The sequence below is a fragment of the Enterobacter sp. 342 genome (assembly GCF_036663495.1).
In the GTDB taxonomy this organism is placed as follows: Bacteria; Pseudomonadota; Gammaproteobacteria; order Enterobacterales; family Enterobacteriaceae; genus Enterobacter.
Map to the genome: position 1 here is coordinate 1 of NZ_JAWUEI010000029.1, position 57,671 is coordinate 57,671.

49 protein-coding genes (1 of these 49 running past the window's edge) are annotated in these 57,671 nt (G+C 55.1%); 29 read left to right on the forward strand and 20 right to left on the reverse strand.

Features of this window, described 5'->3' with window-relative positions:
• The first annotated feature begins 68 nt into the window (after nt 1-68).
• The 4 genes from V6E55_RS19380 (at nt 69) to V6E55_RS19395 (ending at nt 3,940) form a co-directional block, all read left to right on the forward strand.
• Nucleotides 69-1,436 carry an MFS transporter gene (locus V6E55_RS19380; RefSeq protein ID WP_316943716.1) on the forward strand — a complete coding sequence of 456 codons (1,368 nt, stop codon included), beginning with the start codon at nt 69-71 and terminating at the stop codon, nt 1,434-1,436.
• 349 nt (nt 1,437-1,785) lie between these two features.
• On the forward strand, nt 1,786-2,148 hold the full coding sequence (locus tag V6E55_RS19385) for a YcgJ family protein (protein WP_316943672.1): 363 nt from the start codon (nt 1,786-1,788) through the stop codon (nt 2,146-2,148).
• Nucleotides 2,149-2,366: 218 nt separating this feature from the next.
• Entirely contained in the window at nt 2,367-3,563 is a 1,197-nt protein-coding gene (locus V6E55_RS19390; RefSeq protein WP_316943673.1) for an NAD(P)/FAD-dependent oxidoreductase, read from the forward strand.
• On the forward strand, nt 3,563-3,940 hold the full coding sequence (locus V6E55_RS19395; RefSeq protein ID WP_028016106.1) for a DUF1641 domain-containing protein: 378 nt from the start codon (nt 3,563-3,565) through the stop codon (nt 3,938-3,940). The genes V6E55_RS19390 and V6E55_RS19395 overlap by 1 nt, the downstream gene beginning before the upstream one ends.
• A gap of 55 nt (nt 3,941-3,995) precedes the next feature.
• Here V6E55_RS19395 and V6E55_RS19400 read toward each other — a convergent pair whose 3' ends face one another.
• A complete protein-coding gene (locus V6E55_RS19400) occupies nt 3,996-4,829 on the reverse strand; it encodes a MurR/RpiR family transcriptional regulator (protein WP_028016107.1) in 834 nt (277 codons plus the stop codon).
• Nucleotides 4,830-5,121: 292 nt separating this feature from the next.
• Here V6E55_RS19400 and V6E55_RS19405 point away from each other — a divergent pair, with 292 nt between their 5' ends.
• The 10 genes from V6E55_RS19405 to iolB all read left to right on the forward strand — a co-directional run bounded on the left by V6E55_RS19405 (nt 5,122) and on the right by iolB (nt 18,235).
• Nucleotides 5,122-6,627, forward strand: coding sequence for a CoA-acylating methylmalonate-semialdehyde dehydrogenase (locus V6E55_RS19405; RefSeq protein ID WP_316943676.1), 1,506 nt, complete (start codon nt 5,122-5,124; stop codon nt 6,625-6,627).
• 11 nt (nt 6,628-6,638) lie between these two features.
• Complete coding sequence (gene iolD / locus V6E55_RS19410; protein WP_316943677.1) at nt 6,639-8,564, forward strand: 3D-(3,5/4)-trihydroxycyclohexane-1,2-dione acylhydrolase (decyclizing); 1,926 nt, start codon at nt 6,639-6,641, stop codon at nt 8,562-8,564.
• A 289-nt stretch (nt 8,565-8,853) separates the two neighbouring features.
• A complete protein-coding gene (gene iolG, locus V6E55_RS19415) occupies nt 8,854-9,840 on the forward strand; it encodes an inositol 2-dehydrogenase (protein ID WP_028016110.1) in 987 nt (328 codons plus the stop codon).
• A 31-nt stretch (nt 9,841-9,871) separates the two neighbouring features.
• Nucleotides 9,872-10,801 (forward strand): sugar ABC transporter substrate-binding protein, encoded by a 930-nt coding sequence (locus tag V6E55_RS19420; RefSeq protein WP_114977527.1) that lies wholly within the window; start codon nt 9,872-9,874, stop codon nt 10,799-10,801.
• A gap of 51 nt (nt 10,802-10,852) precedes the next feature.
• Nucleotides 10,853-12,400: a sugar ABC transporter ATP-binding protein gene (locus V6E55_RS19425; protein ID WP_114977528.1), complete on the forward strand. Its 1,548-nt coding sequence runs from the start codon at nt 10,853-10,855 to the stop codon at nt 12,398-12,400.
• An 11-nt stretch (nt 12,401-12,411) separates the two neighbouring features.
• A complete protein-coding gene (locus V6E55_RS19430) occupies nt 12,412-13,440 on the forward strand; it encodes an ABC transporter permease (RefSeq protein WP_049005552.1) in 1,029 nt (342 codons plus the stop codon).
• Nucleotides 13,441-13,448: 8 nt separating this feature from the next.
• A complete protein-coding gene (locus V6E55_RS19435) occupies nt 13,449-14,582 on the forward strand; it encodes a Gfo/Idh/MocA family protein (RefSeq protein ID WP_129995215.1) in 1,134 nt (377 codons plus the stop codon).
• Nucleotides 14,583-14,594: 12 nt separating this feature from the next.
• Entirely contained in the window at nt 14,595-16,499 is a 1,905-nt protein-coding gene (locus V6E55_RS19440; RefSeq protein ID WP_129995216.1) for a bifunctional 5-dehydro-2-deoxygluconokinase/5-dehydro-2-deoxyphosphogluconate aldolase, read from the forward strand.
• Nucleotides 16,500-16,510: 11 nt separating this feature from the next.
• Complete coding sequence (gene iolE / locus V6E55_RS19445) at nt 16,511-17,401, forward strand: myo-inosose-2 dehydratase (RefSeq protein WP_114977531.1); 891 nt, start codon at nt 16,511-16,513, stop codon at nt 17,399-17,401.
• 9 nt (nt 17,402-17,410) lie between these two features.
• Nucleotides 17,411-18,235: a 5-deoxy-glucuronate isomerase gene (gene iolB / locus V6E55_RS19450; RefSeq protein WP_316943680.1), complete on the forward strand. Its 825-nt coding sequence runs from the start codon at nt 17,411-17,413 to the stop codon at nt 18,233-18,235.
• A gap of 89 nt (nt 18,236-18,324) precedes the next feature.
• Here iolB and V6E55_RS19455 read toward each other — a convergent pair whose 3' ends face one another.
• From V6E55_RS19455 to V6E55_RS19465, 3 genes are all read right to left on the reverse strand, one after another.
• On the reverse strand, nt 18,325-19,068 hold the full coding sequence (locus tag V6E55_RS19455; RefSeq protein WP_316943682.1) for an alpha/beta fold hydrolase: 744 nt from the start codon (nt 19,066-19,068) through the stop codon (nt 18,325-18,327).
• 11 nt (nt 19,069-19,079) lie between these two features.
• Nucleotides 19,080-19,547: a DUF6130 family protein gene (locus tag V6E55_RS19460; protein ID WP_236920772.1), complete on the reverse strand. Its 468-nt coding sequence runs from the start codon at nt 19,545-19,547 to the stop codon at nt 19,080-19,082.
• Between the two features lie 208 nt (nt 19,548-19,755).
• Entirely contained in the window at nt 19,756-19,944 is a 189-nt protein-coding gene (locus tag V6E55_RS19465; RefSeq protein WP_114977535.1) for a YfgG family protein, read from the reverse strand.
• A 353-nt stretch (nt 19,945-20,297) separates the two neighbouring features.
• Here V6E55_RS19465 and V6E55_RS19470 point away from each other — a divergent pair, with 353 nt between their 5' ends.
• Nucleotides 20,298-22,538, forward strand: coding sequence for an EAL domain-containing protein (locus V6E55_RS19470; RefSeq protein ID WP_316943686.1), 2,241 nt, complete (start codon nt 20,298-20,300; stop codon nt 22,536-22,538).
• Between the two features lie 4 nt (nt 22,539-22,542).
• Here V6E55_RS19470 and ppx read toward each other — a convergent pair whose 3' ends face one another.
• The 4 genes from ppx to purM all read right to left on the reverse strand — a co-directional run bounded on the left by ppx (nt 22,543) and on the right by purM (nt 28,025).
• A complete protein-coding gene (gene ppx, locus V6E55_RS19475) occupies nt 22,543-24,081 on the reverse strand; it encodes an exopolyphosphatase (RefSeq protein ID WP_114977538.1) in 1,539 nt (512 codons plus the stop codon).
• 3 nt (nt 24,082-24,084) lie between these two features.
• A complete protein-coding gene (gene ppk1 / locus V6E55_RS19480; RefSeq protein ID WP_114977539.1) occupies nt 24,085-26,145 on the reverse strand; it encodes a polyphosphate kinase 1 in 2,061 nt (686 codons plus the stop codon).
• Between the two features lie 204 nt (nt 26,146-26,349).
• Complete coding sequence (gene purN, locus V6E55_RS19485) at nt 26,350-26,991, reverse strand: phosphoribosylglycinamide formyltransferase (RefSeq protein WP_316943688.1); 642 nt, start codon at nt 26,989-26,991, stop codon at nt 26,350-26,352.
• Entirely contained in the window at nt 26,988-28,025 is a 1,038-nt protein-coding gene (gene purM / locus V6E55_RS19490) for a phosphoribosylformylglycinamidine cyclo-ligase (protein WP_316943689.1), read from the reverse strand. The genes purN and purM overlap by 4 nt, the downstream gene beginning before the upstream one ends.
• A gap of 266 nt (nt 28,026-28,291) precedes the next feature.
• On the opposite strand from purM, the gene V6E55_RS19495 reads away from it, so the two are divergent.
• The 4 genes from V6E55_RS19495 (at nt 28,292) to V6E55_RS19510 (ending at nt 32,736) form a co-directional block, all read left to right on the forward strand.
• A complete protein-coding gene (locus V6E55_RS19495; RefSeq protein ID WP_316943691.1) occupies nt 28,292-29,722 on the forward strand; it encodes a 6-phospho-beta-glucosidase in 1,431 nt (476 codons plus the stop codon).
• 217 nt (nt 29,723-29,939) lie between these two features.
• Nucleotides 29,940-30,566, forward strand: coding sequence for a uracil phosphoribosyltransferase (gene upp / locus V6E55_RS19500; protein WP_008501641.1), 627 nt, complete (start codon nt 29,940-29,942; stop codon nt 30,564-30,566).
• A gap of 83 nt (nt 30,567-30,649) precedes the next feature.
• Nucleotides 30,650-31,939: a uracil permease gene (uraA, locus tag V6E55_RS19505; RefSeq protein ID WP_316943692.1), complete on the forward strand. Its 1,290-nt coding sequence runs from the start codon at nt 30,650-30,652 to the stop codon at nt 31,937-31,939.
• A gap of 95 nt (nt 31,940-32,034) precedes the next feature.
• Nucleotides 32,035-32,736 carry a DnaA inactivator Hda gene (locus tag V6E55_RS19510; protein WP_218064865.1) on the forward strand — a complete coding sequence of 234 codons (702 nt, stop codon included), beginning with the start codon at nt 32,035-32,037 and terminating at the stop codon, nt 32,734-32,736.
• A 19-nt stretch (nt 32,737-32,755) separates the two neighbouring features.
• Here the strand turns inward: V6E55_RS19510 and V6E55_RS19515 are convergent, their stop codons facing one another.
• The 3 genes from V6E55_RS19515 to celB are packed head-to-tail and all read right to left on the reverse strand — an operon-like array spanning nt 32,756 to nt 36,456.
• Complete coding sequence (locus V6E55_RS19515; RefSeq protein WP_316943722.1) at nt 32,756-34,177, reverse strand: leucyl aminopeptidase family protein; 1,422 nt, start codon at nt 34,175-34,177, stop codon at nt 32,756-32,758.
• Complete coding sequence (locus tag V6E55_RS19520) at nt 34,177-35,133, reverse strand: N(4)-(beta-N-acetylglucosaminyl)-L-asparaginase (RefSeq protein ID WP_316943693.1); 957 nt, start codon at nt 35,131-35,133, stop codon at nt 34,177-34,179. Before V6E55_RS19520 ends, V6E55_RS19515 begins: the two co-directional genes overlap by 1 nt.
• A gap of 3 nt (nt 35,134-35,136) precedes the next feature.
• On the reverse strand, nt 35,137-36,456 hold the full coding sequence (gene celB, locus V6E55_RS19525; protein ID WP_114977547.1) for a PTS cellobiose transporter subunit IIC: 1,320 nt from the start codon (nt 36,454-36,456) through the stop codon (nt 35,137-35,139).
• A 147-nt stretch (nt 36,457-36,603) separates the two neighbouring features.
• On the opposite strand from celB, the gene V6E55_RS19530 reads away from it, so the two are divergent.
• A complete protein-coding gene (locus V6E55_RS19530) occupies nt 36,604-37,428 on the forward strand; it encodes an XRE family transcriptional regulator (protein ID WP_316943694.1) in 825 nt (274 codons plus the stop codon).
• Here V6E55_RS19530 and arsC read toward each other — a convergent pair.
• Entirely contained in the window at nt 37,425-37,781 is a 357-nt protein-coding gene (arsC, locus tag V6E55_RS19535; protein WP_108090874.1) for an arsenate reductase (glutaredoxin), read from the reverse strand. The two genes, V6E55_RS19530 and arsC, sit on opposite strands and share 4 nt — an antisense overlap.
• An 18-nt stretch (nt 37,782-37,799) precedes the next feature.
• A complete protein-coding gene (bepA, locus tag V6E55_RS19540; protein ID WP_028016132.1) occupies nt 37,800-39,263 on the reverse strand; it encodes a beta-barrel assembly-enhancing protease in 1,464 nt (487 codons plus the stop codon).
• A 222-nt stretch (nt 39,264-39,485) separates the two neighbouring features.
• On the opposite strand from bepA, the gene V6E55_RS19545 reads away from it, so the two are divergent.
• The gene (locus tag V6E55_RS19545; RefSeq protein WP_316943696.1) at nt 39,486-40,550 is read left to right on the forward strand and encodes an AI-2E family transporter; all 1,065 of its coding nucleotides are present in this window, start codon (nt 39,486-39,488) and stop codon (nt 40,548-40,550) included.
• Nucleotides 40,551-40,645: 95 nt separating this feature from the next.
• Here the strand turns inward: V6E55_RS19545 and bcp are convergent, their stop codons facing one another.
• Nucleotides 40,646-41,116 carry a thioredoxin-dependent thiol peroxidase gene (gene bcp, locus V6E55_RS19550; RefSeq protein WP_014171119.1) on the reverse strand — a complete coding sequence of 157 codons (471 nt, stop codon included), beginning with the start codon at nt 41,114-41,116 and terminating at the stop codon, nt 40,646-40,648.
• Nucleotides 41,116-41,685: a glycine cleavage system transcriptional repressor gene (locus V6E55_RS19555; protein WP_028016134.1), complete on the reverse strand. Its 570-nt coding sequence runs from the start codon at nt 41,683-41,685 to the stop codon at nt 41,116-41,118. The genes bcp and V6E55_RS19555 overlap by 1 nt, the downstream gene beginning before the upstream one ends.
• 145 nt (nt 41,686-41,830) lie before the next feature.
• Between V6E55_RS19555 and dapA the strand changes: the two genes are divergently transcribed.
• From dapA to ypfH, 6 genes are all read left to right on the forward strand, one after another.
• Nucleotides 41,831-42,709: a 4-hydroxy-tetrahydrodipicolinate synthase gene (gene dapA, locus V6E55_RS19560; RefSeq protein WP_316943697.1), complete on the forward strand. Its 879-nt coding sequence runs from the start codon at nt 41,831-41,833 to the stop codon at nt 42,707-42,709.
• Between the two features lie 16 nt (nt 42,710-42,725).
• The gene (bamC, locus tag V6E55_RS19565; RefSeq protein ID WP_028016136.1) at nt 42,726-43,760 is read left to right on the forward strand and encodes an outer membrane protein assembly factor BamC; all 1,035 of its coding nucleotides are present in this window, start codon (nt 42,726-42,728) and stop codon (nt 43,758-43,760) included.
• 109 nt (nt 43,761-43,869) lie between these two features.
• On the forward strand, nt 43,870-44,583 hold the full coding sequence (gene purC / locus V6E55_RS19570; RefSeq protein WP_008501631.1) for a phosphoribosylaminoimidazolesuccinocarboxamide synthase: 714 nt from the start codon (nt 43,870-43,872) through the stop codon (nt 44,581-44,583).
• A 120-nt stretch (nt 44,584-44,703) separates the two neighbouring features.
• Nucleotides 44,704-45,573, forward strand: a complete 870-nt coding sequence (gene ypfJ, locus V6E55_RS19575; protein ID WP_316943699.1) for a KPN_02809 family neutral zinc metallopeptidase — start codon at nt 44,704-44,706, stop codon at nt 45,571-45,573.
• Complete coding sequence (locus V6E55_RS19580; protein ID WP_316943701.1) at nt 45,573-47,519, forward strand: tRNA(Met) cytidine acetyltransferase TmcA; 1,947 nt, start codon at nt 45,573-45,575, stop codon at nt 47,517-47,519. The genes ypfJ and V6E55_RS19580 overlap by 1 nt, the downstream gene beginning before the upstream one ends.
• 73 nt (nt 47,520-47,592) lie before the next feature.
• On the forward strand, nt 47,593-48,288 hold the full coding sequence (ypfH, locus tag V6E55_RS19585; protein ID WP_114977552.1) for an esterase: 696 nt from the start codon (nt 47,593-47,595) through the stop codon (nt 48,286-48,288).
• 38 nt (nt 48,289-48,326) lie between these two features.
• Here the strand turns inward: ypfH and V6E55_RS19590 are convergent, their stop codons facing one another.
• From V6E55_RS19590 to V6E55_RS19600, 3 genes are read right to left on the reverse strand one after another with little or no spacing between them, the layout of a single operon-like run.
• Nucleotides 48,327-48,524, reverse strand: a complete 198-nt coding sequence (locus V6E55_RS19590) for a YpfN family protein (RefSeq protein WP_014171111.1) — start codon at nt 48,522-48,524, stop codon at nt 48,327-48,329.
• Between the two features lie 24 nt (nt 48,525-48,548).
• Nucleotides 48,549-49,676 (reverse strand): succinyl-diaminopimelate desuccinylase, encoded by a 1,128-nt coding sequence (gene dapE / locus V6E55_RS19595; RefSeq protein WP_316943703.1) that lies wholly within the window; start codon nt 49,674-49,676, stop codon nt 48,549-48,551.
• A gap of 10 nt (nt 49,677-49,686) precedes the next feature.
• Nucleotides 49,687-50,037 (reverse strand): ArsC family reductase, encoded by a 351-nt coding sequence (locus V6E55_RS19600; protein WP_114977554.1) that lies wholly within the window; start codon nt 50,035-50,037, stop codon nt 49,687-49,689.
• A 387-nt stretch (nt 50,038-50,424) separates the two neighbouring features.
• On the opposite strand from V6E55_RS19600, the gene ypfM reads away from it, so the two are divergent.
• Complete coding sequence (ypfM, locus tag V6E55_RS19605; RefSeq protein ID WP_015572204.1) at nt 50,425-50,484, forward strand: protein YpfM; 60 nt, start codon at nt 50,425-50,427, stop codon at nt 50,482-50,484.
• Nucleotides 50,485-50,593: 109 nt separating this feature from the next.
• Here the strand turns inward: ypfM and acrD are convergent, their stop codons facing one another.
• Both acrD and narQ read right to left on the reverse strand, forming a co-directional pair.
• A complete protein-coding gene (gene acrD / locus V6E55_RS19610; RefSeq protein WP_236919648.1) occupies nt 50,594-53,707 on the reverse strand; it encodes a multidrug efflux RND transporter permease AcrD in 3,114 nt (1,037 codons plus the stop codon).
• 142 nt (nt 53,708-53,849) lie between these two features.
• On the reverse strand, nt 53,850-55,544 hold the full coding sequence (gene narQ / locus V6E55_RS19615; RefSeq protein ID WP_316943706.1) for a nitrate/nitrite two-component system sensor histidine kinase NarQ: 1,695 nt from the start codon (nt 55,542-55,544) through the stop codon (nt 53,850-53,852).
• Nucleotides 55,545-55,696: 152 nt separating this feature from the next.
• Between narQ and aegA the strand changes: the two genes are divergently transcribed.
• Nucleotides 55,697-57,671, forward strand: partial view of a formate-dependent uric acid utilization protein AegA gene (aegA, locus tag V6E55_RS19620; protein WP_316943708.1) — the 5' portion only. It continues 2 nt past the right edge of the window; 1,975 of the gene's 1,977 nt are visible here — the first part of the coding sequence; the start codon lies at nt 55,697-55,699; its stop codon straddles the right edge of the window (only 1 of its three bases is visible, at nt 57,671).

Here is a 57,671-nt window from a genome sequence, read left to right on the forward strand (position 1 = left end):
AGGGTACCACCAATCAGCAGTTGGCCACCTCTCGCCATTCATCCATGAGTGTCGCACTTATTATCTGAATTCCCGCTCTTGATCAAGGCTTTGAGGCGCCGAGGCGCTATTTAGCCGCCGCGGCCATATTAATTGGCGTGCTTATGGCGGCGCTGGATAGCTCTATTGTCAATATCGCATTGCCCACAATTGCCAGTGCGTTACAGGTCGATTCGGCGTCCAGTATCTGGATTACCAACGGCTATCAGGTAGCCAGCGCGGCGACGATGCTGATTTGCGCGTCGCTGGGCACCAGAATCGGTGAGAAGCGTTTTTACACGGCGGGAATGGTGTTATTTACGCTCTCTTCGCTGGGCTGTAGCCTTGCGCCGACCTTTGGCGTACTGGTTACCATGCGGATACTGCAAGGGGTAAGCTATGCGGTCATGATAAGCGTGGGGCTGGGCTTGTATCGGGTTATTTTTCCACCCCGCGCGCTAGGAACGATATTCGGTCTGAATGCGCTGGCCTTCGCGGTTGGCACGGCTATCGGTCCGGCGTTGGGCGGACTTATCATCTCGTATCTTTCCTGGCCGTGGCTTTTCTATATCAATATCCCGCTTGGCGGCGCTGCGATTATCTTCTCCTTGATTTCATTAGGGGTGGATAACGAAAAGGAGAAGGGCTTTGATTGGGCAGGGGCTCTGAGTTCGGCAGCTGCATTAGGTTTAATGGTGGTGGCTGTGGATCAAATTGGCCGTTGGGAGAGCCGTACGCTGATCTATTGCGCGGTGGCGTCAGTGGCATTATTTGCTTTCTTTTTTATCGCCCAGACGCGAGCAAAGCACCCGTTATTGCCGCTGGATATATTTCGCTCACGTCAATATACCTTTGCGGTGCTTTCATCCGTCTCTATGTTCGTGGCTCAGGGAATGGCGCTGGTCGGCTTACCGTTTGTGTTGCAACATAGCTATCACTATTCAGTGCTTGAATCGGCGTTTATTTTTACGCCGTGGCCGGTGGCTGTCGCCTTCTGCGCCCCGGTGGCGGGAAGACTGTCAAACCGTTTTAATCCGACGCAAATTTCTACCGTCGGGGTGGTTATCTTTTGTCTTGGCTTAGGGGCGTTGGCGCTATTGCCGCACGCCGCGACGGTGAATGATTTCCTGTGGCGCGTCGCCGTTTGCGGGGTGGGGTATGGCTTATTCCTGCCGCCAAACAACAAGGAGATGTTTGCCAATGTCTCAGCAAATCGCACCGTAACGGCCTCCGGCGTGCTATCCACGGCCAGGACGGCAGGGCAGTCCATTGGCGCGGCGCTGGTGGCGATGGTCATCGCGCTGTTGAACGGTTTAACCGGTCTCGCCGGCGCACAATTTGTTGTTTTTGTGTTTGGTCTTGCCTGCGCCATTGCGGCAATATCCTCTATTGCCAGTACATTACGCCTGCATCGCTAAAAAAGGAATGTCAGCGGCGGTGAATACGTTACCGCTGCTGACAAGTCACTCGGGCCACTCGATTCTCTTGCAGAGTGGATGACTGCTAACGAGAGTCAATTAGCATAAGGTCCGCTCCTCGCTCACTGCGGACCTTCAGCTCAGCAAGTTCGTCCGCCCTGCGCCAGGAGCAGAACCTGGAGTGCCAGAGGCTTTCTAAAATTGATGCTTCTTTTTGTAGGGATACTTACAGCTAAACAGGGCATTTCCTGTTGAAACTCAGAACCATCCAGGTTTTTTTCGCCCCTCATGATGGTTTCATCGTGCCCGGTACAAATCCGACACTCATTAACCAACGGAGGTTATCATCTTGAACAAGGCAATACTCTCATGCTCTGTGGCCGCGCTGCTGGCTGTGTCCGCCATGTCCGCTCAGGCCAGGACCCCGGCCAAACTCCATTCGCCAGTGTCAGGTGTGCTCTGCGACCGATATGTATGCGCCAATGACAAGGGAATTTCCCGTGAGCTGACCGAGAAGTATCTCGGCAAGAAGGCTGCTGCAAACGAGGTGTTCACATCGAGCGATGTCGATCTGACCGAATTCACCTTTGCTAACGGCATTTTCTGCGATGTGAAGGAACGGCTGTGCCGTGAAGATCGCTATTATGGTGCCAATGGTCAGCGCTCCGGGGCGGTTTCTAAAAAGTACACAAAGCTGCTCTTTGGTGAATAATAATGATGCAAAAGAGATCACAGTCAGAGGCTACGTTATAGGGATATAAATTATATTTTGCAGCGTATATTTTAAATGATGACATTATTTCTGAAATTAAATATTTCATTAAGGATTGCATTGCGGAATATTGCTCTGTTACTACGCTTTAGCTGAGCGTAACAGTGAAGCGGTCTGGTTACGTGAATTCCCATTCACTACCATGAGCGAATAATGGAATGAAAAACCGCATAATGATTGTCGGTGGCGGCACGGGAGGGACGATTGTCGCCAACCTGCTGGCCAGAAAATTACGACGCGAAATTGCCGCCGGTCAGGTAGAACTGATGCTGATATCCGAATCACCGGTGCACTACTACAAACCCGCGTTTATGTACGTCGCGTTTAACCTCTTTCATCACCATGAGCTGGCCCGGCCTGAGCGGCAATTACTGAGTCCGGAAATTCAATTTATTACCGATAAAATAGAATCTTTCGATTTTAAACAACGTCGCTTATACAGCGCCAGTAAGAAACACTACGACTGGGACCTGCTGATTATTGCAACAGGTTGCACACCTTTCCCACAAAAAATCCCTGGCCTTGCTGAAGTGGGCGATCATTTTTACCAATACGCGGCGGCCAGGCAATTAGCACATAAACTTGCCACCATTAAAAAGGGACGAATTTTTATCACCGTCTCTTTCCCGGAAACCCCGAATGTGCCCCACCAGTGTGGGATCGCCCCCATCGAAACCACCCTGATGGTTGACGACTATCTGCGTCAGCGTGGCGTACGTAATCAGGTTGAGATTGTTTATACCTATCCGACCGTAGCGCAATTACTGCGAAACTGTCTGTTCCTGCAACGTCCGGTTGGGGAGGCGCTGGGGGATATTTTTGCTGCCAAAGGCATAAAGCACCAGCGCGGTTTTACCTTAAGTCATGTCGATCCTGACAGCAAAACTGCGTATTCCGCCGAGGGCGATTCGCAGAACTTCGACATCCTGATGGCCACGCCTCCCATCAGGGCGGTAGAAGCGGTGCGTAATACGGGGCTCAGTGAGATTCAGAATGGAGAAGGCTGGCTGCCGACGGATCACCAAACGCTGGGCGTCTACGGGTTAGAAGGCGTTTATGTGATCGGCGATACCGTCGATCTCCCGATCAGTAAAGCTGGCGGGTCGTGCCATAACCAGGCCCCAATTATTGTCGACAATATTGTGGCGGAACTGTATGGCAGACCACCCGGAAGCGGTAATCATTACGATGGCCGGGTTCAGGCCGTCGCGCAGATGGGGCTCTGGGCGGGGATGCCGCTGGTCTATGACTATCGCAATGATGTGACGCCGGTGCCTGCGACAAAACTCGGTGGCATGCTGCGAAACGGTTTTAACCGTGGACTGTATTGGGGTGTCGTGAGGGGGATGTTCTGATGAGCGAACAGGAACAATTGCTGAAAAATCTTGCTCCGCTTATGGCCGGCAATCGCCTGAATAATCTTGTTGATTTGCTTGCCCTGGTGGCGGACCTGCTTGAAATGACCGATAACGCGATGGTCGAAAAACTGGCCGGCGTTTTTGAAGATGTTGTGACTGTCGGCTGGGAAGGCGGAACTGCACTACGCATGGCATGGGGAGAGCAAATTAACCGGGAAGGGGATGTTTCGCTTCGGCAGGTGTTCTCAATGCTGAACGATCCAGATACCCGTCGCGGCATTATGCTTTTACTGCGCGTTTTGCAGATTACGGGGCAACGCCTGAGTGCTCTCTCATCCGTAGACTATCCGGAGTGTACTGAAATAAAGAACTGACCAAAATGCCGGGGGGCGGCTGTGCCGTTCCCGGCCGGCAAAAGGGCAATGCAGACTATTTGTCCCCACTTCCCAACCTGTACGCCAGCGCCACCACCAGCGACTGCACCAGGCACAGCGTTGCTGATTGGGAGCGGAACGCATCCACCTGCGCCTCTTTCACCACAAAGCAGAGATCGCTAAACGTCGCCAGCGGGCTGATCTGGCTATCTGTAATCACAATCTGCCGAGCGCCGACGCTGGCGGCGGTTTCGCTGACCATCACCGTCTCTTCCGCGTACGGCGAGAAGCTGATCGACACCACAATGTCACGCGCCTTAATGCGGCTGATCTGCTCGCGCAGCATGCCACCCATCCCGTCGAGCAGAATCGGACGGCACTCCAGATGGCTCAGGGCGTAGGTCAGATAGGCCGCGACGCTGAAGGAACGGCGTAAACCGGCGATGTAGATGGTGTCGGCATCGGCCAACAACTGCACTGCGCGCTCCAGCATTTCTGGTTCGGCGCGGGCGGCCAGTTGCTGTAACGCCTGCGCATTCGAGCGGGCGAATTCCTGCAGGATATCGAGGGGCGTTTCAGGTACGGCCTCGCTCTCCATTTCGCGGAATAGCCGGGCGCGGTCGCTGTAGCTGGCGGTCTCCTCCACCAGGTTCATACGAAACAGCTGTTTCATCTCGTTGAAACCGGTGAAGTCAAAGGCGTTGGCGAAGCGGATGAGCGTCGACGGTGGTACGTCGGCGCGCTCGGCAATGACAGCAACCGTATCAAAAGCCACGCTGTTGGTGTTATCAAGCACATAGCGGGAAACCTGCTGCAGCCTCTTGCTCAGGCTATCGTAGCGATCGCGGATTTGCTGCTGCAGTTCGTTCAGGCTGGTTGCTGTCGTCATGTTATCCCCCAATTACAGTCATATGATTCTAAACGCAAAACCGCGTCTTTTAAATGTCGGCCATCCATCTGGCAGCAAAAATGAAACAGAAGCTTCAGTCATTTCCTCGCCCGAAATCCCTTAATAGCTCAGGCTGAGTCAGTGATGTTGGCTGTTAACATAAAAATCCATCCTTGATCACAATAATCATCATTTATTTTATTTCAACTTAAAATGGAATATTTGTTTCATATATAGTGTTCAGTACACAACGTTCAGGTAACAGTCACGTATCAACAGCGAGAGGTTAAGGATGGAGACGGTAGCGAATTTTATTCACGGCGAATGTGTCACCGGTTCAGGCCAGCGCGTTCAGGCGATCTTCAACCCGGCCACTGGTGAACAAATCCGCCAGGTGGTGATGAGCACGGCACAGGAAACCGAACAGGCGATTGCCGCAGCACAGCAAGCGTTTCCCGCGTGGGCACGTTTTGCTCCACTCAAGCGCGCGCGTGTGATGTTCCGCTTCAAAGCGTTGCTTGAAGAGAATATGGAGCGTCTGGCCCGTATCATCAGTGAAGAACACGGTAAGGTTTTCTCAGACGCAGTAGGCGAACTGACCCGTGGCCTGGAAGTGGTGGAATTCGCCTGCGGCATCCCGCATCTGCAAAAAGGTGAACACTCTGCGAACGTCGGCACGGGCGTCGACAGCCACTCGCTGATGCAGCCGCTCGGGGTCTGCGCCGGGATCACGCCGTTTAACTTCCCGGCGATGGTACCAATGTGGATGTTCCCGATTGCGCTGGCGACAGGTAACACCTTCGTGCTGAAACCGTCGGAAAAAGATCCCTCTCTGGTGCTCGCGCTGGCGAAATTGCTGAAAGAGGCCGGCCTGCCGGACGGCGTGTTCAACGTGGTGCAGGGGGATAAAGAGTCCGTTGATGTGCTCCTGACCGACCCGCGCGTGCAGGCCGTTAGTTTTGTCGGTTCAACGCCGATTGCCGAATACATTTACCAGACCGCGTCTGCCCACGGTAAGCGTTGTCAGGCGCTCGGCGGCGCGAAAAACCACTGTATTTTAATGCCAGATGCCGACATGGATATGGCGACGAACGCCATCATGGGCGCGGCTTTTGGGGCGGCGGGGGAGCGCTGTATGGCGCTCTCCGTGGTGCTGGCCGTGGGCGATAAAACCGCCGATGACCTCTGCGCCCGGCTGGAAAAACAGATCGCCGCGCTGCGCGTCGGACCGGGTCTGGACCAGACGCCAGAAAACGAGATGGGGCCGTTGATCTCCGCCGCGCACCGCAGCAAAGTGTTGGGCTATATCGACAGTGGCGAAGCTCAGGGGGCGAACCTGCGTGTGGACGGGCGTTGCTTTAGCGTAAAAGGTCACGAGCAGGGCTATTTCGTTGGGCCGACGCTGTTCGATAACGTCACCCCGGAGATGACCATCTATAAAGAAGAAATTTTCGGCCCGGTGCTTTCTGTGGTACGTGTAGCAGATTACGCCAGCGCGGTGGATCTGATTAACCGCCACGAATATGGTAATGGCTCGGCTATTTTCACCCGTGACGGTGGCTGCGCGCGCCGCTTCTGCGAAGAGGTGCAGGCGGGCATGGTGGGGGTCAACGTGCCGATCCCGGTGCCAATGGCATTCCACAGTTTCGGTGGCTGGAAGCGTTCCATCTTTGGTGCGCTCAATGTTCACGGGAACGATGGCGTGCGTTTCTACACCCGAATGAAAACCATCACTGCACGCTGGCCGGAAATGCAGCAGGAGACAGGCGCTGCGTTCTCCATGCCGACGCTGGGCTGACAGGGGGTTTTATGCAAACCGAACGTATGACCATGGCCCAGGCGCTGGTCAGATTCCTTAATCAACAATACGTTAGTGTTGATGGCAACGAAACGCCCTTTGTGGAGGGAGTAGCAACGATCTTTGGGCACGGTAACGTGCTCGGTATCGGCCAGGCGCTGGAACAGGATCCCGGCCATCTGCAGGTGATGCAGGGCTGTAACGAGCAGGGGATTGCCCATATGGCGACGGGATTCGCCAAACAGCATCGCCGCCAGCGTATTTTTGCCGTCACCTCATCCGTTGGGCCAGGTGCTGCCAATATGGTGACGGCGGCCGCGACGGCCACGGCGAACCGTATTCCGCTCCTGCTGTTGCCGGGCGATATCTACGCCAGTCGCCAGCCTGACCCGGTGTTGCAGCAGATCGAGCAGTATCACGATCTCAGCATCAGTACCAACGACTGCTTCCGCCCGGTCTCCCGCTACTGGGACCGCATCAACCGTCCTGAACAGCTCATGAGCGCGATGTTAAGCGCGATGCGAACGCTTACTGCCCCCGCAAATACAGGGGCGGTGACCATTTGCTTACCGCAGGATGTGCAGGGGGAAGCCTGGGATTACCCCCTGAGTTTCTTTGCGCGTCGGGTGCACCACATTGAACGTCGTCCGCCTGACCCGCAGCGGCTGGCGCAGGCTCAGGCATTGATTGCCCGCAAGCGCCGTCCGCTGGTGGTATGCGGTGGCGGCGTGCGTTACTCCGGTGCGCATGAGGCGTTACGGGAATTTGTTGAAACGCTGAAACTGCCGTTTGCTGAAACCCAGGCCGGAAAGGGGGCGCTGGTAAGTGACCACCCGCTTAATCTGGGGGGCGTCGGTGTGACGGGCGGAATGGCCGCCAACCAGCTTGCGCCGCAGGCTGACTTAGTGATTGGCATCGGCACGCGCCTGACTGATTTTACCACCGGCTCCAAGGCGCTCTTTTCCCACCCGGACGTTGAGTTCCTGTTGCTGAACGTGGCCGAGTTTGACGCCCTGAAGCTGGATGCCACCGCGCTGATTGCCGATGCCCAAACCGGGTTGACGGCCTTGACCCACGCACTGAAAGATTATCGCAGTGGCTGGGGGGAGGCGATTGCCCAGGCGAAATCCGCCTGGCAAGACGAATGCCGTCGCCTGTGGGATCGCCAGTGGCGTCCTGACGACGCTCCCGAAGTGGCGGGGCACCTTGATGCGCAGCTCATGGAATACGGTGAAACGCTCAACACGCATCTGACTCAGACGCGGGTGTTGGGGCTCATTAATCAGCATATTGAAGATAACGCCATTGTGGTGGGGGCGGCCGGATCGCTGCCAGGGGATTTGCAACGCCTCTGGCAGGTCAAAACGCCGGACAGTTACCACCTGGAGTACGGTTACTCTTGCATGGGGTATGAGGTCGCAGCGGCCATTGGCGCGAAGCTGGCAAAACCTCAGCAGCCGGTGTACGCCATGGTAGGCGATGGTTCGTACATGATGCTGCACTCAGAGCTGCAAACCGCCGTACAGGAGGGCATTAAGGTCACCATTCTGCTGTTTGATAACGCCAGCTTCGGCTGCATTAACAACCTGCAGATGGGGCACGGAATGGGGAGTTTTGGCACGGAAAACCGTTACCGTAATCCGAAAACGGGTCGGCTTGACGGGCCACTGGTGAAGGTTGATTTTGCGCAAAACGCGGAAAGCTACGGCTGTCGTGCATGGCGAGTTCATGACGAGCATAGCCTGCTGGCGGCGCTGGAAGCCTCACGAGCCCACCCGGGGCCGACGCTCCTCGACATCAAAGTGCTGCCAAAAACCATGACCCATGATTATGCGTCATGGTGGCGAACCGGCGACGCGCAGGTGGCAGAGTCATCAGCGGTGCGCCAGGCCGCCGAGCAAACACAGGCTCAGGTGAAAAAAGCCCGTCAGTATTGAGTTTTCCTGCCGTAACGAAATTTTCATTTCATTTTTCTTTTTCCCCTTACCCTGACCCTCTCCCAACGGGAGAGGGGACGGTACGGTGCGGTTGTTACTCCCTCGTCCCTTTGTAATGAAGGGGCAAACCTTCCTCCATGTTGTGAGATTGATAACAAAATTTATCTCATACATCTCAAAAGTGTTAACCTGCACTCAAAAACATAATTTTCACTATTTATAAAAATGAAATAAATGTTTTATTTATAGTGTCGTTAGTTCACAGCATTCACCAACACCGGGAGCCGTTATGTTTAACATTGCTTTACTGGGCGCTGGCCGAATTGGCCAGGTACATGCAGCTAACATCGCCAGCCACAGTGCGACCACGCTCTGGTCTGTGGTTGACCCGAACCAGGAATTCGCCACGCGTCTCGCCACGCAATATCAGGCGCGTCAGCAGAGCCTGGATGAGGCGATGACCGACCCGAACGTTCATGCCGTACTGATCGCCTCCGCGACCGACACCCACGCGGATCTGATTGAAATGGCCGCCCGTCACGGCAAAGCCATCTTCTGTGAAAAACCGGTACACCTTGATCTTGCCCGCGTACGCGACTGCCTGAAAGTGGTCAAAGAGTATGACGTGCCGCTGTTTATCGGTTTTAACCGCCGCTTTGACCCGCAGTTCCGTCGCGTGAAAACCGACGCTCAGGCCGGGCGTATCGGCAAACCGGAATCACTGCTGATCATCTCCCGCGATCCGTCTCCACCGCCTGCGGAGTACGTGCGTGTTTCCGGCGGCATGTTCCGCGATATGACCATCCACGACTTTGATATGGCGCGCTTCATCATGGGTGAAGAGCCGGTGTCGGTGTATGCCCAGGGCAGCAATCTGGTGGATCCGGCGATTGGCGAAGCGGGAGATATCGACACCGCGTTTATCGTTCTGAAATATGCCTCCGGCGCGATGGCGACCATCGTCAACAGTCGCCGCTCTTCATACGGCTACGACCAGCGCCTGGAACTGCACGGTTCCGAAGGACTGCTGTGCGCGGGCAATATCCTTGAAAACCAGGTGCAGCACTACGGCAAACAGGGTTGCACCAGCGCGCTGCCGGAACACTTCTTCCTGCAACGCTACAAATCCGCTTACGCCGCGGAATGGGAACACTTTGTTGCGGTCCTGCGCGGCGAAGCGGTGCCTGATTGCAGCGGCGATGATGGTGAACGTGCGCTGTACCTCGCGGATAAAGCGCTGGAATCACTGCGTTGCCAGCGCGAGATCGTCCTCTAAACACAACAACCCTACACAGAGAGACATAATAATGAAAAAACTGATCTTAGCCGCCCTCATCGCCATGACATCCGGGGCCGCCATAGCCGAAAACGAGCAAATTGTTTTCAGTACACCAAACCTGGCCATGCCGTTTGAAGTTCACATGCAGCGCACGGCGGTGAAAGCCGCAAAAGAGATGGGCGTGAAACTTCAGGTACTGGACGGGCAGGGCAGCTCACCGAAGCAGGTGGCTGACCTGGAAAACGCCATCACCCGTGGTGCGCAGGGCTTTATCGTCTCCCCGAACGATGTGAACGCAGTCTCCAGTGCGGTAGATGAAATTCAGGATGCGAAGCTGCCGGTTGTGACGCTTGATCGCTCCGTCGATAGCCAGAAAAAAGTGCCGCACTTTGGCGCCAACAACTACAAGGGCGGCCAGGCGATTGGCGACTTCGTCAAAACCAAATTCCCCAACGGCGCGGAGATCATTCTGTTGACCGGTCAACCGGGCTCCTCCTCCAACATTGAACGCACCAAAGGGATCCGCGACAGCCTGAAGGCGGGCGGGGATAAGTACAAGATCGTCGCCGATCAGACCGGCAACTGGATGCGTTCGGAAGGGATGCGCATTGTCGAAAGCGTTCTGCCGTCGCTGCCAAAACGTCCGCAGGTGATCCTCTCCGCCAACGATGATATGGCGCTGGGGGCGATTGAGGCGCTGCAGAGTCAGGGTGTGAAGCCGGGCGAAATTTTGGTGACCGGCTTTGATGCGGTACCGGAAGCACTGGCCCGCGTGCGCGACGGCTGGCTGGCGGTTACGGCGGATCAGCGTCCGGGATTTGCGGTGACCACGGCGATGAGCCAGCTGGTGGCTAACGTGCGTGAGAAAAAAGCCATCACCGGGGCGGACTATCCGCCGACGCTGATCACCAAAGAGAACCTGCAACAGGCTGAGCGTATTGCTGAGGCCGGTAACTGATTTGTCCGGAGCCGCCGTACGGGCGGCTCCCCATAAATAAGGAGCAGGCTGATGTCGCAACCCTTACTGAAAGTAACCGACCTGGCAAAAAGCTTTTCCGGCGTATGGGCGCTGAGCAGCGCTCAGCTCACCGTCGGCACGGGTGAAATTCACGCTTTGCTGGGCGAGAACGGCGCCGGGAAATCCACGCTGTTGAAGGCACTCGCGGGCGCACAGCCGCAAACGCGTGGGGATATCTGGTTCAACGGCGAAACGTTGCCGGTGGACGACTCCCCGGTAGAACGGCAGAACAAGGGCATTATCACCATCTATCAGGAATTCAACCTGCTGCCCAACATGACCGTCGCGGAAAACATGTTTCTCGGACGCGAACCGCGCAAACGTAACCTGATCGTCGACGAAAAAGCGGTCAATCAGGAAGCGCAGGTGATTCTCGATTATCTGCAACTGAATGTCGCACCGACCACGCCCGTCGCCCGTCTGAGCGTGGCCCAGCAGCAGATGGTGGAGATCGCCCGGGCGCTGACCCTCAATGCCAGGCTGATCATCATGGATGAACCCTCCGCCGCCCTGAGTGACAGCGAGGTGGAAAGCCTGCACCGCGTGGTGCGGGAGCTTAAAAACCGTGGCGTGAGCATTATTTATGTCACTCACCGCCTGCATGAAGTTTTCCAGCTTTGCGATCGTTTCACCGTTTTCCAGGATGGCCGTTTCACCGGCACCGGCGCGGTAGCGGAGACCAACGTAGAGCAGTTGATCCGCCTGATGGTAGGGCGTGATGTGGCCTTTAACCGCCGCCCTGCCAGCGAAACCCACCATGAAGACAAACCTGTCCGTTTGTCGGTGAAGGGGTTAAGCCGGGAAAAGCCGCCGCTGGATCCGCATGGCATCGCTCTGCATGACATCAGTTTCCACGTCCACGCCGGGGAAGTCTTAGGGATTGCCGGGCTGGTGGGAGCTGGTCGTACCGAGGTGGCGCGCTGCTTGTTTGGCGCTGACGCCTTTACCTCGGGGAGCTTTGAGCTGGACGGCGTGCCGTACCAGCCACGCGACCCGCTGTATGCCCTCGATCAGGGGGTGGCGCTGGTTCCGGAAGACCGTAAAAAAGAGGGGGCGGTGCTGGGGCTGTCGATTCGCGACAACCTGTCGCTCTCCTGCCTCTCCTCGTTGCTGCAGTGGCGCTGGTTCGTGAATACCCGCAAAGAGGACGACCTGATTGAGTCCTACCGCCAGGCGCTGCAGATCAAAATGGTCAACAGCGCGCAGGAGGTGCGCAAGCTCTCAGGCGGCAACCAGCAGAAAGTGATCCTCGCACGCTGCATGGCGCTCAACCCGCGGGTGCTGATTGTCGATGAGCCGACACGTGGCATCGACGTGGGGACCAAATCGGAAGTGCACCAGGTGCTGTTTGATATGGCGAAAAAGGGCGTGGCGGTGATTGTGATCTCCTCCGATCTGCCTGAAGTGATGGCGGTGTCTGACCGGATCATCACCCTCAGTGAAGGCCGGGTAACTGGCGAGATCCACGGTGACGACGCTAACGAAGAACGGCTGATGACGATGATGGCCATCAACCACAACGCCCTGAACGCGGCATAACGGAGTTTCTCATGACGCAGATGATTTCTAAAACGCAGGCCCCGGTCAAACGCGCCGGACGCATCGATCCCATCGCCTTCTTCGAGCGCTTCGGGGTACTGATTTTCATGATCCTGCTGCTGATCTTCTTCCAGTCGCAGAACAGCAATTTTTTCTCTGAACGCAATATTTTCAACATCCTGACCGAAGTCTCCATCTACGGGATCATGGCCGTGGGGATGACCTTTGTCATTCTGACTGCCGGGATCGACCTCTCTGTGGGCTCTATTCTGGCGGTGTGCGCCATGACCGCGGCGTACGTGATCAAAGGCGACAACTTCACCACCGTCGACCCGAACGCCTGGGGCGGTATGAGCTGGCTGATTGGGCTGGGGATTTGTCTGGCGATGGGCACGGCGATTGGCTTCCTGCACGGTCTGGGCGTCACCCGCCTGCGCCTGCCGCCGTTCATCGTCACTCTCGGTGGGATGACCATCTGGCGCGGCCTGACACTGGTGATTAACGACGGCGCACCGATAGCCGGTTTCGATCAGGGTTATCGCTGGTGGGGGCGTGGGGAGTTGCTCGGTATCTCCATTCCGATCTGGATCTTCGCCATTGTCGCCATCGGTGGTTATCTGGCGCTGCATAAAACCCGCTGGGGGCGCTTTGTCTACGCCATCGGTGGCAACCCGGAGGCGGCACGCCTGGCGGGGGTGAACGTGAAGCGCGTGCTGGTCAGCGTCTACGTGCTGATTGGCTGTCTGGCGGGACTGGCGGGTTTCATCCTGAGCGCCCGTCTGGGGAGCGCTGAGGCGGTGGCCGGGATCTCCTTTGAGCTGCGTGTTATTGCCTCGGTGGTCATTGGCGGCACGTCGTTGATGGGGGGCTATGGACGCATCGGCGGCACCATTATCGGCTCCATCATCATGGGTATTCTGATTAATGGCCTGGTACTGATGAACGTCTCGGCCTACTACCAGCAAATTATCACCGGGTTAATTATCGTTCTGGCGGTGGCATTCGACACCTATGCCAAGAGCCGTCGCGGCGCACTGTGAGGATCACGATGAAAGAGGTTCGTATTGGATTGATTGGCACCGGGTATATCGGCAAGGCGCATGCCATTGCCTATGCCCAGGCCCCGACGGTGTTCAACCTGCGTGGCAAACTGGTGCGCGAGATGGTGGCTGAGGTGAACCCGACGCTGGCGGCAGAACGCGCGCAGGCGTTTGGCTTCAATCGCTCAACCGGGGACTGGCGGGCGCTGGTGGCCGACCCGGCCATTGATGTGGTGGATATTTGCTCCCCCAACCATCTGCATAAAGAGATGGCGCTGGAGGCGATCCGTCACGGCAAACATGTTTACTCGGAGAAGCCGCTGGCGCTGAATGCCCACGACGCGCGTGAGATGGTCGACGCCTCGAAGCGGGCAGGGGTGAAAACCCTGGTGGGTTTCAACTACATGAAAAACCCGACGGCGCAGCTGGCGAAAGAGATTATTGCGCGCGGCGAAATTGGTGAGGTGATCCACTTCTACGGCACCCACAACGAAGATTATATGGCCGACCCGCTTTCCCCCATTCACTGGCACTGTTTTAAAGAGACCGCCGGACTGGGCGCTCTGGGTGACCTGGCGGCGCATATCGTCAATATGGCCCAGTACCTGGTGGGGGAGATTGAGCAGGTCTGTGGTGATCTGAAAATTGTGGTGCCGGCACGTCCGGCGAAGGCCGGATCGTCGGAAATGGTCGCCGTGGAAAATGAAGATCAGGCCCACGCGATGGTGCGATTCGCGGGTGGGGCGCAGGGCGTCATTGAAACTTCCCGCGTTGCCTGCGGCCGCAAGATGGGGCTGTCGTATGTGATCACCGGGACTAAAGGCGCCATCAGTTTCACCCAGGAGCGAATGGCGGAGCTGAAGCTCTATCTGCATGACGATCCGGTGAACCGTCAGGGGTTCCGTACATTGCTGGTCGGCCCGACACACCCGGACTACGGCGCGTTTTGCATGGGTGCAGGTCATGGTATCGGCTTTAACGATCAAAAAACGGTGGAAGTGCGTGACCTGGTAGACGGCATCGCCACCGACGCACCGATGTGGCCGGACTTCGAAGAGGGCTGGAAGGTCTCGCGCGTGCTGGACGCCATCGCACTCTCACACCAGCAAGGCCGCTGGCTGAACGTGAATGACATTGTCTGAAGAGGGTTCAACGTGGAAAAGCAGTTTGATGTGATATGCATGGGCCGCGTGGCGGTAGACCTCTACAGCCAGCAGATTGGTGCCCGTCTGGAGGATGTGTCGAGCTTCGCCAAATATCTCGGCGGCTCGTCCGGCAACGTGGCGTACGGCACCGCGCGTCAGGGCTTACGCTCGTCAATGCTGGCGCGCGTTGGCGATGAACATATGGGGCGCTTCCTGCGGGAAGAGTTAAACCAGGTGGGCTGTGATACCAGCCATCTGATCACCGATAAAGAACGCCTCACGGCGCTGGTGCTACTCGGCATTAAAGACCGGGACACCTTTCCTCTGATTTTTTATCGCGATAACTGCGCGGATATGGCGATTACCGCCAGCGATGTGGACGAAAGCTACATTGCCTCCGCACGGTGTCTTGCCATCACCGGGACTCACCTCTCTCACCCGCAGACCCGTGAGGCGGTGCTGACGGCGCTGAATTACGCCCGCCGTCACGGCGTGCGCACGGTGCTGGACATCGACTACCGTCCGGTGCTGTGGGGGCTAACCTCTTTAGGCGACGGCGAAACGCGCTTTATCGCTGCTGATAAGGTGACCCGCGAGCTGCAGGAAGTGCTGAACCTCTTCGACGTTATTGTCGGCACCGAAGAGGAGTTTCATATTGCGGGGGGCAGCACCGATACGTTGCAGGCGCTGGCGCAGGTGCGCCACGTCAGCAAGGCGACACTGGTTTGTAAGCGCGGCGCGCTGGGCTGCTCGGTGTATACCGATGCCATTCCACCTCGTCTGGACGACGGTCTGACGGTGACCGGTGTGCGTGTGGAGGTACTTAACGTCCTTGGCGCGGGGGATGCGTTTATGTCCGGCCTGCTGCGCGGTTACCTGAACGACGAGGGCTGGGAGCAGGCGTGCCGCTACGCCAACGCCTGCGGCGCGCTGGTGGTGTCTCGTCACGGCTGTGCGCCCGCTATGCCGAGCAAAATCGAGCTGGATGATTACCTCTCCCGCGCCGCGCTCGTTCCGCGCCCGGATCTTGACCCGCGTCTTAACCATCTGCACCGGGTGACCACCCGCCGCCGCGAATGGCCGGAGCTGTGCGTGATGGCGTTCGATCACCGCAGCCAGCTGGAAGATATGGCGCTGCAGTGCGGCGCGTCGCTTAAGCGCATTCCGGCGCTGAAACAGCTGATCCTGCAAGCCAGCCGCGAGGCGGCAAGCTCTGCCGGGCTGGAGGGGAAAGCCGGTCTGCTGTGCGATGGCACGTTTGGTCAGGATGCGCTGAACGCCATTACCGGGGAAGGGTGGTGGATCGGTCGTCCCATTGAGCTACCGGGTTCGCGTCCGCTGGAGATGGAGCACGGTAACATTGGCACCCAGCTTATCAGCTGGCCGCAGGAGCACGTGGTGAAGTGCCTGGTCTTTTTCCATCCGGAAGATGCCCACGGCCTGCGTCTGGAGCAGGAGCAGAAAATCGCTGAGGTGTACCACGCCTGCTGCCAGTCCGGACATGAACTGCTGCTGGAGGTGATATTGCCCGCCAGCATGCCGCGCAGTGACGAGCTTTATCTGCGCGCCATTTCCCGCTTCTACAACCTCGGCATTTACCCCGACTGGTGGAAGCTGCCGCCGCTCTCCGCCGACGGCTGGACGGCGCTGAGCGAGATTATTGAGCGCCGGGACCCGCACTGTCGTGGCGTGGTGATCCTCGGCCTGGATGCTCCGGCAGAGCAACTGCGTGCCGACTTCAAAGCCGCATCGGGACAGGCGCTGGTAAAAGGCTTCGCCGTAGGACGTACGCTGTTTGGCGATGCTTCCCGCGCATGGCTGAAACACGATATTGACGATGCGCAACTGGTGGCGCGCATCCGGGACAACTACCTGCAGCTTATCGCCTGGTGGCGCGAGCGCGGACACGCATAATGGAGACGACAATGAGTGTACAACTGGGCATCAACCCGCTGACGTGGACTAATGATGATCTGCCTTCACTGGGCGCAGAGACATCTCTGGAAACCTGCCTGAGCGAAGGGAAGTTGGCCGGATTCGCGGGTTTTGAACTTGGCAATAAATTCCCGCGCGAAGCGCGCCTGCTCGGCCCCATTTTGCAGAGCCATGACCTGCAGCTGGTCTCCGGCTGGTATTCCGGTCGCCTGCTGGAACGTAGTGTAGAGGACGAGATTGCTGCTGTGCAGTCACATCTGACACTGCTGCGAGAGCTGGGTGCAAAAGTACTGGTTTTTGCGGAAGTGAGTGGCTGCATTCACGGTGAGCAGCAGACGCCGGTTCACCTGCGCCCACGTTTCCCGCAGGAACGCTGGAAAGAGTATGGTGAGAAGCTCACCGCGTTCGCCCGCTATACGCAGCAACAGGGGGTACAGATTGCCTATCACCATCATATGGGCACGGTGATTGAGTCCGCTGAAGACGTGGACAACCTGATGCTCCACACGGGTGAGGAAGTGGGTTTACTGCTGGATACTGGCCACCTGACCTTTGCCGGGGCCGATCCGCTGGCGGTGGCGCAGCGATGGGCATCGCGCATCAACCATGTTCACTGCAAAGATGTGCGTGCCGACGTGCTGGCGGACGTCAAAAACCGTAAAACCAGCTTCCTCGATGCGGTGCTGAGCGGCGTGTTTACCGTACCGGGTGACGGTTGCGTGAACTACCCGCCGATCATGCAACTGCTGAAAACGCAGGATTATCACGGTTGGCTGGTGGTGGAGGCAGAACAGGACCCGGCGATCGCCCATCCGCTGACCTACGCCCGTCTGGGATATAACAATCTGAGCCGCCTGGCGCGCGACGCCGGGCTTATCTGAGGAGGTGACATGTCACGTCTGTTATCACGCTGGCAACAGCCGAACGCTGAGGGGCGGACTCAGTCTGTCACGCCGGAAAGCGCCGGATGGGGATATGTTGGCTTTGAGGCCTATGAACTTCAGGAAGGGCAGCAGCTGACGCTGCCCGCTGTCAGTGAAGAGCTCTGTCTGGTGCTGGTGGCCGGGCGCGCTTCCATCAGCACGCCTTCTGCACAGTTTACTGACATCGGCGAGCGGATGAGCCCGTTCGAGCGCATCAAACCCTGGGCGGTTTACGTCACCTCCCAGGAGACGGTGCAGGTGAAGGCGCTAACGAAAGTCGAGCTGGCGGTCTGCGCCGCTCCGGGCAAAGGGACGCATCCGACGCGGCTGATTGCCCCCCAGGATATCGACGGCGAAGCGCGCGGCAAAGGCCACAACCAGCGCTACGTGCATAACATCCTGCCGGAAGACAAACCCGCCGACAGCCTGCTGGTGGTGGAGGTCTGGACCAACGAAGGCTGTACCAGCTCGTACCCGAGCCATAAGCACGACACGGATAACCCGCCGCAGGAGACTTATCTGGAAGAGACTTATTACCATCGTCTCAACCCGGAACAGGGATTCTGCATGCAGCGTGTTTACACCGACGACAAAACGCTGGATGAGTGTATGGCGGTCTATAACCGTGACGTGGTGATGGTGCCGAAGGGCTATCACCCGGTGGCGACGATGGCCGGGTATGACAGCTATTACCTCAACGTGATGGCCGGCCCGGTGCGCAAATGGATGTTCACCTGGGAAGAGGATCACGCGTGGATTAATCGCGATTATCCTGCAGAGAGGGGGGACTGAGACGGCCTTTCTTGTCGGGTGGCGCTGCGCTTACCCAACCTACGAAATCGTAGGCCCGTGCAAGCGTAGCGCCACCGGGCGAATTTTTCTCAGTGCATCTGCCTCGCCTGCTCAATCGTCCGGGCAATAGCATCCGGCTGGCTGACCATCGACACGTGGCTTGCCGCCACCTCGGTGGTTTTCGCGTGGATCGTCTTCGCCATCGCACGTTCCAGATCGGGGTTGATCATCCGGTCATTTTTGCTGACTACAAACCAACTGGGTTTTTCATGCCACGCCGCGTGGGTTATCTTTTCCCCAAACGCATCAGCCTTGATTGGCCCCTGCGTGGCTGCGATAGCGTTTTGTTCTCCTGGTTTCACATCCGGTGCGAAGTCCTTCCTGACCGCTTCTGTCGGCAGGTATAAATAACCGTCCGTCGTTTTGGCAATGCCCTTACTGCCCGGCGGAGCGGGGTAGGTATCTGCCAGCTCTGCCGTTGACTGACCGGACTCCGGCGCGAACGCCGCCACATACACCAGCGATTTTACCCGCGCATCGTTACCTGCTTCGCTAATCACGGTACCTCCCCAGGAGTGGCCCACCAGCACTACATTCCCGTGTGCGCGGGCGATAGCTCGCTGCGTGGCCGCTACGTCATCTTTTAGCGATGTGAGCGGCAACTGGACAGCTATAACCTCGGTGTGTTGTTTTTGCAAAAGAGTTATCACCTTATTCCAGCTGCTGCCGTCGGCAAACGCGCCATGCACCAGCACCACACTGGTTTTACTCTCCGCCAAAGCACTGGCCGAAATCGCCAGCAAACCCGCTGTCAGTAACGATAATGCTTTCATCTGCAGGCTCCTCAGAAATGGTGGACCGGCGCATGCGCTGGCACGGTGAATTCAAGGGTTTTATGGTCAAGAGGCTTATGCGTTGGATCGGCCAGAATAATGGTCACCTTGTGTTTTCCAGCGGGCAGTCCCACCAGAATCACCGGTTCACCGCTGGTGTCCGCCCAGTGCCAGGGGGCGTCATCCACCACAACATGAATATGGCCGATACGCGGAGTGACTTTCAGCGCGTCGGGCCCAAATACCGGTTCAATGCGCAGGTTTTCGGCCCGATACTGAATAAACACCGCGCCTTTGCTCAGCGGACCAGCAAGGGGTGGATCGACGATCAGTTTTGCGGGCAGTTGCGGGTGTTCCAGCGGCGCAACGGCGGCGGGACCGTTAACGTCAGCTGCGCTGAGGTTGTCCAGAGGGGCGGCCTGGACATATGCGACGGATGCCAGGGCGAGTAGGGGGAAAAGTGTGTATCGACGAATCATCGGTGTCTCTCCTCATCGGTTCTGAATGACGACAGGGAAAGAAAACCATTTTTATGTATCAGGGATATTTGCCGGAGACGGCGTTTTGTACCCGTTTGTCAGCGCGGCGCTCTGGATACAGTGCGATACAGTTTGCCGGGCTGCAGGATAAGATCCTCAGCAAAGGGATTGCAAGCATTATTCAAAGAGTGCAAAACCATCCGGCGGGTCAGCGGTCAGTCATGTCGACGGTCAGGCTGGATTGCTGCGACTGGACCTTGTCCTGATGGTGATACCAGGCACCAATAGAGGAATAAACGAAGCGGCCAAAGAAAAACAGGAAGCTGATGAGCAGTATGATGCGGGTCATTCGGGTGTTAAATCGATGTCGTTTGCGCATACGCGTGGCCTGACTCACTGTGTTTTTCCTGGACATGCCCTTTTGGGCGATAGGGATATTAAGGCACAGCGGGAAGAGGGGGTCAATTCTGCAATGTGTAAATAACCGTCAATAGTTACATTAATTAATGTTATTAGAGTGAATAATTACATTTACCATATTGATAATGTGAAGAAAGTTATTGCAAAAAAATCGGCAGAAAAGGTTGTTTGCGTAAAGTAGTTTGATTTAAGTCAACAGATTCCCTGTCCTGATATTTAAAATCCTCCCTCCACACTGTTCGCCCTCCACGTTGCCGGGCGGCTCGCACGTCAGGTCGGATGCCTGTCTTTATTTTCCCTCTGGAGAGAAAGGGGTTTAACCGGGCATCTATGAACATTATTGCTTTTCTGAAGAACAATGAAGACCGCTGGTGGGCATTGCCGCTTATTTTACCTGTGGTTTTACTTCCCGTGCTGAGCGTCGCGAATACGTTCACGAAACTGGGCGAAGGTATTGTGGCGCTCTATTATTTACCCCTCTCATTTTTGCTTTCGCTGATGATGTTCTTTGGCCTGGAAGCGCTTCCCGGGATCGCGTTGTCGCTGTTTATCCGCTATTACCCATCGGTGGGACTGTTTGAAACCGTCGCCGGTATGCTTCATTTTATCGTCCCGATAGTGCTCAGTTGGGGGGGATACCGGGTGTTTGCTCCCGGACGCAATATGACGGCGTACGGGGACACCCGGCTGATGGCGCAGCGCATTTTCTGGCAGGTTTTCTGCCCCGCGACGCTATTTCTGGTACTGTTTCAGTTTGCGGTTTATCTGGGTGTGTATGAGAGTCGTCAGAGCCTTGCGGGATTATCCCCCCTTAATATTCGTACGCTCATTAACTATCAGACACTGCTGGTCAGTGGGCTGACGGGGGTACCGTTGAGCTATCTGCTGATCCGTCTGATTCGCCATCCGCGTTACATCAAAAACCTCATCTCGCAGATCCGTATGCAGATAGAGAAAAAGGTGACGGTCGCTGAGTTTTTGATTTGGGCATTTGCCCTTGGCGGGCTACTTTCACTGCTGTTGCTCCCCATGAATGAAAACAGCTCAATTTTTTCCACTAACTACACTCTGTCGTTATTGATGCCGGTGATGCTCTGGGCCGCAATGCGCTTTGGCTATAAGCTGGTGTCACTGATCTGGACGCCAGTCTTGCTGGTGTCCATTCACTATTTTTACCGCTATATCCCGTTGCATCAGGGTTATGACATTCAACTGGCGATCACCTCTTCCAGCTATCTGGTCTTTTCGTTTGTGGTGATTTACATGTCGATGCTGGCGACGCATCAGCGTACCGTGAATCAACGCTCCCGCAGACTGGCGCTACTCGACCCTGTCGTACATATGCCTAACCTGCGGTCGTTATTAAACGATCTGGCTAAAAACCCCTGGTCGGCGCTTTGTTTGCTGCGTATTCCTGAACTGGAAATTTTGGGGCGAAATTACGGCGTGTTGTTGCGCATTTTGTACAAACAGCAACTGGCGCAATGGATTAATGACAAACTTCAGTCCAATGAGAAGGTCTACCACCTGACCGGGTGCGACCTGGCGATTCGACTCAACGCGGAATCCCACCAGCAGCGGATTGAAACCCTGGATGAGCATATCAAACAGTTCCGCTTTGTCTGGGATGGTATGCCGCTACAGCCTCAGGTGGGTGTGAGCTACTGCTATGTGCGGTCACCGGTGAACCATCTCTATCTGGTCCTGGGTGAGCTGGGGGTAGTTGCGGATTTATCGCTCTCTTCCAACCATCCGGAAAATCTTCAGCAGCGTGGTGCTGTCCATTTGCAGCGCAGTCTGAGGGATAAAGTCGCGATGATGAGCCGTCTGCAAAGGGCTCTCGATAACAATGAATTTACGCTGTTAGTCCAGCCTGTTTGTGGCCAGCGGGGCGATCGCTACCATGAAGTCTTGTTACGGATGCAGGATGCAAACGGGGTATTGATCTCTCCTGAACACTTCCTGCCTGTTGCACAGGAGTTTGGTCTGTCGTCGCGGGTAGATTTATGGGTGCTGGACCATACGCTACGCTTCCTGGCAGCACATCGCGAAAAGCTGCCTGGTCAGCGTTTTGCCATTAATCTGGCCCCTTCAACCGTTTGCAGAGTGCAGTTCCCGCTTGAGGTGAGTCGTTTGCTGACGAAATACACCATTGAGCCGTGGCAACTGATCTTCGAGGTGACGGAGTGCAGTACGTTTGGCAGTGCAGAGCAGGCGCAACAGATCCTCGGACAGTTGCAGAAGATGGGGGTATGCATTGCCATTGATGATTTCGGTACCGGTTATGCAAGCTATGCCCGGCTGAAAAGCGTGGACGCTGATATTCTCAAAATTGATGGCAGTTTTGTGCGAAACATCGTTAATAACAGTCTGGATTATCAGATTGTGGCGTCTATCTGCCATCTGGCGCGAATGAAGAAAATGCTGGTGGTGGCAGAGTATGTCGAGACCGAAGAGATACGTAGCGCGGTTCACGCGCTAGGTATTGATTATGTGCAGGGATACCTGATTGGCAGACCGGCACCGCTTGAGTCACTGCTGGAGGCAGAGGCGTCCCCCGCGGACGCCTGAGCCGTTACGCTGCGACGTCGGCACTCTCTTCTTCAATTTTGAGTAGCCAGCCGGTGACGGCTTCCCAGTACTGCTGCTCTTTTTCCAGGTCCAGAAGGACCAGCGCGTTCTGGCTAAACCAGTCGTGCGGGAAGCTCAGCGTCCAGTGGTGGTCGTCGGTTTTCAGCTTCAGTGTTGGCGGTGTGGTGGTGGCCTGACGCTGATTATTAAGCAGCACGCCCAGACGCAGGAGCTGAATAAGCGGCAGGAACTGCTTTTTCTTAAACAGTGTGAAGCGGGGCAGGTCGTCAAGCTTGATGGCTTTGCGGTGATAACGAACCAGTGTGGCCATCATGGTCTGCTGCTCCTGGTTGAAGCCTGGCAGATCACTGTTTTGCAGAATATACGCCGAGTGGCGATGCATCCCGCTGTGGTTAATGTTCAACCCCACTTCATGTAACATGGCTGCCCATTTCAGCAGGGCGGCAAGCTGTGGATGCGCCAGCTTAGGGTTCTGTTCCTGCCATTGGTCGTACATCTGAACGGTCGTTTCCAGCACACGCTTTGCCTGCTCACGATCGATGTTGTACTGGTTTGCCAGGCTTTGTGCAGTGCGGCTGCGAATATCCTGATGGCGGAAACGGCCTTCCATCTCATACAGCACACCTTCACGCAGGGCGCCGTCAGAAAGACGCAGTTCCTTGATGGCCAGCGCATCAAACACACCGCAGAGGATAGCCAGACCCGGCACAAACACCGCTTTACGCTCATCGGAAAGACCCGGTAGGCTTAAGGCATCAAAACTTTTATGCTTCAGTACTTCTTCCGTCAGCAATGTCAGGCGTTCAGGCGTGATAAACCCGTCTTTCTCGCCCATCGCCAGCAGCACTTCATGGGCCGCTTTGATAGTACCCGATGCGCCCAGCGCCACATTCCAGCCCTGAATACGGTACTGCCAGGCCAGGTTTTCCAGTTTCTGGATGGCTGCCATACGCGCCCGCTGGAAGTTTTCACGGGTGATGGTGCCACCCGGGAAATACATCTGCGCGAAGCTGACGCAGCCCATGCGACGGCTTTCCACCAGACGTGGCTCAAAGTCTTCGCCGATCACCAGCTCAGTTGAACCGCCGCCAATGTCGATCACCAGCTTGCGCCCTTTTTCCGGCTGGGTGTGCTCAACCCCCATGAAAATCAGACGCGCTTCCTCGTTCCCGGAGATGATCTCAATCGGGTAGGGGATCACTTTTTCGGCCCGTTTGAGAAATTCAGGCGCGTTCAGTGCCTGGCGCAGCGTGTGAGTACCCACGATGCACACGCTGGAAGGCGAGAAGCCCTGCAGGCGTTCAGCAAACAGCGACAGGCAGTTCAAGCCGCGCTCCATTGCCTCTTCGCTAAGCATACTGCGTTCATCAAGACCGTCCGCCAGGTGTACACGCTGCTTCAGACGACCGATGATCTGCAACGCGCCATCCACCTCACGGGCGATGACCATGTGGAAACTGTTAGAACCAAGATCGACCGCGGCAAATTCCTGCGGGCGTGGGGTCTTATCATTTATCGGCATAGGTTAATCGGGTTGCTCGAGTGATTTGATATAGTCGTAAATCGCCAGTTGTGACCGCACTTTACGGCGGTTGCCGCGCGGTACATAGCGGTTACTGAGTTCTTTGTCGATATAGCGTGCTTTCACCGTATCGCTGAACAGAATCTCGATGATATCGAGGATCTGCTGCTTCAGTCGCGGATCCAGCAGCGGTGCCGCGACTTCAATTCGATAGTCAATATTGCGTGTCATCCAGTCTGCAGAAGAGAGGTAAACCTGTTTGTCACCCGCATTATCAAAAATATAGACTCGATCGTGTTCCAGGTAACGGTCAACAATGCTGATGACGCGAATATTGTCGCTGATGCCTTCCAGTTCAGGGATCAGGGAGCACATGCCGCGGATCAGCAGGTTTACCGGCACACCGGAACTGGACGCCGCGTACAGGCGGTCAACCAGACCTTTGTCGACCAGATTGTTGAGCTTCAGCGTGATGCCGGATGACAACCCTTTCTGAGCATTAGCGATCTCTTTATCGATCATATCGTACAGCAGACGGCGCGAGTTCTGCGGTGACACTAGCAGATAATCGAAATTCACCGGGCGGTATGGGTTCTCAATAAAGTTAAATACTCTGCGTACCTCGTTTGTGATGCGGGCATCAGCGGTCAGCAGCGAGTAGTCTGTATAAATTCGTGCGGTTTTCTCGTTGAAGTTCCCGGTACCGATGTGAGCATAACGCACCACGTCGTCACCCTCTTTACGGGAGATCAGGAACAGCTTGGCGTGAATTTTCAGGCCTGGAGCAGAGAAAATAACGTGAACACCTGCTTCCGTCAGACGACGAGCCCAGTGAATGTTGGCTTCTTCGTCGAAACGGGCCTGCAACTCAACGACCACGGTCACTTTCTTACCGTTGTGCGCGGCATGGATCATTGCATCGATGATGCGTGAATCTTTGGCCACGCGGTAGATGTTGATCTTGATAGCCAGCACGTTCGGGTCGAAAGAGGCCTGGCGCAGCAGTTCCAGCACGTGTTCAAACGTGTGATACGGATAGTAGAGCAGGACATCGCGTTCACGGATGGCATCGAATCCGTTGCGGAATTTATCGAACCAGATATGACGTAACCGCGGCAGTGGTTTGTTGACCAGATTGGCTTTGCCGACGTTCGGGAAGCCAATAAAGTCTTTAAAGTTGTGGTAGCGACCGCCCGGTACAATGGAGTCATAGCGGGAAATCGTCAGTTTTTCGCGCAGCATTTCAACCATAGCGTCTGGCATGTCACGCTGATAAACGAAGCGCACCGGCTCGGCCGTCAAACGCTGTTTCAGGCTGGAAGACATCAGCTCCATCAGGCTGGCTTCCATCTCGTGCACCAGGTCATATTCGGCGTCACGGGTCATCTTCATGGAATAGGCGTTTAACGCATCGTAATCGAAGAAGCCTTTGAAGATGTCGTCCAGACAGTAACGCAGAATGTTATCAAGCAGGATCATCGGCTTGCGTCTGCGCGGGGTTTCCGGCGGCAGGTTCACAAAGCGCGGTACCTTATCGGACGGGATCTCAAGCAGCGCGTAGCGGATCGATTCGCCGCGGATAATTTCCACCGCCAGGTAGGTGTAGTCATCTTTCAGGAACTGTACCAGGTCGGTTTCGCGGTTGATCAGAATCGGGGTAATGTGCTGGCGCAGATACTGTTTGAAGTAATGGCGCAGCCAGTTTTGTTGGTTAACGGAAAGCTGCCGTTCGTTAATCAGGAAGATTTGATTGCGTGCCATTTCCAGCAGCAGTTCGTTATACAGGCCATCAAATTCCTGATCGGCTTTCAACACGCGGGACTGGATTTTGCCCAGCAGATGGCGCGAGTGAGAGTTTAGGCCCTGTTCTTCGCTGATGATGATTCGCCGTTTCAGCTCGGCAAAACGAACCTTGTAGAACTCATCCAGGTTGTTGGAGTAAATACCCAAAAAACGCATGCGCTCGATCAGCGGGTTACTTTTGTCAGCCGCTTCCTGGAGTACACGTTCGTTGAATGCTAACCAGCTTAGCTCTTTCTCGATATATAACTTTTCCTGACCCATTACAGCTCACACTCCAGTTCAATCACAGGACGTGGTAAATCCGTCTCGTCCTTATTATGGCGAGCATTTCCACGATATGTCCAACAGTGCCAGAAAAGTATGACAGTTATTTTTTTTGTTGGGGATTTTAGAGGGTTGGAGAAGGGAATATCGGGTAATGCAATTTGTAAGTCGGGTAGGCGTAGCGCCACCCGACATAACACACTACTCTTCGGCCGCATAACCCTGCGGGGGTAACTTCACGCCGTCGAGCCAGGCCGCGCCGTCGCGCATCTCCAGACGCCCGTCGACAAACCAGCTTACCACCAGCGGATAAATGGCATGTTCCTGGACCTGTACGCGTTCGGTCACGTCTTCTTCGTTATCGCCTTCAAAGACCGGCACTTTCGCCTGCAGGATCACCGGGCCACCATCCAGTTCGTCGGTAACGAAATGCACGGAGGTACCATGTTCTTCATCGCCGTTTTCCAGAACCTGACGATGGGTGTGCAGACCAGGATACTTCGGTAGCAGAGAAGGGTGGATATTCAGCAGACGTCCGGCATAGTGCGCAACAAAAGCCGGGCTCAGGATACGCATATACCCCGCCAGCACCACGACATCAGGCGCGTAGGCATCTATTTCCTGAACCAGCTCGCGGTCAAAGGCTTCACGCCCGGCGAACTGGCTGGCTTCCAGCGCGTGCGCGGGAATACTTGCTTCCCGGGCGCGCTCAAGGCCGAACGCGTCGGCCTTGTTGCTGAATACTGCCCGAATGGTGCCATTGATCTTCTTCTGTTTGCAGGCGTCAATTATTGCCTGCAAATTGCTTCCGTTACCGGAAATGAGCACCACGATGTTTTTCATTCAATGACCACACGTTGTTCGGAATCGGAAGCTTTAATAGTACCGATTTTCCACGCGTTTTCACCTTTCTCTGTCAGCAGTTTAACCGCTTTATCCGCTTCGCTTGCCGGCAGGGCGATAATCATGCCCACGCCGCAGTTAAAGGTGCGGTACATTTCGTGAGAGCTGACGTTGCCTGCGGTCTGCAGCCAGTTAAAGACGGTCGGCCACTGCCAGGAGGATTCGTCGATCACTGCCTGGGTGTTGTCTGGCAGAACGCGCGGGATATTTTCCCAGAAGCCGCCACCGGTCAGGTGGGCAATCGCATGAACGTCGACGTTTTCGATCAGTTCCAGCACGTTTTTCACGTAAATGCGGGTCGGGGCCAGCAGGTGATCGGCAAGCGGTTTGCCATCCAGTTCAGTGGTCTGTGGGTCGCAACCGCTGACTTCGAGGATTTTACGTACCAGAGAGTAGCCGTTAGAGTGCGGGCCGCTGGAAGCCAGTGCGATCAGGACATCACCATCAGCCACTTTGCTGCCGTCGATAATTTCTGATTTTTCTACCACGCCGACGCAGAAACCGGCGACGTCATAATCTTCGCCGTGGTACATGCCTGGCATTTCTGCGGTTTCACCGCCGACCAGTGCACAGCCTGATTGCAGACACCCTTCGGCAATACCGTTAATCACGCTGGCTGCGGTATCCACGTCCAGTTTTCCGGTTGCGTAATAATCGAGGAAGAACAGCGGTTCAGCACCCTGAACGACCAGGTCGTTCACACACATCGCGACCAGATCGATACCGATCGTGTCATGACGTTTTAAATCCATCGCCAGGCGCAGTTTTGTACCTACACCATCAGTACCCGAGACCAGAACAGGTTCACGATATTTTTGCGGCAGCGCGCACAGTGCGCCGAATCCACCCAGACCACCCATCACTTCCGGGCGGCGGGTTTTTTTCACCACACCTTTGATTCGGTCAACCAGCGCATTACCTGCGTCAATATCAACACCGGCATCTTTGTAGCTGAGAGAAGTTTTGTTGGTCACGGCTCAAGTCCCCACGCGATTGCATAGCTAGTAAGAAAAATCGGCGCAATTCTAACAGTCCAGGCAAACGTTTGCGAGCCTATTCTCGGTGAGACGATTTTTTTTTCTGTGTGGCCTGCCAATGTGTCCAAACTTGAGTCTGTTCACGAAAATGAAACCGGTTTCGGTTTTCTCCTTGCAACAGGAATCACCTTTGCACATCATTCAACTGAAACCGGTTTCTGTATTTGTTTTTGCAGAAAATAACGCAGAATGAGGGAAAGAGAATGTCAGGATTTAAAGAAGGTTTTCTGTGGGGTGGTGCGGTTGCGGCGCATCAACTGGAAGGGGGCTGGAAAGAGGGTGGAAAAGGCGTTAGCGTTGCCGATGTCATGACTGCGGGCGCGCACGGCGTGCCACGTGAAATCACCCAGGGCGTCTTGCCGGGGAAAAATTACCCTAACCACGAAGCCATCGACTTCTACCACCGCTATAAAGAGGACATCAAACTCTTTGCTGAATTAGGGTTCAAATGCTTCCGCACCTCGATTGCATGGACGCGGATCTTCCCGAAAGGGGATGAGCTGGAGCCTAACGAAGCTGGCCTGAAATTCTATGACGATCTGTTCGACGAGTGCCTGAAGCATGGCATTGAGCCGGTCATCACGCTCTCGCACTTCGAGATGCCGTTCCATCTGGTCACCGAATACGGCGGCTGGCGTAACCGTAAACTGATCGATTTCTTTGTCCGTTTCTCAAAAGTAGTTTTCCAGCGCTATCAACATAAAGTGAAGTACTGGATGACCTTTAATGAGATCAACAACCAGGCGAATTTCCACGAAGACTTTGCGCCGTTTACCAACTCCGGGTTGAAGTATGAGCCGGGCGAAGACCGTGAGCCGGTGATGTTCCAGGCCGCGCACTATGAGCTGGTGGCCAGTGCACTGGCGGTAAAAGCGGGGCGTGAGATTAACCCGTCGCTGCAAATCGGCTGCATGATTGCCATGTGCCCGATTTATCCGCTCACCTGTGCCCCGGACGACATGATGATGGCGATGAACGCCATGCATCGTCGCTACTGGTTCACTGACGTTCACGTACGCGGCAAATATCCACAGCACCTGCTCAACTACTTTGAGCGTCGTGGCTTTGCGCTGGATATAACCGAAGAAGATAAAGCCGCACTGAAGCAGGGCTGTGTGGATTACATCGGTTTCAGCTATTACATGTCCTTCGCCACACAGGCGACGGCGGATAACCCGCAGCTGGATTACGACGAGAGCAAGAGCCTGGTCTCCAACCCATATGTGCAGAAATCCGACTGGGGCTGGCAGATCGATCCAGTGGGGCTGCGCTATTCCCTGAACTGGTTCTGGGATCACTACCAGTTGCCGCTGTTCATCGTTGAGAACGGTTTTGGGGCTATTGATGTGCAGGAGAGCGACGGTACGGTCAACGACCAGTACCGCATTGACTACCTGGGCGCACACATCCGTGAAATGAAAAAAGCGGTGGTAGAAGATGGTGTTGACCTGATGGGGTATACCCCGTGGGGTTGTATCGACCTCGTTTCTGCGGGTACGGGCGAAATGAAAAAACGCTATGGCTTTATCTTTGTCGATAAAGATAACGAAGGCAATGGCACGCTGAACCGCAGTAAGAAAAAGTCGTTCGACTGGTATAAGCAGGTGATTGCGAGCAACGGCGATAACCTGTAATTGTCGGGTGGCGCTAGCGCTTACCCGACCTACACTACATGTAGGCTCGTGTAAGCGCAGCGCCACCGGGCAGAACCCCGCACTCAAGCCGGAGCCCAGCCTCCGGTTTTTTGGTTTTTGCTTGATGTACGTCAAGCTAGATGGGTATGGCCTAATCCGAAAAAAGCGGTATAATCCCGCGATTTTTTTGCGGATGCCACCTCAGAGGAGAAAGAGAATGAAGATTGTGGAAGTGAAACACCCACTCGTTAAACACAAGTTGGGCCTGATGCGTGAGCATGACATCAGCACGAAGCGTTTTCGCGAACTGGCTTCTGAAGTGGGCAGCCTGCTGACCTACGAAGCAACCTCTGATCTGGAAACGGAAAAAGTCACCATCGAAGGCTGGAACGGCCCGGTGCAGGTTGAACAGATCAAAGGTAAGAAAATTACCGTTGTGCCTATTCTGCGTGCCGGTCTTGGCATGATGGAAGGTGTGCTGGAGCACGTGCCAAGCGCGCGTATCAGCGTCGTCGGTATCTACCGTAATGAAGAGACGCTGGAGCCAGTTCCTTACTTCCAGAAGCTGGTGTCTAATATCGACGAGCGTATGGCGCTGGTAGTTGACCCAATGCTGGCAACCGGCGGTTCTATGATTGCCACCATTGACCTGCTGAAAAAAGCGGGCTGCAGCAGCATTAAAGTGCTGGTGCTGGTTGCGGCGCCGGAAGGTATCGCGGCGCTGGAAAAAGCGCACCCGGACGTTGAGCTGTATACCGCATCTATCGACCAGGGGCTGAATGAGCACGGGTACATCATCCCGGGGCTTGGCGATGCCGGCGATAAGATTTTTGGTACTAAGTAATCGAATAACGATAAATAAGCCGACTTTGATAGTCGGCTTTTTTTTGAATAAAACACCAACAATACTACTCAGAGGAAAACACTATGACGCGCCGTGCTATCGGGGTGAGTGAAAGACCGCCGCTTTTACAGACTATCCCGCTTAGTTTGCAGCACCTGTTCGCTATGTTTGGCGCAACCGTGCTGGTGCCAATCCTGTTTCACATTAACCCGGCTACCGTACTGCTGTTCAACGGTATCGGGACGCTGTTGTACCTCTTTATCTGTAAAGGCAAAATCCCGGCGTATCTGGGGTCGAGCTTTGCCTTTATTTCGCCAGTCCTGTTGCTGCTGCCGTTAGGGTACGAAGTGGCGCTGGGCGGCTTTATCATGTGTGGCGTGTTGTTCTGCGTAGTGTCCTTCATTGTGAAGAAAGCCGGTACTGGCTGGCTGGACGTGATGTTCCCGCCTGCGGCGATGGGCGCAATCGTTGCCGTTATCGGTCTGGAACTGGCCGGTGTGGCAGCGAATATGGCCGGTTTACTGCCTGCTGACGGTCAGTCACCGGATTCCAAAACCATTATCATTTCTCTGGTGACGCTGGGCGTAACGGTGTTTGGCTCCGTGCTGTTCCGCGGTTTCATGGCGATTATCCCGATCCTGATCGGGGTGCTGGCGGGTTATGCGCTCTCCTTTATGATGGGTGTTGTCGATACTACGCCAATTGCCCAGGCGCACTGGTTCGCCCTGCCAACCTTCTATACACCACGCTTCGAATGGTTTGCTATCTTCACTATCCTGCCTGCGGCGCTGGTGGTGATTGCTGAGCACGTGGGTCACCTGGTGGTGACGGCAAATATCGTGAAACGCGATCTGATCCGCGACCCGGGTCTGCACCGTTCTATGTTTGCTAACGGCTTCTCTACCATTATCTCCGGCTTCTTCGGCTCTACGCCAAACACCACTTACGGTGAGAACATTGGTGTGATGGCCATTACCCGTGTTTACAGTACCTGGGTTATCGGCGGCGCGGCCATCATTGCTATCCTGCTGTCTTGTGTAGGCAAGCTGGCGGCAGCGATCCAGATCATCCCGGTACCGGTGATGGGCGGTGTTTCTCTGCTGCTTTATGGGGTAATCGGTGCGTCTGGTATTCGCGTACTGATTGAGTCCAAAGTGGACTACAGCAAAGCGCAGAACCTGATCCTGACTTCCGTTATCCTGATCATCGGCGTGAGCGGTGCCAAGGTACACATCGGTGCGGCCGAGCTGAAAGGCATGGCGCTGGCGACCATCGTTGGTGTGGGCCTGAGCTTGATTTTCAAGCTGATTTCCGTGATCCGCCCGGAAGAGGTGGTGCTGGACGCCGACGAAAACGAAAAAGCGTCACATTGATCGTAAAACCGGGTGGGCGATCCGCCCGGTTCTCTCCTTGCAGGTTCCGTGTTAAACTCCGTTCCGATTTTATGTAAGATCTGGTTGAGGTACTTCTGAACGGACCGGCACAGCTCTCTCTGCCACTTTATCTCCCTGACGACGAAACTTTCGCGAGTTTCTGGCCGGGTGATAACCCCTCTTTACTGGCTGCACTGCAAAACGTGCTGCGTCAGGAACACAGCGGATACATCTATATCTGGTCACGCGAAGGCGCGGGGCGCAGTCACCTGCTGCATGCCGCCTGTGCGGAGCTTTCTGCGCGTGGTGATGCGGTAGGTTATGTGCCACTGGATAAACGTACCTGGTTTGTGCCTGAAGTGATGGAGGGAATGGAACATCTCTCACTGGTCTGCATTGATAATATCGAATGCGTGGCGGGGGATGAGCCGTGGGAAATGGCGATTTTTAACCTCTACAACCGCATTCTGGAGTCGGGCAAAACCCGGCTGCTGATCACCGGCGATCGTCCGCCACGCCAGCTCAATCTGGGTCTACCGGATCTGGCTTCCCGTCTGGACTGGGGGCAAATCTATAAGCTCCAGCCGCTGTCGGATGAAGACAAGCTCCAGGCGTTACAACTGCGCGCAAAGCAGCGTGGATTTGAGCTGCCGGAAGACGTGGGCCGTTTTCTGCTCAAGCGTCTGGATCGTGAAATGCGTACCCTCTTTGATACGCTCGATCAGCTCGATCGCGCCTCCATTACCGCCCAACGCAAGCTGACTATTCCGTTTGTGAAAGATATTCTCAAGCTTTAAGTTTGCTCGTCCGGGGCGGCTAAAGATCGCCCAGTAAGTGCTCCACGAGCAGCGGAATCGGTCTGCCCGACGCCACACTTCGCCCGCACTCGCGCCACAGCGCCGTACCGCTGATATCCAGATGCGCCCACGGGATCGTTGGTGGACAAAAGTGATGTAGCAGCCATGCCGCGGAGGCGCTGATTGCCGCGTTATTGCCTGGTGTATTGCAGAGATCGGCGATGGCGCTGTCGGTCTGCTTTTTCAGCCGGGCATCCAGCGGTAGAGACCAGACTTCATCGCCGCTCTGTTTACCCGCGCGGGTCAGTGCCTGACGCAGTGGTTCATCCTGCGTCATAAGCCCGCTCAGTTCATACCCCAGCGCTTTAACCACTGCACCAGTGAGTGTCGCCATATCAATGATATAGCGCGCCTGCGGATGCTGCTTACTGGCCCAGGCAATCGCATCTGCCAGTACCAGCCGGCCTTCGGCATCGGTGTTGTTGATTTCAACAGTGGTGCCGTTGCAGGCGCGTGCGACCGTACCGGGCTGCATGGCATCGGGGCCAATCGCGTTTTCCGCCAGCGCCAGCACGCCCATCATACGAACAGGCAACGCCAGCTCTGCCGCAGATAGCATAAGACCCAGCACGTTTGCCGCCCCGCACATGTCATATTTCATGGTGTACATGCCCGCGCCTTCTTTCAGCCACAAGCCCCCGGTATCAAACGTAATGCCTTTACCCACGTAGCAGCGCACCGGGCCATCAGTGACTCCGTCATAGTGAATTGCCAGCAGGCGTGGCGGACAGGATGCCCCTTTGCCCACGGCGTGCAACAGCCCCAGACCTTGTTCAATGATTTGTGTTTCATCGAGTACTTCACATCGCAGGGCGGGGAAGTCGGCACACAGTTTTTGCGCCTCTTCCACTACATACTCAGGCGTGCAGCGATCGGATGGCATATCCGCCAGACGCCGTGCCGCCACCATGCCATGGGCAATGGCCTGCTGCTGGTGGAAGATAGCCTCGAGTCTGTCCTGCTGCTCCGGCAAACAAAGCGCGGTTATATGCTGTAGACGTACCGCTGATTCGTGGGTTTTCTTTAGCTTTAAGTCGCTGAGCCTGTGCGCCTGATTAAAGAGAAAACGCAGTACTTGCACCAGCACAACGTCGTTGATATCCGTAACGTCCAGTACCACATCAGGACTGGCGGGGGAGGCCAGGAGTGGGCGCAGCGCCGTGAGTAATTCTTCGGTCAGGCTATCGCGCCATAACGCATCCGGCAGCAGGGTGATTCGGGCAAAAGGTGCGCAGCCAAAGTGGGTGTCCGTGACGCAATCAGGGGCGCGCATCTCGGCGATAAGCGCTGTCTCTGGCAGCAGGCTGCAGGTGGTACGGGCGATTAAATGGCTCTGCGGCTTCGCATCTGAAAGCGCAGTAATAAGCTGATATGTAATCATCATTGTTCCTCAATCGGCGCGCGGATCCGCGCTGCGTAAGCCTGCATCCAATCCTCATCCACGGCCTGATAGTGTGTCTTCTCTTGCAGACGCTCGGTACGAAACACGGTAAGAGGCTGGCGAGCGGTAGCAACCACGAACGAGAACGTTTTGATGTTGGTTGCGGCGCCAAATTCACCCTTGTTATTCATGCAAACGACGGAAAGATCGCCCACACGACCAAAGCGCGACATAAGTTTGTCCTCCAGCTCAAAGACGACCGAGTCGGCAGCCTGCTGCGGCGACATTCCCTGCGCCATACGACGAACGATTTCATAGCTGGTACAGCCTTTCATCAGATCTTCACCGACGCCCGTGGCGGTGGCTGCACCGGTTTCACTGTCGCAGTAAAACCCGGAGCCAATTATGGGTGAATCACCAATGCGCCCTCGCTTTTTCATAAACAGCCCACTGGTGGAGGTTGCGACGCTCATCGAACCCTGTTTATCGAGGCCGATTATGCCGACGGTATCGTGGCCATCATAGGGACTCAGACCCTTATCCAGCGTCTCCCGGCAGCGTTTGCGGTAATGCTGCATTGCACGGTCGGTGAGCATGGTTTTGTTGGCAAAACCCTGGCTTAGCGCCCATTCCCGTGCACCCTGGCCGACCAGCAGGCTGTTATAGCGTTGACGACTCAGCGCGTGGGCCACGCGTACCGGGTTGGCGATATCCACCAGATTACCGACTGCGCCAAAAGCCAGCGTGTCGCCATCCATATAAGCAGCGTCCAGCTCAACTTCACCGTTCTCCGTTGGCAGCCCGCCGTAACCGACAGATTTATAAAGCGGAAAGTCTTCGACGGTCGCTACGGCATCCACCACCGCCGCAGCGACCGGTTTCCCCGCAGCCAGCGCCGACGCAGACTCTGTTACTCCTTCGAGCGCCATTCGCCAGGTTGCGATAATTCCCCACATGCTTTACTCCTGTTTTGCAAGGGTGGTGTCGGATTGCGTAACAGTGGCAATTTCCGCCGCGCGGTACTGTTTGTCCACGATACGCATGAAAGGCAGATACAGCATGGCGCCAATCAGCAGGTTAATAAGCTGCATGACGCTGCCGCTGAGGTGTCCGGTGACGATAAAACCGCTGATGACGGGAGGCAGCGTCCAGGGGATAAACACCCCGGTAGTGACGGCAACCGCACCAATTTTCATTGCTGCATACTGCACGGTGACCAGCACCAGCGGCACCAGGTTGAAGGGAATGAGCATAATGGGGTTCATGATCACCGGCAGACCAAACAGTATAGGCTCGTTGATATTGAACACCGAGGCTCCTGCACCAAGCCGGGCCACTTCACGCATATTTTTACTGCGGGCGAAAATCAGCATCGCTATCACCAGCGACAGCGTTGCCCCTGCGCCACCCATCCAGATCATGTCAAAAAACTGTTCGGTAATAATGTGTGGCGGGGTTGTGCCGGCCTGAATAGCGGCGATGTTGTCGGTCTGGTTCTCCATCCACAGCGGGCGAATAATGCCGTTGATCATTGAGCCTGAGTTAATGCCCACTGACCACAGAATAGTGATGCTGAAGACGGTCATCAGTGCGCCAAAGTAAGAGGTGCCGTAGTGGCGCACCGGAGTGGCAACGACTTCATAAATGAACTGGTGAATGGTGTTGTAATGGGTATTTTCAAAGACGATGCGGATAACCAGCACCAGAATCATCACCAGCAGCGCCGGGATCAGCGCCGCGAACGACTCCTGCACCGCTGGCGGTACGCCATCAGGCATTTTGATGACCAGATTTTTGCGCTTCAGCCAGCAGAACAGCTCCGTCCACAGCAGCGAACCAATCATCGCCACAAACAGCCCTTTACTGCCAATCCACTCCACGGGTATCACGGTGATACCACCGTTTTCAGCCACTTTGATAAAGGGAGTCAGGATCAGGAAGGCGACCAGCGACAGAATACCGCAGGAAATGCGATCTTCACCGTAGTGCTCGGCCAGGCGAAACGCCACCAGGAAGCTGATGAACAGCGACATGGTCGAGAACACCGCATTAAACGGGATCTCGATAATAGCACTCCAGCTTTCACCAAAGGCCTGAGACATAAACTGCTGGTAGGTTTGATTCGGGAACGACGAGATCACCAGCAGAATAGAGCCGACGATGATAAATGGCATGAATGAAACGTAGGCACCGCGAATCGCACCCAGATGACGCTGCTGAGCCGTTTTGGCCGCCAGCGGCATCAGTTTTGCTTCAAGAAATCCCAGAACATTGTTCATTGTGAACTCCGTACAAGATTGAGTGGTGTTGTTTATGTTATGTGTGTGGATTATCAGTGAAGCGTGGCGAACGAAAGGTGAAATCGGTCACAAAGCATTCGTTGATGTTATATAAGTCTTATGAGATTGGTTTCATGGAGCTTTGCGATGGAAATTAAACTGCACGCCAATGCCACGACTACGCCACGTATTCGTCGCTACCTCCAGCAGTCTGATAAAAGCGACAGAGAGCTTGCAGTTGAGCTTGGGATCTCGGTGACCACCGTCAGGCGCTGGCGCAATCGCGAACAGGTTTCAGATAACCATACGACGCCAAAAGTGATACACAAAGCGATGAGACAAGAGCAGGTGGCTCTGGTCAATACGCTGCGTGACATACTGGGCGCACCGCTGGATGAGTTGTTGTTACTGGTGAATGACGTTCTGGGGATCCCCGTTTCCAGAGCGACCCTGAACCGTTATCTGAAGCCCGCTTCGGCAACACAGAAGGGGGCACCGTTGCAGGGTAAAAAGGCACTGAAAGCAGGCATCGTGCCGCATCAGCTGGAGTTACATCATCTGCCTTTGTCGCTGCATATGGACGATGGCGGGGAGCAACATCTGCTCTGGGCGCGTGAGCCGGTGAGCGGTTGGTGTTTTGCCCGGCTTTACGCGGGTGTATCACCTCAGCTCCTGACCCGCTGGGTTCAGGCGTTACTTGAAGCTTGCCCGGCACTTATACAATCTATTGAGACTTTTGGTTTTGACATAACGCTGCCGGAACACGATATCGCCGTAAAAGTGCATGCGCAAAAACACAGCGCCGTACAGGTCGCAGTACCTTTACAGGACATTATCCCGCGCGTGAAAAGTGAACCTGCCGGAGAGTTGCTGATTCAGTTGTGCGAATTTTATAACCAGGGTAAAGCGCAGAAAAAGCTGGGAGACAGTACGCCGCAGGCGTTTTTGAACGCGCTGCGGCGGGGGGATTAGAGGATATCGAGTACGTCTTCCGGCGGGCGTCCAATGCGTGCGTGGCCGTTTGCCACGACTATCGGGCGCTCAATCAACTTAGGATTTTCAACCATAGCCTGCACAAGCTCAGCCTCAGTGAGACGGGTGTCATCCAGATTGAGCGACTTATAGAGGTCCTCTTTCTGGCGCATCAGCTCTCTTGCACTGCCCATGCCCAGCATGTGCAACAGCTGGCGGATCGTCTGCGCGTCAGGTGGTGTCTCGAGATAGAGCACCACTTCCGGGTCAATACCGTTAGACTTCAGCAGGCTCAGGGTATCGCGGCTCTTGGAGCAGCGCGGGTTGTGGTAAATTTTTACGGCGTCAGTCATGACGTGAATTCTCCTTTATTACATCTTCTCGTACGGCTTAAAGCGCTGTTGCAGGCCGCGAAGCTGATCGATTCGCGCGTCGTAACGGGCTTGCTGGAGGCTGCCGAGTTTGACCTGCGCGCTGGCGCTGCTGAGTGCGGAAATAGCCTGGTCGAGGCGCCCCACCAGGGCAAAGCCTTCGGCACGCGCCGCCAGCTCCTGATCGCGGTTGCCCAGTTGGGCTTCCGCCTGAGCGAGCAGATCCCAGCCGTTTTGATCGTCTTTATTATTAAAGGTATAGCGGTTCAGAATGGTCGCCGCTTCAGCAGGTTGACCACCCTGTAAGTAAGCATTCGCCAGGTTAAGCTGTAGCACCGGGTTAGTACGTACGTCCTTCGCCCCTTTCAGGCGATTAATGGCATCGGTGGTTTTCTTCTGCCCCAGATCAATGTCCGTCGAGAGATCGAGATACCACGGGTTATTCGGGTCGGCGGCCAGAAGGGGTTGCAGCGCTTTACGCGCCTCGTCGTATTTGCTGGCTTCCATCGCCTGTAACGCCTGACCATACTGGGCGGCGTTTTTTTCACGTACATTGCCTTTCGCCAGGGAATCCAGCAGATCACTGGTGAGCTGGTTACGCCCGGAATTGTACATTCCCAGCGTTCTCACTTTCGCCATGTAGAAATCCTGCGACGACTGGACCACTACCGGGCGCATCTGGTTGGCACGGTTACGCGCATCTGACAGGCGACTTTCCGGTAAGGGGTGGGTGAGCAGAATTTCTGGTGGACGGGAAGAGTAACGTGCCTGATCGAGCAGTTTTTCCAGGAAGCTCGGCATAGCCTGTGGGTCAAAACCAGAACGTTGCAGCACCTGAATCCCGATGCGGTCTGCTTCCTGTTCGTTTTGTTGCGTAAAGCTGATCATCCCCTGTCGCGTTCCCGCGAGGGTACCGGTTAATGCTGCCATCCCGGCCTGCGGGCTGGCCATCGCCAGCAGAATAGAGCCCAGCGCCCCAACCCAGGTCAGCGGTGCGTTACGTTTCTGGTCTTCCATCGCGCGTGCCAGGTGGCGTTGGGTGACGTGCGAAATTTCGTGTGCCATAACGGAAGCCAGTTGGCTTTCGTTATCAGAGTAACGGAATAATGCCGAATGCAGCACCACGTTGCCGCCAAAGAAGGCGAAGGCGTTGATTTCGTCATTATTGATTAAATAGAAGTGGAAGGGCGTTTTTACCGAGTCGGCATGCGCAACCAGACGCATCCCCAGACCGTTGATGTACTGAACAAGTAAAGGGTCATTGATGAGCGGGGCGCTACCGCGCAACTGGCGAACATAGTAATCACCCATTTGCATCTCTTGCCCAATGGAGAGCGTGCTTCCTGCTGTGGTGCCCATGTCCGGCAATGAATCGGACGAGTCAGCAAAAGCGGGCAACACCTGACCGACCGTCAGTGCGGCTATCAGTGTTGCAACCAGTGTTTTTTTCAACTGCCTGAACATAACCACTGTCCTGTATGTTGGTTGTGCTAATTTGACCGATGAACCGGCATATCGTTCATCGCAGCTCGCCTTGCGAGTGTAGCCGTGTTGCAGCATGAAGAAAATCCCATTCATCAGGCTTTTGCGAATCGTGACAGTGAGACAAAAAGCGAAAGTCTTTTTTGTGACAGTTAGATACAATTCACATTCTCACTCCTGCCATTCGATTCAGGGAAGGGTTGTATGCTCGAAATGTTAATGCAGTGGTATCGGCGTCGGTTCAGCGACCCGGAAGCCATTGCTTTGCTGATTATTCTGGTCGCCGGATTTGGCATTCTGTTCTTCTTCAGCGGTCTTCTCGCGCCCCTGCTGGTGGCGATTGTGCTGGCCTATCTGCTGGAGTGGCCAACGGTGCGGCTGGAACATATTGGCTGTTCCCGTCGCTGGGCGACCAGCATCGTACTGGTGTTGTTTGTCGGCATTCTGCTGCTGATGGCGTTTGTTGTCATGCCGGTTGCCTGGCAGCAGGGAATTAACCTGATCCGCGATATGCCGGGCATGTTGAATAAACTTTCTGATTTTGCCGCCACGCTTCCGCGTCGCTATCCAGCCCTGATGGATGCAGGGATTATTGATGCGATGGCCGAAAATATGCGCGCCCGCATCATGACCATGGGCGATTCGGTGGTGAAATACTCGCTGGCCTCCCTGGTCGGGCTGCTGACGCTGGCGGTTTACCTCGTGCTCGTCCCGCTAATGGTGTTCTTCCTGGTCAAAGATAAAGAGCAGATGCTTAACGCCGTCAGGCGCATTTTGCCGCGTAATCGCGGGCTGGCAGGACAGGTCTGGCAAGAGATGAACCAGCAGATCACCAACTACATTCGCGGCAAAGTGCTGGAGATGATTGTGGTCGGGGTCGCGACGTGGATCGGCTTCCTGATCTTCGGTCTGAACTACTCGCTGCTACTGGCGGTGCTGGTGGGCCTCTCAGTTCTTATTCCGTATATCGGCGCGTTTGTGGTGACCATTCCGGTTGTGGGCGTCGCGCTGTTCCAGTTTGGTCTCGGGACTGAGTTCTGGAGCTGCTTTGCAGTATATCTGATTATTCAGGGGCTGGATGGTAATCTGCTGGTGCCGGTACTGTTCTCAGAGGCGGTGAACCTGCATCCGCTGGTGATTATCTTATCCGTGGTAATTTTCGGTGGGTTGTGGGGATTCTGGGGCGTGTTCTTTGCCATTCCGCTGGCAACACTGATTAAAGCTGTGGTTCACGCCTGGCCGGATGTACCGGCGGTGGAAGAGAAGTAGTTTTTGTGCGGCCTGATGCCCTCATACCGACCCTCTCCCACGGGAGAGGGCGTAAACACTAAAAACGGCAACCTGGGTTACCGTTTTGCTGTTTATCAGGCACTTTGTTTCAGCCAGTTCAATACCACATCGTGGTGATTGCTGGTTTTGAAGTCATCAAACACATGTTCAACTTTACCGTCAGCGTCAATCAGGAAGCTGATGCGGTGAATGCCGTCGTAGGTTTTACCCATAAATGTCTTCTCGCCCCAGACGCCGAACTGCTCACACACCTGATGGTCTTCGTCAGAAAGCAGCGTGAAGTTCAGCAGCTCTTTCTCGGCAAATCGTGACAGTTTTTCTGGTTTATCGGTGCTGATGCCCAGCACTTCCACGCCGACTTTTTTCAACTCGTCCATGTTGTCGCGTAAGCCGCAGGCCTGTACGGTGCAGCCGGGGGTCATGGCTTTCGGGTAGAAATAGACCAGAACACGCTGTCCCTGGAAGTCGGTCAAATTTACTTGCTCGCCGTCTTGATCCGGTAAGCTAAATTTCGGTGCGATATCACCGGCTTTCAGTGGATTCATTACTCAACTCCATCCTGTTCGTGCTGCGAATAATTGACGACGCTTATACTGCCTTGCGCGTTTAATTCTGTACAGAGGGCTTTGAACGCTTGCTCGATATTTGACGCATCCTGTGAGGCAGGACTGTGTGCGGTAATTTGAATAAAGAGCGTGGGAACGGCGCTCTCGTCGCCCGGCTGTGTACGGGAAACGAGCTCAGCGATGTTCATCTGATGGCTGTCAAACAGTGCGGTAAAGCGCTCAATCAGATGAGGGGAATCAGGGACTTCAACCTGCACCCAGACAGTCGCCGGCATAGCCGGACGCGGGCGCGCGGTGGTACGTTTCATCACGATCAGCAAATCCAGCTCTGCACCTTTCAGTGGTAGGGTAGATTCGATAAGCGTAATCGCATTCCATGTTCCGGACAGCAGCATAATAAACGTGAACTCTTCGCCCAGCATCGCCAGACGGCTGTCTTCGATATTACAGCCGCAACTGCTCACGTGACGGGTGATGGTGTTCACGATACCCGGCCTGTCGGCACCCAGCGCAGTGATAACCAGGTAATGTTGTGATGAGGTTGTCAAACCTGTTCTTCCTTTGCATGGTTAAGTCTTCCTAAGGAAAGCATAAAAAAAACATGCATACAACCGCCTGAGGGCCTCAGGTCGCTTGCTTTTATTACAGTTCCAAACGTACCATTGAGACTCTTGTTCGCACAGAGGATGGCTCATGTTCACGGGAAGTATTGTCGCGCTTGTAACACCGATGGATGAAAAAGGTAATGTCTGCCGGTCAAGCATGAAGAAGCTGATTGATTACCATGTCGCCAATGGAACCTCGGCGATCGTTTCGGTAGGGACTACCGGTGAATCTGCAACGCTGAGCCACGAAGAGCACGGCGATGTGGTCATGCTGACCCTGGAACTGGCTGACGGACGTATTCCTGTCATCGCGGGGACAGGAGCTAATGCAACCGCAGAAGCTATCAGTCTGACCAAACGTTTTAATGACAGCGGCATTGTGGGCTGTCTGACGGTAACCCCTTACTACAACCGTCCTACTCAGGAAGGTTTGTTCCAGCACTTCAAAGCCATCGCTGAACATACTGACTTGCCACAAATTCTGTATAATGTGCCGTCCCGTACTGGCTGCGATATGCTGCCGGAAACCGTTGGTCGTCTCGCGGAAGTAAAAAATATTATCGGTATTAAAGAGGCGACAGGGAACTTAAGCCGCGTTCATCAGCTCAAAGAGCTGGTTTCAGACGACTTTATCCTGTTGAGTGGTGATGATGCGACCGCGCTGGACTTTATGCAGCTCGGTGGTCATGGCGTGATCTCCGTAACGGCAAACGTTGCGGCGCGCGATATGGCTGAAATGTGCAAACTGGCAGCAGCGGGTCACTTTGATGAAGCGCGTGTCATTAATCAGCGTCTGATGCCGTTGCACAATAAATTATTTGTCGAACCCAATCCGATCCCTGTGAAATGGGCATGTAAGGAGTTGGGACTTGTAGCAACCGATACGCTGCGTCTGCCAATGACACCGATTACCGACCATGGTCGTGAAATCGTTAAGGCAGCGCTGAAGCATGCCGGTTTGCTGTAAAGTTTAGGGAGATTTGATGGCTTATTCAGTACAGAAGTCGCGCCTGGCGAAGGTTGCGAGTGTTTCGCTTGTTATGCTGCTCGCTGCCTGTAGTTCAGACTCGCGCTACAAGCGCCAGGTGAGCGGTGATGAATCCTATCTGGATGCGACCCCGCTTGCTGAACTTCACGCACCGGCTGGTATGATCCTGCCGATTCAGAACGGCGATTATAATATCCCCGTGACCAACGGTAGCGGCCTGGTCGGTAAAGCGCTTGATATTCGTCCACCAGCACAGCCTCTGGCGCTGGTAAACGGGGCGCGTACTCAGTTCACTGGTGATACGGCGTCTCTGATGGTTGAGAGCGCGCGCGGTAGCACCCTGTGGCCGCAGGTGGTGAGCGTCATTCAGTCGAAGAACTACACCATTGATAAACGTGATGACGCCAGCCAGACGTTAACCACCGACTGGATCGAATGGAACCGTCTGGATGAAGATCAGCAGTACCGTGGTCGTTATCAAGTCTCCGTTAAACCACAAGGTTATCAGCAGGCGGTTAACGTTAAGCTGTTGAACCTGGAACAGGCGGGCAAACCGGTTGCAGATGCGTCATCCCTGCAGCGTTACAGCACCGAAATGCTGAACGTGATTGCTGCGGGTCTGGATAAGACCGCGACTGATGCCGCCAACGCAGCGCAGAGCCGCAACGGCGTGACGTTCGACGTTCAGAGCGGTGCGGATGATACCGGTCTGCCAATGCTGGTTGTTCGTGCACCGTTTAACCAGACCTGGCAGCGCCTGCCAGCGACGCTGGAAAAAGTGGGCATGAAAGTGACCGACAGCACGCGTTCTACGGGTAGCATCACGGCAACGTATAAGCCGCTGTCTGACAGCGCGTGGCAGGAATTGGGCGCTAAAGATCCTCAGCTTGCCTCCGGTGACTACAAGATTCAGGTAGGCGACCTCGATAACCGCAGTAGTCTGCAGTTTATCGATCCGAAAGGTCACACGCTGACCCAGTCGCAGAACGATGCGCTGGTCGCTGTCTTCCAGGCGGCATTCAGCAAATAAATATGAGGGCTGGTTAATCCAGCCCTTTTTATTTTAGTGCTACGCAAACGTGTGCGTGGCATAATATCCCCAGTTTTGAACACAAATCATCACACCAGGAGTAATGAAGATGCAGAAGCAAGCTGAGTTGTATCGTGGCAAAGCGAAGACCGTATACAGCACGGAAAACCCGGATCTGTTGGTGCTCGAGTTCCGCAATGATACGTCAGCAGGGGATGGCGCACGCATTGAGCAGTTCGATCGTAAAGGCATGGTGAACAACAAGTTCAACCACTTCATTATGACCAAACTGGCCGAAGCGGGTATCCCGACTCAGATGGAAGCGTTGCTGTCCGATACGGAATGTCTGGTGAAAAAACTGGATATGGTTCCGGTTGAGTGCGTTATTCGTAACCGTGCCGCGGGCTCTCTGGTGAAGCGTCTGGGCATTGAAGAAGGTATCGAGCTGAATCCACCGCTGTTCGACCTGTTCCTGAAAAATGATGCCATGCACGATCCGATGGTCAATGATTCTTACTGCGAAACCTTCGGCTGGGTGAATAAAGAGAACCTGGCGCGTATGAAAGAGCTGACCTACAAAGCCAACGACGTGCTGAAAAAACTGTTTGATGACGCGGGCCTGATCCTCGTCGACTTCAAGCTGGAGTTTGGCCTGTTCAAAGGTGAAGTCGTGCTGGGCGACGAGTTCTCACCAGACGGCAGCCGTCTGTGGGATAAAGAAACTCTGGATAAAATGGACAAAGACCGTTTCCGTCAGAGCCTGGGTGGCCTGATTGAAGCGTACGAAGCCGTTGCTCACCGTTTAGGCGTTAAGCTCGACTAACTCCCTCAGTTGCCAAAGGATGTTTGCATCCTTTGGCGTCTTACCTTTGTTTCCTATGGTAATCTTGCCGTTAACCGCCTACGATCATAGCTATTATTAATGGAATAGTTCGAGGTGTTTATGCGCTGGCAAGGGCGTCGTGAAAGTGACAATGTAGAAGACAGACGCAGTGATGGCGGTGGCGGTCCTTCCATGGGCGGGCCCGGTCTCCGCTTACCCAGCGGGAAGGGCGGAATCATTCTGCTGATTGTGGTGCTGGTCGCGGGGTATTACGGGGTCGATCTCACCGGTTTAATGACCGGTCAGCCGTTGCAACAGCAGCAACATTCTCAGCGCTCCATCAGCCCAAATGAAGATGAAGCGGCCAAATTTACCTCCGTTATCCTCGCCACAACAGAAGACACCTGGGGTCAGTTGTTCGAGAAGATGGGGCGTTCCTATCAGCAACCGAAGCTGGTGATGTACCGCGGTGCAACCCGTACCGGATGCGGTACCGGTCAATCAGTGATGGGGCCGTTCTACTGCCCGGCAGATGGCACCGTTTATATCGATCTCTCTTTCTACGATGACATGAAACGTAAGCTTGGTGCTGACGGTGATTTTGCTCAGGGCTACGTGATTGCGCATGAAGTCGGCCATCATGTGCAGAAGCTGCTGGGGATTGAACCTAAAGTGCGCCAGCTTCAGCAAAATGCCTCGCAGGCTGAAGTTAACCGCCTTTCGGTAAAAATGGAGCTGCAGGCAGACTGCTTTGCCGGCGTCTGGGGCCACAGCATGCAGCAGCAGGGGGTTCTGGAGTCCGGTGACCTTGAAGAGGCACTAAACGCCGCTGAGGCGATTGGCGACGACCGACTTCAGCAACAGAGCCAGGGGCGCGTGGTACCGGACAGTTTCACTCACGGTACATCGCAACAACGTTACAGCTGGTTTAAACGTGGTTTCGACAGTGGCGATCCGGCGCAGTGTAATACTTTCGGCAAAGCGATGTAATGGCGTCGTTTGAGCAATTGATCAGCGAGCTTGAGCGTACTGGTCAACGTCGCCTGGTGGTGCTGAGCGGTGATGAGCAATGGACGTTATCGCAGGCTGTGGCCCTGCGAGAGACTTTACCTGGAGACTGGGTGTGGCTGGAGGAACAGCCATCAAAAGCCATCAGTAGCCTGCTGGGACGCGAGTTTCGGCATGCTATTTTTGACGCCTGCACTGGGTTCGATGTCTCCGCCTTTGCGGCTCTGAGCGGAACGCTGAGTGCCGGAAGTCTTCTGGTTCTGAGGGTTCCGCCGCTCGCGCACTGGGCTGAACATCCCGATCACGATTCCCTGCGCTGGAGCGATAGTGCCGAAGCGATAGCCACTCCGTATTTTGTACGCCATTTTTGCCGGACCATTGCCGCCGATCCCGATGCGATTGTCTGGCTTCAGGGGCACCCTTTTTCGCTCCCTCCTTTTCCCGACGCACCCGACTGGCAGCCTGCCAGCGGGGGACCGCAACGCGAGCAGGCTGTGATCCTCAATGTCCTTGAGGGGATGTCGCCTGGCATCGTGGCCGTCACCGCCGCGCGCGGGCGCGGAAAGTCAGCCCTGGCGGGAATGTTGCTGAATCGCATTGCGGGCAGCGCTGTGGTCACCGCCCCAGCGAAGGGAGCGACGGATGTTCTCGCCCGTTTTGCAGGAGAGCATTTCAATTTTATGGCCCCGGATGCGCTGCTGGCCTCTTCGTTGCAGGCCGACTGGCTAATTGTCGATGAAGCTGCTGCGATCCCCGGCCCACTACTTGAAAAGTTGGTATTGCGTTTTCCTCGCGTGCTGTTGACCACGACGGTTCAGGGTTACGAAGGGACGGGGAGAGGGTTCTTATTAAAATTCTGCGCCCGGTTTACCGGATTGCAGCGTTTCAGCTTATCTGTACCGATTCGCTGGGCTGCGGGCTGCCCGCTTGAGCGGGTCGTCGCCAGCGCACTGCTTTTTGACGATACGCTTCTCGATCACCGCCCGGAAGGCGAGGTGCGTTTGACCTCTCTGGAACCGGAGGCGTGGGAACGCCAACCGGCACTTGCGACAGGCGTTTACGAGCTGCTCTGTGCGGCTCACTATCGCACCTCACCGCTTGATTTACGCCGCATGATGGACGCTCCCGGGCAGCATTTTGCCGTCGCCCAGACAGACTCTGATATCGCCGGGGCGCTCTGGCTGGTGGATGAAGGCGGGTTATCATCCGAGCTTAGCCGCGCCGTTTGGGCGGGGTATCGGCGTCCTCGTGGGAACCTGGTGGCACAGTCTCTGGCAGCCCACGGCGGATCACCACTGGCGGCGACGCTCAAAGGCAGACGGGTGACTCGCATTGCTGTACACCCTTATCGCCAGCGGGAGGGCATCGGTCAGGCGCTGATTCGCAACGCCAGTGGTGAGGATTATCTGTCAGTGAGTTTTGGCTATACCGATGAACTTTGGCATTTCTGGCAGCAATGCGGGTTTGTGCTGGTGCGGATGGGTAGCCATCGTGAAGCCAGCAGCGGTTGTTTTACCGCAATGGCGTTGTTGCCGCTGAGCAAGGCGGGGCATCAGTTGTGTGAGCAGGCGCAACTGCGTCTGAAGCGCGATGCGCGGGTGTTATCGACCTGGAACGGTGAAAAGATCCCAGTGGAAGATGGCTGGGAAGCTACCCTTAATAATGACGACTGGCTGGAGCTGGCCGGGTTTGCCTTTGCGCATCGGGCCTTTTCGACCTCCGTCGCTGCGCTAACGCGTCTGCTGCTGAGTGTGGACATGCCTCTCCCGGCACTGCGCGATAAAATGGCAGGGAAGACGGATGACCTCGGGCGAAAAGCGTTGCTGGCAAAGCTTCGCAGCGAAACGGTGCAAGCGCTTGAAAAGCTGGATAAAGCGCGCTGTCAGCAGCTGAAAAACGCTATTTTGCAATGGCAATTTTTTCAATGACTTCTTCAGTAAAGTGGCATGGTCATTCCCGCCGGGAGGCGTAGAATCCAGGTCATCTATTAAGGAGATCACCATGAAACATGACCATTTTGTTGTTCAAAGCCCTGACAAACCGGCTAAACAGTTACTGCTTCTGTTTCATGGTGTTGGTGATAATGCCGTCAACATGGGCCAGATTGGCAGCTGGTTTGCACCTGTTTTCCCGGATGCCTTGATTATCAGCATCGGTGGCATAGAGCCATGTGGTCCAAACGGACGCCAGTGGTTCTCTGTGCAGGGCGTGACAGAAGAGAATCGTCAGGCTCGCATTGACGCTGTCATGCCAGCGTTTATTGATATCGTACGCTACTGGCAGCAGCAGAGCGGCGTGGGAGCAGATGCCACTGCGCTGATTGGCTTCTCGCAGGGGTCAATCATGTCGCTGGAAAGCGTAAAAGCGCAACCGGGTCTGGTGTCACGCGTGATTGCGTTTAATGGCCGTTTTGCGACGTTACCGACGAGCGCCACCACGCAGACGACGATCCACTTGATCCACGGTGGTGAAGACCGGGTGATTGAGCTCTCGCATGCGGTTGCCGCTCAGGAAGCGCTGATTCGCGAAGGTGGGGATGTGACGCTGGATATCGTTGACGATCTGGGGCATGCCATTGACGATCGCAGTATACAGTTTGCGCTCGACCATCTGCGCTATACCGTACCGAAGCACTATTTTGATGAGGCGCTCAGCGGCGGTAAGCCGGCTGATGACGATATTGTAGAGTTTATGTGAGGTTATCCCCTCTCCTCAGGAGAGGGGATACAGACTGATTACTTCTTCTGGTCCTTCTTCGGCCAGTCGTCGTCATCGTCCCACTTGTCGTTAAAATCACGGTGTGGTGGCAGGTCCGGCTTGTTAGCGAGAAATTTTTTATGGTCAACGCGCTTAAGATCTTTAATCACGTTAAGCAACACGCCGACCAGAAAAACTAACACCAGAATCCACCAGTATTTTGAAAGCCAATCCATTTGCTATTCCTCTCAGAGCGTTCGTCAGGCGACGAGTTGCTCCATAATGCGTTGATACATACGGGCCAGCAGTTGCAAATCTGCGGCATTCACACACTCATTGATTTTATGAATGGTCGCGTTCACTGGTCCCAGTTCGACAACCTGGGCGCCCATACGGGCGATAAAGCGTCCGTCAGAGGTGCCACCCGTCGTCAGCAGTTGTGGCTTAATTTCATTATAGTGCTCGATGGCGTTCACTACCGCATCCACCAGTTTGCCACGCTGCGTCAGGAACGGCTGACCGGAAAGCCACCAGTCCACGGTGTAGCGCAGGTTATATTTCTCCAGCAGAGCGACGACACGCGCTTTGATCATCTCATCGGTCAGTTCAGTGCTGAAGCGGAAGTTAAACTGGACGAAGAAATCACCCGGGATTACGTTGTTGCTGCCGGTTCCTGCTTTGAGGTTCGCAATCTGCATACTGGTCGACGGGAAGAACTCGTTACCTTTGTCCCACTCAATCGCCACCAGTTCGTTCAGCATCGGCGCAGCGCGATGGACAGGGTTATCGGCCAGATGCGGATAAGCAACATGCCCCTGAACCCCGTGAATGGTCAGGTTACAGGTCAGCGAGCCACGGCGACCATTTTTTACGACATCACCCACCACTTCGGTACTGGACGGCTCTCCGACCAGACAGTAGTCGAGACGCTCGTTTCGCGCCATCAATGCTTCAACAACCTTCACGGTACCGTTATGGGCACTGGCTTCTTCATCTGAGGTGATTAAAAATGCGAGACGGTTTTTATGGTTTGGATGCTGGGCAACAAAACGCTCTGCTGCCACGACCATCGCCGCCAGGGAGCCTTTCATGTCTGCCGCACCGCGACCAAACAGCATGCCATCGCGGATGGTCGGTTCAAATGGCGGGTTAATCCAGCGATCCGCATCACCTGCGGGAACGACATCAGTATGCCCGGCAAAGGCCAGCGTTTCGCCCTGACCACGCCACGCCCAGAAGTTCTGGGTATCGCCAAAATCCATGCGTTCGACGGTAAAACCGATGGCACGCAGGCGCTCAATCATTAATGCCTGACAACCTGCGTCGTCCGGGCTAAGGGAAGGACGGCGAATAAGCTGCTGAGTCAGCTCAATGACCGGGCATGACATAAACTACACCTCAACGAAAAAAGTCGGAATAAAGGGTTTCACTGAAACCCAGCAGCATAGGCTGCCCGGGCGCGCAGAGCAATGGGCGTTTGATAATTGCTGGCATGTCGAGCATCAGTTTTGCTGCGCTGTCGCCATCAACGATGCCTGCGCGGAGAGATTCATCCAGCTTACGCCAGGTGGTGCCGCGTGTATTCAGCAGGGCTTCCCAGCCCAGTTCTTTGATGGCGTTATGCAGAAATTCTGCATCAAGTCCATCGGCACGGTAATCATGGAAGCGGTACTCCACGTTGTTCGCGTCCAGCCAGCGGCGGGCTTTTTTGATGGTGTCGCAGTTTTTAATGCCGTACATCACAACCATGGTGAATCCTTTTGTTCCTGTGGTGATAAAATGTTCAATAAATTCGAAGATATATCCTTAAGCAGAATATAACACATTCAAGAATTGTCTTAATTTACTCATCATCTTAATTCAACTCACACTTGTACGCTGAATATTCTTTCATCATTTAAGCATAGATGCCCATAAAGTTTAAATTGCCAATAAACTCAGTAAGTAAAATAAAACTCACCTGCTTGTATGGTTATTTCTAAATATTGCTTGCCGTCACAAAAAATTTAAGGTTCTCCGTTCATATTTATCATAATTCTCTGACAGTGGCGGGGTATAATCACAGCAATTGGTTAAATTGTCTTCACAATGATGATACGTTTTCGTAGAATGCGCATAATAATAAGAGAGGTTGTTATGATTGAACGTGAACTGGGGAACTGGAAAGATTTTATCGAAGGCATGCTTCGTAAATGACATTCAGTAAGAATTGCAAGAGCACTTAAATAAGTAAAATAATCATAGTGTGAATGAATCACACAATAAAAAGGCGGCTAAAAAAAGCCGCCTTTTTTATGTCTATACGTTACTCGGGACGTTCTTTCAGCGGGAAACGACGACGTACCAGCACAAAGAACAAGGGAACAAAATAAATGGCCAGGATGGTCGCCGAAATCATGCCCCCCATGACGCCTGTACCTACCGCATGCTGACTGCTGGAGCCTGCGCCTGTGCTGGTTGCCATCGGAAGTACACCGAAAACAAACGCCAGCGACGTCATCAGGATTGGGCGTAAGCGCTGGCGACAGGCGTGCAGCGTGGCAGCCATCAGTTCGTGACCTTTAGCATTCATCTCGTTAGCGAACTCAACAATCAGAATGGCGTTTTTCGCCGACAAACCGATAACGGTGAGTAACCCCACCTGGAAGTAAACATCGTTCTCCAGGCCGCGCATCCAGGTTGCCAGTAGTGCGCCGATCACTCCAAGGGGAACCACCAGCATGACCGAGAACGGGACTGACCAGCTTTCATACAATGCGGCAAGGCAGAGGAAAACGACCAGCAATGAAAGCGCGTAAAGCGCGGGAGCCTGCGCTCCTGAGAGCCGTTCCTGGTATGACATGGCTGTCCACTCCAGACCAAAACCTGCAGGTAGCTGTTGCACCAGTTTTTCCATGGTATCCATGGCGGTACCTGTGCTGACGCCCGGTGCAGCTTCCCCAACGATTTCAACTGCAGAATAGCCGTTATAGCGCTCCAGACGTGGTGAACCGCTCTCCCAGTGTGAGGAGGCAAAAGCGGAGAACGGCACCATACCGCCGGTATTATTACGGACAAACCAGCGGTTAATGTCATTCGGCAACATGCGGAACGGCGCAGCGGATTGTACATACACTTTTTTCACGCGGCCGCGATCCATAAAGTCATTCACATAGCTTGAGCCCCACGCCGTTTGCAGGGTGTCGTTGATGTCGTTGATTGAGACGCCCAGCGCCTGCGCCTTACGTTGATCGATATCCACCTGGAGCTGCGGACTGTCATCAAGACCGTTATGACGAACGCGGGTCAGACCGGCGTCTTTCCCTGCCAGCTCTAAGAGCTTATCGCGTGCCGCCATCAGTGCCGTGTGGCCTGCGCCGGCGTGATCCTGCAACTCCATATCAAACCCGGCGGAACTGCCCAGCCCGCTAATCGCCGGTGGACTGCTGGCAAAGACGCGTGCTTCTTTGATATGTGCAAAGGCTTTCGTCGCGCGCTCAATAATGGCAAAGGAGGTTCCGGTTTTCGTATCGCGCTCATCCCAGTCTTTCAGGCGGACAAACATACGGGCGACGTTCTGCCCGTTTCCGCCCGGGCCAGAGCCCACGGTGGAGAAGACCGATACAACGTTATCCTTCTCTTTAGTGAAGAAGTACTGCTCCACTTTCTGAACCACTTTTAGTGTCTGCTGCTGCGTTGCACCACTCGGGAGCTGCACCGAGGTGGTGAACATTCCCCGGTCCTCCATCGGCAGGAATGAGGTCGGCAGATGCAGGAACAGCCAGACCATGCCGCCGAGCAGCACCACGTAAATCATCATCCAGCGCAGACTGCGGTGAAGTACTCGCCCGACGGCAGATTCATATCGTGCGGCATTGCGGTTGAACATCCGGTTAAACCAGCCGAAGAACCCTTTTTGGCCGTGATGTTCCCCTTTGTGCAGCGGCTTAAGAATTGTGGCGCAGAGTGCGGGGGTGAGGATCAATGCGACCAGCACGGAGAGCACCATTGCCGAGACGATGGTTATCGAGAACTGGCGGTAGATCGCTCCGGTGGTGCCGCCAAAGAAGGCCATCGGGATAAAGACCGCCGACAGCACCATCGCAATACCGACCAACGCTCCCTGAATTTGGCCCATGGATTTGCGCGTGGCCTGGCGCGGGGAAAGGCCTTCCTCGCTCATTATTCGCTCGACGTTTTCGACCACCACGATGGCATCATCCACCAGAAGGCCAATTGCCAGCACCATCGCAAACATCGTCAGGGTGTTAATGCTGTAGCCAAACGCGTAAAGCACCGCAAAGGTCCCCAGCAGGACGACAGGGACGGCGATGGTTGGGATCAGCGTTGCGCGGAAGTTTTGCAGGAACAGGTACATGACCAGGAACACCAGCGCGATCGCTTCCAGCAGGGTCTTCACCACATCTTTAATCGAGGCTTTGACGAAGGAGGTGGTTTCATAGGCGACTTTATATTCCAGCCCGTGCGGGAAATACTGTGAAAGCTCATCCAGCCGATCTAACACCAGTTTCGCTGTGGCCATTTCATTGGCGCCGGAGGCCAGTTTAATCCCCAGACCCGAGGCCTGATTGCCGTTAAAGCGGCTCAGGTAGTCGTACTTCTCCGCACCCATTTCCACCGTGGCGACATCGCCAAGACGCACTTCCGAGCCATCCTGATTCACACGCAGGGTAATGTCGCGGAACTGGTCCGGGGTCTGAAGCAGTGACTGCGAATTAATGGTGGCATTCAGGGCTTGTTTATCTACGGAAGGCGTGCCTCCTAACTGCCCCACGGCAATCTGGGCGTTTTGGGCTTTGATAGCATCCGTTACATCGGTTGCGGTCATCTGGTAGCTGTTGAGCTTGTTGGGATCGAGCCAGATGCGCATTGAGTATTGTGAACCGTAAGCGTCGATATCGCCTACACCGTTAATTCGGCTGATGGGGTCCTGAATATTACTGGCAACATAGTCCGCAATATCCTGCTTATCCATGGAGCCATCAGTGGAGACAAACGCGATAGTCAAAATGTTGGTATCACCGGTTTTACGCACGGTCACACCCTGGTTCTGCACCGCCTGAGGCAGTTTACGCATGGCCGACTGCAGTTGATTTTGCACCTGCTGTACGGCTTCATCGGGATCAGTGCCGGCGGTAAAGCTCAGTGTGACCGTCGCCTGACCTGTCGCGCTGCTTTGCGAGGACATGTACATCAGGTTATCCAGACCCGTCATGTTCTGTTCGATAACCTGTGTCACGGTATTTTCCAGCGTCTGTGCGGATGCTCCTGGATAGTTGGCGGTGACGCGTACGTTAGGTGGTGCCAGATCGGGATATTGCTCGACAGGAAGTGACGTAATCGCCAGGACACCTGTCAGACATAACAGAATGGCCAGTACCCAGGCAAAAATGGGGCGATCGATGAAAAAATTCGCCATGAAAAAGTGACCTCGTTTTGCTGCACGTCATTATTGTTTATTGCCTGCATCACTTTAGCGGCAAGACGAAGACCAAACGTGGAGAAATAAAGGAGATAATGTAAATTATCATACGCTTTTTCCTGCGCTTCCCCCTTTACCGTTATTTACCGGTTAACGGCGTGGGGACCGGGAACGTCACGCTGACCAGCGTGCCGCCGTTTTGCGGCTGAGAAAAGTGCAGCATTCCTCCGAGCCGTTGCGCGCGTTCACGCATAATATTCAACCCGTAGTGTCCCGCTGGTTCGCTGGCTTCGCCAATCCCGATGCCGTTGTCACGAATGCTGACGCTGTGCGTGCCATCCACGGAGGTCACGCAGCTTACGGTGATCTCGCTGGCCTGCGCGTGCTTAATGGCGTTCAACACGGCCTCGCGCACGATCTGCAACAAATGCACCTGCTTTTGCGCGTCCAGCGCCAGCGAGGAGAGGCGACAGTCAAGATGTAGCTTCGCCTGTGTCTGGCTCTGCAGAACGTCGAGAGACTCCTGGAGTGCCGCAGGTAAATTCGCGTGGTTGAGCGTCAGACGGAAGGTGGTGAGCAGTTCGCGCAGTTGATGCCAGGCATTGTTAAGCTCGCGGGAAAAGTCGGTGATGATGGTCTGAGCCGGGGCATTGTCCTGCGGCACCGCATGTTTCAGCAGCGTGAGCTGGATCCGCAGATACGACAGCACCTGTGCCAGCGAATCATGGAGTTCGCGGGCGATGGTTGCGCGCTCTTCCATCAGCAGCAGTTGCTGGTAATGTTTTTGCGCCTCGTTAAAGTACAGCCCGCGTCCGAGCATCGTCGCCACACTTCTCATCAGTGGGAGAGGAACACTGTCCGTCTCACTTTGCCAGCGCAGCTCACCATACAGCGTATCCTGCATCAGCACCGGCAGGTTTTGCAGTGGAATACCGCTTGTTTCTGTTCCTTCACATAACCGCCAGTCGTCGCTGGTGCGTAATTCCAGATAATTCATCTGAGTATATTCATGGACGATCTGCAGGATATGCCGGAAACACAGGCTGTCTATCTGGCCGGTATTCAGCGCCTGAGAGCATTTGAACAGCATTTCGAGCTGCTGATGGGCTTCATGCAAATGTCGCGTTTTTTCCGCCACCGAGGCTTCTAGCGAACGATAGAGGGTATGTAACTCGGCCGACATATGGTTGAAGGCGCGGGAGAGTTGGCCCAGTTCATTTGGCAGTGCGGTATCCGGGGCAGGGGTCTCAAATTCCCCTCGCTCAATCCGTTCGCTTGCTGCGACAAGATTGTTAAGCGGTAGCACCACCTGACGACGGATGCGTCGCAGGGTAAACAGCGTCAGTAGCAGTATCCCAAGCGCGCCAGCCAGAGAGAGCAGGGTCACCGTCTGGATTTTATGTTCGGTATAGTGCTGGAGGGTAAGCACAAAGGCATCAATACGGCCGACAAAATCTTCAATGTGGCTTTGATACCACGCGCTATCGCCTTGCGCGATGCGCTTATCCATCTCCAGCCAGGCTACATGCAGTTGCTGATAACGCTGTTTCACGTTGTCCGGTACATACCAGCGATTCAACTTTTCTAATGCCGGGGCGCTTAATGTCTTCTGCCAGTTTTCGCGATGCGCCGCCAGAGACGGGCTGTTGCCCTGCATCTCATAGCCCAGCCGGTAGCTCTGCATACGCAGTGAACCTGCGATGTTGATGGCTTCGGCATCACGCTGGCTACTGGTCAGCGTCAGCAGTGCGACGCTGCTGGTCAGAACGGATAACGCAATGATCGAAAAGAAAGCCCAGGCCAGGCTTCCGGAAACAGGTCGTTTAACGGTCACAGAACGGCCCTCTGAATAAAATTGATCTGCCACAGGTTCACTGGAAATAGTTTGACGTCCTGGGCATTTGAACATTGCCCGATCGCGCCGTAATGCGTAAATACCATATTCATACAAAGAATAAGGTTATTGAACCAAAAACAGGTGTGGTTATGAATCGTTTTATTATGGCTAACAGCCAGCAATGCATTGGGTGTCGGGCCTGCGAAGTGGCCTGCGTGATGGCACACAATGGTGAGCAGCATGTCCTGAGCGAGCGCCATTTTCATCCTCGTATCACGGTCCTGAAATCTGGCGAGAAGAGAAGCCCCGTTACCTGCCATCATTGTGAAGCTGCACCCTGCGCGCAAAGCTGCCCAAACGGCGCCATCAGCAAATGCGATGACAGCGTACAGGTGAATCAACAAAAATGCATCGGTTGTAAAGCCTGCGTGGTGGCTTGCCCGTTTGGTACGATGGACATTATCGTCACTCCGCTTGAAAACGGCAGTGTGAAGGCATCGGCGAATAAATGCGATCTCTGCCTGACGCGCCCACAAGGCCCGGCCTGTATTGAAAATTGCCCGGCAGATGTCCTTTCGCTGGCGACGTCTGCCGTGCTGGATAACCTGGCCAAATCGCGCCGACAGCGCACTGCCAGCCTGGAGGCGCAGCCCTGGCATGCGGAGGCTGTCAGAGAGGTTATTTCGCAAACCAAACTGCAGCGGATGCAAACGACCCCGCCACGCGGCGAACCTGACAAGCTTACTGCCGCAGAACGCGTTAACCATTTTAACGAAATTTACCTGCCGTTCCGGGCTGCACAGGCCAGTCGCGAGGCATCGCGATGCCTGAAATGCGGAGAGCACAGCATCTGCGAGTGGACCTGTCCGCTGCACAACCACATCCCGCAGTGGATTGAGCGCGTCAATGCGGGGGATATTGCGGGTGCCGTCGAGCTTTCTCATCAGACCAACTGTTTACCCGAAATTACGGGGCGCGTCTGTCCGCAGGACCGATTATGTGAAGGAGCCTGCACGCTGCGCGATGACGCGGGATCAGTCACCATTGGAAACATTGAGCGCTATATTTCTGACCAGGCGCTGGCGATGGGCTGGAGACCGGATATGAGCGGTATTGTACCGGTGGACAAGCGGGTTGCGATTATCGGGGCAGGGCCTGCCGGGCTGGCCTGTGCTGATGTGCTGGTGCGTAATGGTGTCAGGGTGACGGTTTATGACAGGCATCCGGAAATTGGCGGTTTGCTGACCTTTGGTATCCCGGCATTCAAACTCGACAAATCACTGCTCGCGCGACGCAGAGAGATATTTACCGCGATGGGGATCCGCTTCGAACTGAACTGCGAGGTGGGCCAGGATGTGTCGATGTCTCAGTTGCAGGACGACTTTGATGTGCTGTTTATTGGCGTGGGAACCTATCGCTCCATGAAAGCGGGGATCCCGCATGAAGACGCGCCAGGCGTCTATGACGCGTTGCCTTTCCTGGTGGGCAACACGCGCCATGTTATGGGGCTGGAGGCGACGGCCAGTGAACCGTTTATTGATACTCACGGGTTAAACGTCGTGGTGCTTGGTGGGGGAGACACGGCGATGGACTGCGTCCGCACTGCGTTACGCCACGGCGCGGCGAAAGTCACCTGCGCCTATCGTCGGGATGAGGTCAATATGCCGGGCTCGAAGAAAGAGGTGAAGAATGCCAAAGAAGAGGGCGCTGCGTTTGAATTTAACGTCCAGCCAGTTGAGTTGACGCTTGATCCAGACGGCAAGGTCAATGGCATCCGGATGCTGCGTACCGAACTCGGGGAACCGGATACTCAGGGACGGCGTCGACCTGTTCCGGTGGCGGGTAGTGAGTTTGTGATGTCTGCTGATGCCGTGATCATGGCGTTTGGTTTTAACCCACACGCGATGCCGTGGCTGCAGGCGCAGGGTGTCGAAACAGATGACTGGGGGAGAATCGTGGCCTCGGTAGAGAGTCGCTATCGTTACCAGACGACCAACCCAAAAATCTTCGCTGGTGGCGATGCGGTGCGTGGGGCGGATCTGGTGGTGACCGCGATGGCGGAAGGGCGTCATGCGGCGCAAGGAATGCTCGACTGGCTTGGGGTTGGCACGTCGAAACATCATT

Bases quoted from the DNA above. Each gene is read 5' to 3' on its own strand.
- ppk1 (WP_114977539.1), bottom strand. From the start codon at position 26,145: ATGGGTCAGGAAAAGTTATATATCGAGAAAGAGCTAAGCTGGTTAGCA.
- V6E55_RS19580 (WP_316943701.1), top strand. From the start codon at position 45,573: ATGGCGTCGTTTGAGCAATTGATCAGCGAGCTTGAGCGTACTGGTCAA.
- acrD (WP_236919648.1), bottom strand. From the start codon at position 53,707: ATGGCGAATTTTTTCATCGATCGCCCCATTTTTGCCTGGGTACTGGCC.
- dapA (WP_316943697.1), top strand. From the start codon at position 41,831: ATGTTCACGGGAAGTATTGTCGCGCTTGTAACACCGATGGATGAAAAA.
- iolE (WP_114977531.1), top strand. From the start codon at position 16,511: ATGAGTGTACAACTGGGCATCAACCCGCTGACGTGGACTAATGATGAT.
- V6E55_RS19405 (WP_316943676.1), top strand. From the start codon at position 5,122: ATGGAGACGGTAGCGAATTTTATTCACGGCGAATGTGTCACCGGTTCA.
- dapE (WP_316943703.1), bottom strand. From the start codon at position 49,676: ATGTCATGCCCGGTCATTGAGCTGACTCAGCAGCTTATTCGCCGTCCT.
- V6E55_RS19495 (WP_316943691.1), top strand. From the start codon at position 28,292: ATGTCAGGATTTAAAGAAGGTTTTCTGTGGGGTGGTGCGGTTGCGGCG.
- V6E55_RS19545 (WP_316943696.1), top strand. From the start codon at position 39,486: ATGCTCGAAATGTTAATGCAGTGGTATCGGCGTCGGTTCAGCGACCCG.
- bepA (WP_028016132.1), bottom strand. From the start codon at position 39,263: ATGTTCAGGCAGTTGAAAAAAACACTGGTTGCAACACTGATAGCCGCA.
- celB (WP_114977547.1), bottom strand. From the start codon at position 36,456: ATGAACAATGTTCTGGGATTTCTTGAAGCAAAACTGATGCCGCTGGCG.
- bamC (WP_028016136.1), top strand. From the start codon at position 42,726: ATGGCTTATTCAGTACAGAAGTCGCGCCTGGCGAAGGTTGCGAGTGTT.
- V6E55_RS19455 (WP_316943682.1), bottom strand. From the start codon at position 19,068: ATGAAAGCATTATCGTTACTGACAGCGGGTTTGCTGGCGATTTCGGCC.
- V6E55_RS19590 (WP_014171111.1), bottom strand. From the start codon at position 48,524: ATGGATTGGCTTTCAAAATACTGGTGGATTCTGGTGTTAGTTTTTCTG.
- V6E55_RS19420 (WP_114977527.1), top strand. From the start codon at position 9,872: ATGAAAAAACTGATCTTAGCCGCCCTCATCGCCATGACATCCGGGGCC.
- iolD (WP_316943677.1), top strand. From the start codon at position 6,639: ATGCAAACCGAACGTATGACCATGGCCCAGGCGCTGGTCAGATTCCTT.
- purN (WP_316943688.1), bottom strand. From the start codon at position 26,991: ATGAAAAACATCGTGGTGCTCATTTCCGGTAACGGAAGCAATTTGCAG.
- iolB (WP_316943680.1), top strand. From the start codon at position 17,411: ATGTCACGTCTGTTATCACGCTGGCAACAGCCGAACGCTGAGGGGCGG.
- V6E55_RS19395 (WP_028016106.1), top strand. From the start codon at position 3,563: ATGAGCGAACAGGAACAATTGCTGAAAAATCTTGCTCCGCTTATGGCC.
- purC (WP_008501631.1), top strand. From the start codon at position 43,870: ATGCAGAAGCAAGCTGAGTTGTATCGTGGCAAAGCGAAGACCGTATAC.
- bcp (WP_014171119.1), bottom strand. From the start codon at position 41,116: ATGAATCCACTGAAAGCCGGTGATATCGCACCGAAATTTAGCTTACCG.
- upp (WP_008501641.1), top strand. From the start codon at position 29,940: ATGAAGATTGTGGAAGTGAAACACCCACTCGTTAAACACAAGTTGGGC.
- ypfH (WP_114977552.1), top strand. From the start codon at position 47,593: ATGAAACATGACCATTTTGTTGTTCAAAGCCCTGACAAACCGGCTAAA.
- V6E55_RS19435 (WP_129995215.1), top strand. From the start codon at position 13,449: ATGAAAGAGGTTCGTATTGGATTGATTGGCACCGGGTATATCGGCAAG.
- ypfJ (WP_316943699.1), top strand. From the start codon at position 44,704: ATGCGCTGGCAAGGGCGTCGTGAAAGTGACAATGTAGAAGACAGACGC.
- V6E55_RS19400 (WP_028016107.1), bottom strand. From the start codon at position 4,829: ATGACGACAGCAACCAGCCTGAACGAACTGCAGCAGCAAATCCGCGAT.
- V6E55_RS19390 (WP_316943673.1), top strand. From the start codon at position 2,367: ATGAAAAACCGCATAATGATTGTCGGTGGCGGCACGGGAGGGACGATT.
- ppx (WP_114977538.1), bottom strand. From the start codon at position 24,081: ATGCCGATAAATGATAAGACCCCACGCCCGCAGGAATTTGCCGCGGTC.
- uraA (WP_316943692.1), top strand. From the start codon at position 30,650: ATGACGCGCCGTGCTATCGGGGTGAGTGAAAGACCGCCGCTTTTACAG.
- V6E55_RS19520 (WP_316943693.1), bottom strand. From the start codon at position 35,133: ATGTGGGGAATTATCGCAACCTGGCGAATGGCGCTCGAAGGAGTAACA.
- V6E55_RS19600 (WP_114977554.1), bottom strand. From the start codon at position 50,037: ATGGTTGTGATGTACGGCATTAAAAACTGCGACACCATCAAAAAAGCC.
- V6E55_RS19425 (WP_114977528.1), top strand. From the start codon at position 10,853: ATGTCGCAACCCTTACTGAAAGTAACCGACCTGGCAAAAAGCTTTTCC.
- arsC (WP_108090874.1), bottom strand. From the start codon at position 37,781: ATGACTGACGCCGTAAAAATTTACCACAACCCGCGCTGCTCCAAGAGC.
- V6E55_RS19430 (WP_049005552.1), top strand. From the start codon at position 12,412: ATGACGCAGATGATTTCTAAAACGCAGGCCCCGGTCAAACGCGCCGGA.
- V6E55_RS19515 (WP_316943722.1), bottom strand. From the start codon at position 34,177: ATGATTACATATCAGCTTATTACTGCGCTTTCAGATGCGAAGCCGCAG.
- V6E55_RS19530 (WP_316943694.1), top strand. From the start codon at position 36,604: ATGGAAATTAAACTGCACGCCAATGCCACGACTACGCCACGTATTCGT.
- V6E55_RS19460 (WP_236920772.1), bottom strand. From the start codon at position 19,547: ATGATTCGTCGATACACACTTTTCCCCCTACTCGCCCTGGCATCCGTC.
- iolG (WP_028016110.1), top strand. From the start codon at position 8,854: ATGTTTAACATTGCTTTACTGGGCGCTGGCCGAATTGGCCAGGTACAT.
- V6E55_RS19470 (WP_316943686.1), top strand. From the start codon at position 20,298: ATGAACATTATTGCTTTTCTGAAGAACAATGAAGACCGCTGGTGGGCA.